Source organism: uncultured Desulfovibrio sp. (genome assembly GCF_944327235.1).
Taxonomy (GTDB): domain Bacteria; phylum Desulfobacterota; class Desulfovibrionia; order Desulfovibrionales; family Desulfovibrionaceae; genus Desulfovibrio.
In genome coordinates, this window is sequence record NZ_CALVHE010000015.1 from 1 (window position 1) to 41,547 (window position 41,547).

General features: G+C 64.8%; 40 protein-coding genes. 24 read left to right on the top strand and 16 right to left on the bottom strand.

Annotated features, from left to right (window positions below; all coding sequences use genetic code 11):
• The 3 genes from Q0K00_RS03835 to amrA all read left to right on the top strand — a co-directional run.
• Positions 1-1,059, top strand: a 1,059-nt coding sequence (locus Q0K00_RS03835) for a hypothetical protein (protein WP_297227485.1), incomplete at its 5' end; no start/stop codon positions are given.
• A gap of 170 nt (positions 1,060-1,229) precedes the next feature.
• Positions 1,230-2,405 carry a hypothetical protein gene (locus Q0K00_RS03840; RefSeq protein WP_297227486.1) on the top strand — a complete coding sequence of 392 codons (1,176 nt, stop codon included), beginning with the start codon at positions 1,230-1,232 and terminating at the stop codon, positions 2,403-2,405.
• Between the two features lie 167 nt (positions 2,406-2,572).
• Positions 2,573-3,295: an AmmeMemoRadiSam system protein A gene (gene amrA, locus Q0K00_RS03845; RefSeq protein WP_297227487.1), complete on the top strand. Its 723-nt coding sequence runs from the start codon at positions 2,573-2,575 to the stop codon at positions 3,293-3,295.
• Positions 3,296-3,907: 612 nt separating this feature from the next.
• Here the strand turns inward: amrA and tyrS are convergent.
• The 5 genes from tyrS to Q0K00_RS03870 form a co-directional block, all read right to left on the bottom strand.
• Entirely contained in the window at positions 3,908-5,107 is a 1,200-nt protein-coding gene (gene tyrS / locus Q0K00_RS03850) for a tyrosine--tRNA ligase (RefSeq protein WP_297227488.1), read from the bottom strand.
• A 150-nt stretch (positions 5,108-5,257) separates the two neighbouring features.
• Positions 5,258-5,509 (bottom strand): hypothetical protein, encoded by a 252-nt coding sequence (locus tag Q0K00_RS03855; protein ID WP_297227489.1) that lies wholly within the window; start codon positions 5,507-5,509, stop codon positions 5,258-5,260.
• Between the two features lie 188 nt (positions 5,510-5,697).
• Positions 5,698-6,486, bottom strand: coding sequence for a YkgJ family cysteine cluster protein (locus tag Q0K00_RS03860; RefSeq protein WP_297227490.1), 789 nt, complete (start codon positions 6,484-6,486; stop codon positions 5,698-5,700).
• Between the two features lie 28 nt (positions 6,487-6,514).
• Positions 6,515-7,162, bottom strand: a complete 648-nt coding sequence (gene thiF / locus Q0K00_RS03865) for a sulfur carrier protein ThiS adenylyltransferase ThiF (protein WP_297227491.1) — start codon at positions 7,160-7,162, stop codon at positions 6,515-6,517.
• A 94-nt stretch (positions 7,163-7,256) separates the two neighbouring features.
• Positions 7,257-8,717, bottom strand: coding sequence for a BPL-N domain-containing protein (locus tag Q0K00_RS03870; RefSeq protein WP_297227493.1), 1,461 nt, complete (start codon positions 8,715-8,717; stop codon positions 7,257-7,259).
• Positions 8,718-8,755: 38 nt separating this feature from the next.
• Between Q0K00_RS03870 and Q0K00_RS03875 the strand changes: the two genes are divergently transcribed.
• The 5 genes from Q0K00_RS03875 (at position 8,756) to Q0K00_RS03895 (ending at position 15,774) form a co-directional block, all read left to right on the top strand.
• Complete coding sequence (locus Q0K00_RS03875) at positions 8,756-11,425, top strand: valine--tRNA ligase (RefSeq protein ID WP_297227494.1); 2,670 nt, start codon at positions 8,756-8,758, stop codon at positions 11,423-11,425.
• A complete protein-coding gene (locus tag Q0K00_RS03880; protein ID WP_297227495.1) occupies positions 11,418-12,281 on the top strand; it encodes a hypothetical protein in 864 nt (287 codons plus the stop codon). Before Q0K00_RS03875 ends, Q0K00_RS03880 begins: the two co-directional genes overlap by 8 nt.
• Before the next feature lie 242 nt (positions 12,282-12,523).
• Positions 12,524-13,180, top strand: coding sequence for a hypothetical protein (locus Q0K00_RS03885; RefSeq protein WP_297227496.1), 657 nt, complete (start codon positions 12,524-12,526; stop codon positions 13,178-13,180).
• Positions 13,181-13,245: 65 nt separating this feature from the next.
• Positions 13,246-13,545, top strand: a complete 300-nt coding sequence (locus Q0K00_RS03890) for a hypothetical protein (protein WP_297227497.1) — start codon at positions 13,246-13,248, stop codon at positions 13,543-13,545.
• Positions 13,546-13,743: 198 nt separating this feature from the next.
• Positions 13,744-15,774: a methyl-accepting chemotaxis protein gene (locus tag Q0K00_RS03895; protein ID WP_297227498.1), complete on the top strand. Its 2,031-nt coding sequence runs from the start codon at positions 13,744-13,746 to the stop codon at positions 15,772-15,774.
• 417 nt (positions 15,775-16,191) lie between these two features.
• On the opposite strand, the gene Q0K00_RS03900 is transcribed toward Q0K00_RS03895, so the two are convergent.
• From Q0K00_RS03900 to Q0K00_RS03950, 11 genes are all read right to left on the bottom strand, one after another.
• Positions 16,192-16,581 (bottom strand): hypothetical protein, encoded by a 390-nt coding sequence (locus Q0K00_RS03900; protein ID WP_297227499.1) that lies wholly within the window; start codon positions 16,579-16,581, stop codon positions 16,192-16,194.
• A gap of 201 nt (positions 16,582-16,782) precedes the next feature.
• On the bottom strand, positions 16,783-19,104 hold the full coding sequence (locus tag Q0K00_RS03905; protein WP_297227500.1) for an ATP-dependent RecD-like DNA helicase: 2,322 nt from the start codon (positions 19,102-19,104) through the stop codon (positions 16,783-16,785).
• Complete coding sequence (locus Q0K00_RS03910; protein WP_297227501.1) at positions 19,094-19,423, bottom strand: helix-hairpin-helix domain-containing protein; 330 nt, start codon at positions 19,421-19,423, stop codon at positions 19,094-19,096. Before Q0K00_RS03910 ends, Q0K00_RS03905 begins: the two co-directional genes overlap by 11 nt.
• On the bottom strand, positions 19,423-20,544 hold the full coding sequence (gene aroC / locus Q0K00_RS03915) for a chorismate synthase (RefSeq protein ID WP_297227502.1): 1,122 nt from the start codon (positions 20,542-20,544) through the stop codon (positions 19,423-19,425). Before aroC ends, Q0K00_RS03910 begins: the two co-directional genes overlap by 1 nt.
• A 363-nt stretch (positions 20,545-20,907) precedes the next feature.
• Entirely contained in the window at positions 20,908-21,126 is a 219-nt protein-coding gene (gene infA, locus Q0K00_RS03920; RefSeq protein WP_006008898.1) for a translation initiation factor IF-1, read from the bottom strand.
• A 72-nt stretch (positions 21,127-21,198) separates the two neighbouring features.
• Positions 21,199-21,981: a prolipoprotein diacylglyceryl transferase gene (gene lgt / locus Q0K00_RS03925; RefSeq protein ID WP_297227503.1), complete on the bottom strand. Its 783-nt coding sequence runs from the start codon at positions 21,979-21,981 to the stop codon at positions 21,199-21,201.
• Positions 21,978-22,496 carry a cyclic pyranopterin monophosphate synthase MoaC gene (gene moaC / locus Q0K00_RS03930; RefSeq protein ID WP_297227504.1) on the bottom strand — a complete coding sequence of 173 codons (519 nt, stop codon included), beginning with the start codon at positions 22,494-22,496 and terminating at the stop codon, positions 21,978-21,980. Before moaC ends, lgt begins: the two co-directional genes overlap by 4 nt.
• Before the next feature lie 34 nt (positions 22,497-22,530).
• The gene (locus tag Q0K00_RS03935; protein WP_297227506.1) at positions 22,531-23,649 is read right to left on the bottom strand and encodes a metal-dependent hydrolase; all 1,119 of its coding nucleotides are present in this window, start codon (positions 23,647-23,649) and stop codon (positions 22,531-22,533) included.
• A 76-nt stretch (positions 23,650-23,725) separates the two neighbouring features.
• Positions 23,726-24,877 (bottom strand): metal-dependent hydrolase, encoded by a 1,152-nt coding sequence (locus Q0K00_RS03940; protein ID WP_297227507.1) that lies wholly within the window; start codon positions 24,875-24,877, stop codon positions 23,726-23,728.
• 154 nt (positions 24,878-25,031) lie between these two features.
• On the bottom strand, positions 25,032-25,433 hold the full coding sequence (locus Q0K00_RS03945; RefSeq protein ID WP_297227508.1) for a hypothetical protein: 402 nt from the start codon (positions 25,431-25,433) through the stop codon (positions 25,032-25,034).
• A 128-nt stretch (positions 25,434-25,561) separates the two neighbouring features.
• Entirely contained in the window at positions 25,562-25,882 is a 321-nt protein-coding gene (locus tag Q0K00_RS03950) for a chemotaxis protein (protein WP_297227509.1), read from the bottom strand.
• A 177-nt stretch (positions 25,883-26,059) separates the two neighbouring features.
• Between Q0K00_RS03950 and Q0K00_RS03955 the strand changes: the two genes are divergently transcribed.
• From Q0K00_RS03955 to argJ, 16 genes are all read left to right on the top strand, one after another.
• Positions 26,060-26,707: a phosphatidylserine decarboxylase family protein gene (locus tag Q0K00_RS03955; protein WP_297227510.1), complete on the top strand. Its 648-nt coding sequence runs from the start codon at positions 26,060-26,062 to the stop codon at positions 26,705-26,707.
• A gap of 22 nt (positions 26,708-26,729) precedes the next feature.
• A complete protein-coding gene (pssA, locus tag Q0K00_RS03960) occupies positions 26,730-27,518 on the top strand; it encodes a CDP-diacylglycerol--serine O-phosphatidyltransferase (protein ID WP_297227511.1) in 789 nt (262 codons plus the stop codon).
• A 118-nt stretch (positions 27,519-27,636) separates the two neighbouring features.
• On the top strand, positions 27,637-29,184 hold the full coding sequence (locus Q0K00_RS03965; RefSeq protein WP_297227512.1) for a 2-isopropylmalate synthase: 1,548 nt from the start codon (positions 27,637-27,639) through the stop codon (positions 29,182-29,184).
• A 79-nt stretch (positions 29,185-29,263) separates the two neighbouring features.
• Positions 29,264-30,526: a 3-isopropylmalate dehydratase large subunit gene (locus Q0K00_RS03970; protein ID WP_297227514.1), complete on the top strand. Its 1,263-nt coding sequence runs from the start codon at positions 29,264-29,266 to the stop codon at positions 30,524-30,526.
• A 15-nt stretch (positions 30,527-30,541) separates the two neighbouring features.
• Positions 30,542-31,042 (top strand): 3-isopropylmalate dehydratase small subunit, encoded by a 501-nt coding sequence (locus Q0K00_RS03975; RefSeq protein WP_297227516.1) that lies wholly within the window; start codon positions 30,542-30,544, stop codon positions 31,040-31,042.
• Between the two features lie 75 nt (positions 31,043-31,117).
• On the top strand, positions 31,118-32,191 hold the full coding sequence (leuB, locus tag Q0K00_RS03980; RefSeq protein ID WP_297227517.1) for a 3-isopropylmalate dehydrogenase: 1,074 nt from the start codon (positions 31,118-31,120) through the stop codon (positions 32,189-32,191).
• Positions 32,192-32,689: 498 nt separating this feature from the next.
• Positions 32,690-33,136, top strand: a complete 447-nt coding sequence (locus Q0K00_RS03985; RefSeq protein WP_297227519.1) for a hypothetical protein — start codon at positions 32,690-32,692, stop codon at positions 33,134-33,136.
• Between the two features lie 181 nt (positions 33,137-33,317).
• Positions 33,318-33,743 (top strand): hypothetical protein, encoded by a 426-nt coding sequence (locus Q0K00_RS03990; protein WP_297227520.1) that lies wholly within the window; start codon positions 33,318-33,320, stop codon positions 33,741-33,743.
• Positions 33,744-33,850: 107 nt separating this feature from the next.
• Entirely contained in the window at positions 33,851-34,255 is a 405-nt protein-coding gene (locus tag Q0K00_RS03995) for a hypothetical protein (protein WP_297227522.1), read from the top strand.
• A 164-nt stretch (positions 34,256-34,419) separates the two neighbouring features.
• Positions 34,420-35,130 (top strand): hypothetical protein, encoded by a 711-nt coding sequence (locus tag Q0K00_RS04000; protein ID WP_297227523.1) that lies wholly within the window; start codon positions 34,420-34,422, stop codon positions 35,128-35,130.
• Between the two features lie 488 nt (positions 35,131-35,618).
• Positions 35,619-35,855 (top strand): hypothetical protein, encoded by a 237-nt coding sequence (locus Q0K00_RS04005; RefSeq protein ID WP_297227524.1) that lies wholly within the window; start codon positions 35,619-35,621, stop codon positions 35,853-35,855.
• A 42-nt stretch (positions 35,856-35,897) separates the two neighbouring features.
• Positions 35,898-36,863 (top strand): hypothetical protein, encoded by a 966-nt coding sequence (locus Q0K00_RS04010; protein ID WP_297227526.1) that lies wholly within the window; start codon positions 35,898-35,900, stop codon positions 36,861-36,863.
• A 142-nt stretch (positions 36,864-37,005) separates the two neighbouring features.
• Positions 37,006-37,377, top strand: coding sequence for a 30S ribosomal protein S12 (gene rpsL, locus Q0K00_RS04015; RefSeq protein ID WP_291488535.1), 372 nt, complete (start codon positions 37,006-37,008; stop codon positions 37,375-37,377).
• Between the two features lie 106 nt (positions 37,378-37,483).
• Positions 37,484-37,954, top strand: a complete 471-nt coding sequence (gene rpsG / locus Q0K00_RS04020; protein WP_296303317.1) for a 30S ribosomal protein S7 — start codon at positions 37,484-37,486, stop codon at positions 37,952-37,954.
• Positions 37,955-38,054: 100 nt separating this feature from the next.
• Positions 38,055-40,133, top strand: a complete 2,079-nt coding sequence (gene fusA, locus Q0K00_RS04025) for an elongation factor G (RefSeq protein WP_297227529.1) — start codon at positions 38,055-38,057, stop codon at positions 40,131-40,133.
• 109 nt (positions 40,134-40,242) lie between these two features.
• On the top strand, positions 40,243-41,430 hold the full coding sequence (gene argJ / locus Q0K00_RS04030; RefSeq protein ID WP_297227530.1) for a bifunctional glutamate N-acetyltransferase/amino-acid acetyltransferase ArgJ: 1,188 nt from the start codon (positions 40,243-40,245) through the stop codon (positions 41,428-41,430).
• The last annotated feature ends 117 nt before the right edge of the window (positions 41,431-41,547 follow it).

The window sequence follows — 41,547 nt, forward strand, 5'->3', positions numbered from 1 at the left end:
TTCCTTGCCCTGCTGCTCACGCTCACGGCATGTGCGCGCGGCGGCGTTACCCCGTCGGCCTTCGGCGGCGGTTCAGGCACGGAGAGCGATCCCTACCTGATCGCCACGGAAGCGCATCTGCGGGACCTTGCCGCCGCTCCCACCCTGTATGGGGGAAAGCATTTCCTGCAGATCGCGGACATCAGGCTCAACGGCGAATGGGTCCCGATCGGACGAGTGAGCGAGGATCCCCTGTTCACCGACAACAAGAACCCCGTCATCAGGGACTTTTCCGGCCGGTACAACGGCAACGGACACAAGATAACCGGTCTCACCATAAAAAATAACCCTTACCAGTGCTCCGGTCTGTTCGGATCTATCGGAGCCGAAGGTGAGGTACGAAATCTCACTGTCGAGACTTCGCCGGAAGGACTCTCCAGTACAAGAGACTACACCTTGTCAGGCATAATCGTCGGTTACAATATCGGGGTGATAGAAAACTGCATCACACGCGGCCGGGTGGAGGGCGGCGTCCGTGCCGGGGGCATCGCGGGCATCAATGAAGGCGTCGTGAAAAACTGCGTCAATCACGCCGCGATCGCCTCAAACGGCGTATGCATATTTTTTCCCGCCGGCGGCATAGCGGGCGAGAACAATGGCGTGAGGATCTCAAGGGAAGGGTTGATAACAGGCTGCACGAACTACGGCCCCGTAGCGGCGGCGGCGAACGCCGGCGGCATCGTCGCGGAAAACATCGGGACCGTCCAGGATTGCGTCAATAACGGTTCGGTTTCAGCAAAGGGGGACCCAGTCGATATCACCGCCGGCGGTGTGGCCGGAACCAACAGGACGTTGATAGCCCGATGCCGGAATACCGGCACGATCAGGGCATCGGGCCTAAAGGCGACTTTTGCGGGAGGCCTCGTAGGCGTGCACCTCGGGAAAATGACCGACAGCTACAGTTCCGTCGATGCGAGCGTGAAGGGGGATCCTTCAGGGCATGGCGTCGTGGTGGGAAAAGTATTATCCGGTGGAATACTCAGCAGAAAGATCATCAACTGCGGCAAGCTGCGGCAATGACGGTCCCGGAGCATCTTGCCTTTGAAAAAGGCAAGATGCGAGGCGGCGGCCTGATGCCGCACGACCCGGCGTGAGCGGAAAACCGTGTTTTCCCCCGCGAAACTACAGGCCGCATGGCGTAAAACGCAAAGCATCCCAACCTGAAATGTTCCAGACAGGAGGATCCACCCATGTACGAGAGACAGCGGCAAACAACCGTGTCATGCAAAGGCGCCGCTCGCGCCGTTTCCCGTCGCGGACGGCTCGTCCGTTCTCTCTTCTTCCTTGCCCTGCTGCTCACGCTCACGGCATGTGCGCGCGGCGGCGTTACCCCGTCGGCCTTCGGCGGCGGTTCAGGTACGGAGAGCGATCCCTACCTGATCGCCACGGAAGCGCATCTGCGGGACATCGCCGCCGCTCCCCATCTGTACAAAGGGAAGCATTTCCTGCAGACCGCGGACATCAGACTCAATGGACCGTGGCGCCCCATCGGCCATTCGTCCTACTTCAGAGAGTGCGAATTTGCCGGCCGGTTCGACGGCAACGGACACACGATAACCGGCCTGACGCTGAAAACTTCCCCAGACTATCTCGGCCTGTTCGGCATGATCAGATTTGACGGCGAAGTTCGGAACCTCACCGTCGAAACGTCGCCGGAAGGAATCAGCCTCGATGATGATAATTACGCCCGAGCAGGCATAATCGCCGTATTCAGTGACGGCGTGATAGAAAATTGCATCACGCGCGGCCGGTTGGCGGACGGAGGCTTCCTCGGAGGCATCGTGGCGCAGAACCGCGGCATCGTGAAAAACTGCATCAATTACGCCGCGATCGAAGCGTACTCGGATAATTCCGCCCTCGCCGGCGGCATAGCCGGTACCAACTCCGGTATGCGAGGCCCGTTTAATTCGCGGCGTGATAGACGTGACCCTTCTCCAGAGGCTCAGATATCCCGTTGCACGAATCACGGTCAGGTGACCTCGTTAGCGGCCTTCACGGCCTCAGCAGGCGGCATCACCGCGGATAACATGTGGGGCACCATCGAAGACAGCTTCAATAAAGGCCTCGTTTCGGCAAAGGGGAGCAGCTATCACACATTCGCCGGCGGCGTGGTCGGAGACAACGGCGCGTCGATCAGCCGGTGCCTGAATACCGGCGCGGTCAGCGCGTCGGGCGGCATATCCCAAGTTGATGGAACCAGAGGCCCCGCTTTTGCGGGAGGACTCGTAGGCAATAATCGCGGGAGGATAGCCGATAGCCGCAGCGCCGTCGATGCGACCGCAAAGGGGGGCGCTCCTTCCGCGCACGGCGTCGTCGCGGGGGATACGCCCGGAAAGGTCGACAACTGCGGCAAGCTGCGGCAGTGAGGTCCACCGAGGGATACGGGCAGGCGCGGGCGCACCCCCCACTTGCCTCTGACGTGACAACAGGTGATCCGGGCTTTTCCTTGACGTGGAGCGGATTGCCCTGTTTTATTGTCTGCAGGCGACGGTCATCGCGGCCTGAAAGCTCTGAGGCCCCGCGGACCGGACAGATGTCCGAAACATCGTCCTTGCGTCAGGCGGTCGCACCGCCCGCCCCTGGACAGCCGTCCTGCACGGCCTCGCGCGACAAGGAGACGGAAATGCTGACGGAAGTGGAAAAGAAACTCCTGGGGATGTGCGCTCAACTCGCCATCAAGACGCAGCTTGCCGGAGAAGCGGCCAAGCAGGCCCCGGCCCTGCCGCCCAAGCTGGCCAAAAGCACGCTGACCAAACCTCTTGGCTCTTTTGTGACGCTCAAGATCAGGGGCCATCTGCGAGGCTGTATCGGCACCATGATCGGACATGAGCCGCTTTTCCGCAATGTCTGGCGCATGGCACGGGCAGCCGCATTCGAGGACTTGCGCTTTCCGCCTCTGCGGCCGGAAGAATTCGAGCGGCTGGATATCCATATCTCCGTGCTGGGGCCGCTCAGCCCCTGTCCGGCCATCGAACAGATCGAGATCGGCAAGCACGGCCTCCTGCTTGAGCTGGACGGCAGCAGCGGCGTCTTTCTGCCGGAAGTGCCGGTGGAACAGGGCTGGAACAAGCAGGCCTACCTGGAAAACCTCTGCATCAAGGCGGGATTGCCCTCGAAAAGCTGGCGCAACGAGCGCGCGCATCTTTACTGGTACGAGACCTTTTCCTTTGATGTGCCGCGGGAAGAGGCTCCCAAACCGGCTGACGTCCCCATGCAGGCCCCCAACGGCGCGCCCGAACCGGCAGGACGCCCCTAAGGCCTGTTAACACTATTCGCTGTCTGTTGGGGGGTAAGGGGAATCCCTCGCTCTGCTGTCGATGCCCGTAGCTTCCTTCGTCGCAACGGGCACGGCCTACGGCCGCCTTTCGGTCGCGCTCTGCTGTCGATGCCCGTAAGGCTCCTGCCTCGCCCAGGGCCTGTTAACACTAATTTTGCAAATAATTTCAATATATAAGCATATTGCCCGCACACGCTCCGCTTGCCATAGAGGCGGGGTTACCTCGTGTCCAGGGCTCTTCCCCCGGTAAAAGCGCGCTGGGGAAGGGATGGGGGGCTTGGGGGGAAGGGGAACCCCTCCCGCGCTGGCGGAGGGGTTCCCCTTCCCCCCAAACAGGCAACGAATAGTGTTAACAGGCCCTAACGGGCACGGACCTCAAAACAACGTGCCGCCGCCTCCTTCAGGGAGACGGCGGCACACGAGCCGATCAAGAACATTTTCCGTTTGGAATGTGGAGCCTTGCAAACCATACGGCCTGACGCTTCACGGAAAAACGCGGTCATTCCGCCTGGTTTCGGCCGGGCGGCGCTGTACCGCTACCGCGCATTTTGCCTTTTTCGCCGGCAAGACGCTCCGAAAACAGGGACGGCGTCAGGCCGTGACCGTCAGGCGCAGGAAGCGCTTCTTGCCGAGTTTGATGACGTATTCACCGGGCGTGAGCGGCGACAGGGCGTCATCGCAGCGGGTGCCGTCCACGGAAAGCGCGCCTTCCTTGATCAGACGCTTGGCCTCGCCACGGCTCTTGACCAGTCCGGCGGCTTCCAGGAACGCCGGGGGCGTGCTGTCCTCACCTTGGGCGCACGTATGTTCCGGCGCGTCATCGGGCACGCCGCCGCCGGCAAAGACGGCATTGAAGCCCATGCGGGCCTCTTCCGCCGCCGCCGGGCTGTGGTAGCGGCTCACCATCTCGCTGGCGAGCTGCTCCTTGGCGGCCTTGGGATGCACCCTGCCCTCGGCCACATCGGCCTTGAGCGCGGAGATCTCTTCCAGAGAGAGCGAGGACAGCAGCTCGTAGTAGCGCCACATGAGATCGTCGGAAACGGCCATGACCTTGCCGAACATCTCCGACGGCGGCTCGTCGATGCCGATATAGTTGCCGTAGCTCTTGGACATCTTGCGCACGCCGTCCAGCCCTTCCAGCAGGGGCATGGTCAGGATGCACTGGCTCTCCATGCCGTACTGCGCCTGCAGGGTACGGCCCACCAGCAGATTGAACTTCTGGTCCGTGCCGCCCATCTCCACGTCGGCCTTGAGGGAGACGGAATCGTAGCCCTGACAGAGGGGATAGAGGAATTCATGGATGGAGATGGGACGCTGTTCCCGATAGCGCTTCTCGAAGTCGTCGCGCTCCATCATGCGGGCCACGGTATAGCGCGAGCACAGACGGATGAAGTCGGCCGCATCCATCTTGCCCAGCCAGCGGGAGTTGAATTCCACCAGCGTCTTTTCGGGATCAAGGATCTTGAAGAGCTGTTTTTTATAGGTTTCGGCGTTGGCCACCACCTGCTCTTCCGTCAGCGGGGGGCGCGTCTCGGAACGGCCCGAAGGATCACCGATGCGCCCGGTGAAATCCCCGATAAGAAAGATGACGGTATGCCCCAGCTCCTGAAAGTGGCGCATCTTGTGCATGACCACCGTATGCCCGAAATGCAGATCGGGCGCCGTGGGGTCAAAACCGACCTTGACCCGCAGGGGCGTACCGCGTTCCAGTTTCTTGCGCAGCTCTTTCTCGTCGATGAGCTCGGCCACACCGCGCTTGATGACGGCCATCTGCCGATCAATATCCAGCATCGATTTCTCCTGTGATAGAGTACCGCGCCACCCGCAAAAAGGTGACGCCGCGCCATGACCATACGTCGGGCGCGGCGCGGCTGTCAAACGACAGCTGAAAAAGCCGAAGAAGAAAAAAATGGCTCCGCGCCGCAGCACGGAGCCATTTGCCTACATCAGGCCGAGCAACTGGTAGACGCGATTCTCGTTGAGGCCGCCATGCACGGAGAAGGCTGCCGTGTAATCGGCGCCGATAAGGTTGATGGTATCATCCAGCACCACTTCGGCTTCCTCGTCGGGAAGCAGATACGGGGTGGAGAAGCTGACGGCGTCACGCAGGGCGGCAGGGGCCGACCCCTCATCGTCCGTTTCGGGCAGCTGGAAAATATAATTGGGGCTGACGGTAATGCCGGAAACTTCCATGATCCACATCCTTTGTTTGTGCCTGAGCGGCTGTTTTTTCCAGTCAAAGACGGTTGCCCTGTATCTAGCAAGAAGAATGCCAAAAAAAGAAATCCGGTGAAAAACGCGGCTGCCGCCACATCCTTCACCGGAAAGATACGGGGAGCGACCCCCGCAAAAGGCATTTTTTTCCCGTCGGACCGCTTCGCTCAGGCTGTCCGCCGGTTCAGCCCCGGACACTGTCCAAAAATGACCAGCTCCAGCCAGTCCAGCCCGAACCGCAAGGTGGCCTCGTCGTCAAAGAGCACATCTTCCGCCCGCTGGGCGGGAATATCCACATGGGCAAAAAGTTTCTTTTCCTCGATGAGCGCCCGGAAGGCGTCGAGCTGGTACAGGCAGAGCAGGGCCAGTGTGGCAAGCTGCGGCTCCAGCGGCTTGCCCGTGGCGCTCACCATGCACATGAGCCGCATATAACGGTCATTGAAGGCATTGTAGGGTTGCAGCCCCTGATCTTCCCGCCAGCGCAACGGCGTCCATTCCTGCGTCCCGGAAAACCCGCGGCAATGCGGCTCCCGCATCAGGAAATGCCGCTCCTCCACACCCTGCCGCCCCAGACGGCTGCCGCGCCCCAGCGGATAGCTGCGGCAGGCCGCCGGACGCGCGGCATAGACCGAACAGCCTTCAGGCCCCACAAAGGGACAGGGCAACGTCTCCACGTCGTCCATATTGAGGAAGGGCAGGGGAAAGCCCGTTTCCGGGAAGGTACGCACCGTGGTGTAACGCTCCAGAAAACTTTCTCCGTCCATGCCCAGATAACGACACAGCTTCATGACGTCATAGGGGGTCAGCGGCAGGACCAGATCATGGCAGCAACGATTGAAACAGGGCACGCCGGGATGGCAGGCAAAACGGAACGTGCTGTCGGGCTCCATCTCCTCGAACCCGTCAGGCAGAGGGGGGAACTGGTCAGCGGCGAAAGGGGTGGACTGATCGCTCATGGCATCTCCTCGCAAGGCATGGCCCGTCTCAGCACGCGGCAGGGCCGAAGGCGTCGTCGGGCAGGACATCAAGAATGCAGGTCAGGGCCGCATCCGCCAGCAGGGCGGCGGCTTCGGTCACGCGCGGGGCCAGCGGCGGCGCTTCCAGGATGTCGGTGGTGAAGTCGCCCACAAGGGTCAGACTGCCCAGGGCGCGCTTCCGCATGGGCGCGCCGTTGTATCCGCCCATGCCGGAGGCGCTCACCACATGGCGGCCGCCGAGCATGGCCTGTTCCACCAGCAGCCGCTTGTCCGCCGCGCCGTCCAGCGCCTCGACCCAGAGCGGACAGGCAGGCAGCAGCGCGGGCAGACTGTCCGCCGTGATGCGCTCCTGACGGCGATCCACCGTGACGGCCGGATTGAGCTCACGCAAGAGCTCGGTCAGACACTCCACCTTGGGCCGTCCCACATGACGCGGCCAGAACTGCTGGCGATTGAGGTTGGAGGCGTCCACCACATCGTCGTCGATGAGCAGGAAGCGCTCCACGCCGCTGCGGGCCAGCATCAGCGCGGCATTGGAGCCCAGCCCCCCCGCGCCGGCGATGCCCACGCGCACGGATCGCAGGCGCGCGAGCTGGTCGGGCGCAAGATAGCGGGCAAGGCCGCGCCGGAGAAGATTGTCGCCGTTGTCGTTCATGGCAGCCCTCCGTCAGACTGACATCTCCGCGGGCCGGACGGGACGTGCGTCCCCCGCGGGGCTTTTTGCGGATATCTCCCCGCCTGCCCGTCGTTCAGGGGGCGGGCTGTTCCACCTGCTGGGAAAGAAAGATGAGCTCCTCGACCATGAGCAGCAGCTCCTCGATGAGACCGCCGCCCCGCATGGGATGGCCGAAGATGGCTTCCCGCTGATTGTCGAGGCCGCGCCTGTCCACGGCGTCCGGCACCGTGGGGGCCAGCGCCTCGGCCAGACGGCAGGCCAGCAGGTACCCCTCGGCCCCGGCCCGGAACAAACGCGCCAGATCCGCCAGCCGCTGCCCGCACCCTTCCCAGAAAGCCAGGGCCTGCGGCGAGGGCGCGAGCGAAGCCAGCGTATGCAGAGCGGTATGCAGATTGTTGCAGGTGCCGCCGGGCAGGCCCGCCTTCCAGCCCCAGAGCCACGGCGTGCGCCGGAAAAAGAGATGATGCTCCGCCGCCAGATCGAGCACCTCGCGGACGCAACGCAGCGCCTCCCGCAGGGGCGCGCGGGCCGCCGCGGGCCAGAAGACGGCCTCCGCCGGGGCATCCATATCCCAGGCGGGCACATGTTCCGTGGACGGCTCCCAGCCGGACAGCTCACGCAGCAGATGGGCCAGCCAGCGGTTGGCGTCCGGGCTGTCCGGAGTCTCCAGATGCGAATAGCTGAGGACGTAGCGGCCCTGCCCGTAGTTGCCCGCCGCCATGAGCGGCTGATCCGTCAGGAAGTCCGCCGAAAGATTCACGCCGTACAGCGCCTGCCAGGCCTCAAGGACATGTTCCGGTATCCGCTGCAGCGGCAGGTCGGCCAGCCAGAAATCCCTGTCCGGGCTGTGATAACCGGCCAGCACGCTCACGCTGTCGCCCGGCGTGGGGGCAAAGCGGCCCGGCCACCAGACCGGCAGGGACGGCCTGTGAGCGGCGGCCTCCGGCGCGGGGCCGCGTTCGCAGCGTCCGCGTACGCCCTCCCGCGTGCATCCCCGCCAGCAGGGCGGCACCAGCGCGCAGGCATCATCCCCCAAAGGCGGACGCAGGGGATCGACGACCTCGGCCGCTGCGGCATCCGGGACGGCGGGCGTGGCGCTCCCGTCCGGCAGACACGAGCGCACCCGCACCAGCGCATGACCGGAAATGAGGTGCTGCTGCCGTTCGGGATAGCTGCCGCGCGACCACGGGCAGATGTGCAGGCCCTCCTCGGCACGAGCATGACTGAGGGCCAGCCCGGCCCCGCCGCAAAAGCCCAGATAGCGCCCGCCCTCGCGCAGCCAGCGGCGCACGGCCTCGCGGCCCGTCTCGCCCAGGGCCTGCGCCTTGAGCCGGGCATTCCCGCCCGGCGCCATGAGCAGCGGCGCGGCCTGCCCTGCTCCCTGCGGCTTGCCTAAAAGGCCGCCATTGGCTATGTCTTTTCCCTTGACCAGACGAGAGGGCAGGCCCAGCGCGCGAAGAGCGCGCCAGACCATGAGACCCCAGATGTGGGAATCGTCCCAGAGGACGAGTATCGTGGGTTGCGTGACCTGCATAACAAGACAGTATTGCCGCCTTTCATGGAGAAAGCAAGATGGCTGACACCCTCCCCAAGGGCTATGAGCCCCGTGATGTGGAAGAGCGCTGGCGCGCCCACTGGCAGGACAACAAGACTTTCACGCCCGACCCCGACGCGCCGGGCGATCCCTACTGCATCGTCATCCCGCCGCCCAACGTCACCGGCGCGCTGCACATCGGCCATGCCCTGAACCAGACGCTCATCGACGTGCTTTGCCGCCATGCCCGCCAGAAGGGCAAGAACGTCCTCTGGATCCCCGGTACGGACCATGCGGGCATCGCCACCCAGAACGTGGTGGAACGCGCTCTGGCCAAGGAGGGGAAGACCCGTCAGGACCTCGGCCGGGAAGCCTTCATCGAACGCGTCTGGCAATGGCGGGAAGATTACGGGCACCGCATCCTCAATCAGGTCCGCGCCCTGGGGGCCTCCGTGGACTGGACGCGCCTGCGCTTCACCATGGACGAGGGGCTTTCCCGCGCCGTACGCAAGGTCTTCGTGCAGCTCTTCAACGAGGGACTGATCTACAAGGGAGACTACATCATCAACTGGTGCTCCCGCTGCCACACGGCCCTGGCCGATGACGAGGTGGAACACGAACCGCACCGGGGCAAGCTCTGGAAGGTGCGCTACCACCTCGAGGACGGCAGCGGCGAGATCGTCATCGCCACCACCCGTCCGGAGACCATCCCCGGCGACACCGCCATTTGCGTGCATCCCGAAGACGAACGCTACGCCCATCTGGTGGGCAAGTCGGCCATCGTGCCCGTGCTGGGTCGCCGTATCCCCATCATCGCGGACAGCTATGTGGATCGGGAGTTCGGTACCGGGGCCCTCAAGGTCACGCCCTGCCATGACCATAACGACTGGGCGCTGGGCCGCACGCACAAGCTGGAATTCGTGCAGGTCATCGACGAGAACGGCGTCATGAAGGCCGAGGCCGGGCCGTATGCCGGTCTGACCAAGGAAGCCTGCCGCGAGAAGATCGTGGCCGATATCGAGGCCGCCGGGGACCTGCTGGGCGTGGAGGAGCTGGACCATGCCGTGGGGCACTGCTACCGCTGCCATACCGTGGTGGAACCGCACGTCTCCACGCAGTGGTTCGTGGCCACCACCAAGATGGCCCCGGCCGCCCGCGCCGCCGTGCCGGAACTGACGCGCATCCTGCCCGAATCCTGGGCCAAGACCTATTATCACTGGCTGGACAATATCCGCGACTGGTGCATCAGTCGTCAGATCTGGTGGGGCCACCGCATCCCGGCCTGGACCTGCGCCCAGTGCGGCAAGCTCATCGTGAGCGAGGACGATCCGACCGCCTGCCCGCAGTGCAGCGGCAGCGACCTCAGGCAGGACGAGGACGTGCTGGACACCTGGTTCTCCTCCGCGCTCTGGCCGTTCTCGACTATGGGCTGGCCGGAAAAGACGAAGGACCTTGCCCGCTGGTATCCCACCAGCGTGCTGGTGACCGGCTTCGACATCATCTTCTTCTGGGTGGCCCGCATGATGATGATGGGCCAGCACTTCATGGGTCAGGTCCCCTTCCATGACGTCTATCTGCACGCGCTGGTGCGGGACGAGTCGGGCCGCAAGATGTCCAAGTCCACGGGCAACGTCATCGACCCGCTGGAGATGATCGACAAATACGGCTGCGATGCCCTGCGCTTCACCCTCACCGCCTTTGCGGCCATGGGCCGGGACATCCGCCTGTCCGAGGCCCGCATCGAGGGCTACCGCCACTTCATCAACAAGATATGGAACGCGGCCCGCTTCGCGCTCATGAACCTGCCGGAAACGGCTCCCGCTCCGGTGGACCTGAGCACGGTGGAGGGACTGCATCATCAATGGATCCTGCACCGTCTGGAAGCCGTCAAGCAGGAGATGGACGCGGCGCTGGAGGAATACCGCTTCAACGACGCCGCCCAGACCGGCTACAAGTTCCTGTGGAACGAGTTCTGCGACTGGTATCTTGAGCTCATCAAGCCCGACATGCAGGACGAGTCCCGCAAGCCCGTGGCCCAGTATGTGCTTTGGACGGTGCTGCGCGAGCTGCTGCTCCTGCTCCATCCCATCGTCCCCTTCGTGACCGCGGAGATCTGGCACGCCCTGCCCGTGCCCGCCGGGGAACAGCCCACGGACATCGCGCTGGAGCCCTACCCCGCCGCCCGCCCGGCCTGCGTCCGTCCCGAAGAGGCCGCCCGCATGGAGCTCATCCAGGGCGTCATCGTGGCCGTGCGCACCATCAAGGCCGAGCTCAACATCAGCCCGGCCCACAAGGTGGGCCTGCTCCTGCATCCCGCCGACGCCGCGCAGGCCGCCCTGCTGGAAGCCAGCCGCCCCATGATCTTCCCCCTCGCCCGGCTGGAGAGCCTCGCCATCGGTACGGATCTCACCGCGCCCAAGGCCTCGGCCTCCTCCGTGGTCTGCGGCTGTCAGGTCATCGTGCCGCTCAAGGGCGCGGTGGACCTCAACGGCGAACTGGCCCGTCTGGACAAGGAACTGGCCAAGCTGGAAAAGGATGTGGCCGGCGTACAGGCCAAGCTGCATAACGAAAGCTTCACCAGCCGCGCCCCGGCCGAAGTGGTGGCTCGTGAACGCGAACGGGCCGAAACGCTGCTGGACAACCGCGCCAAGCTGCTGGCCCTGCGTGAACGCTTCCGCGAAGCGCTTGGGGATGAAGGCAATGCCTAGGCATCTGCGTGTTCTGACGGCGACCCTGCTCTGCGGGGTCGCCCTTTTGTTGCTGGCCGCCCCCGTAGAGGCCGCTCTGCCCGCCACGGAAACGCAGCGCATCGTCTCGGACATGCTGAACGTGCTGGACGACGACTCGCCGGCGCAGGCCCTGCGGGACATCGCCCGCTATCGGGAGGCGGGTTTCATCTACCAGCCCGCGCTGGCCGTGTCCGAGGAAACGTGCCCTTCGGACGGCGATCCTGATCAGCGCGCCGTGCTCAGCGGCATGGTGGCCGCGGATCGCGCCTTTGCCTTCTTTTTCGGCGATCCGGAGGACGCCACCCGCGAAAATCTCCTCTTCCAGACCTTTACCGATCGGTCCGGCAAGATACCCTTGTTGCCGTTGTGCCCGGATGATTACCATACCCTGCGCAATGAGCCGCACAGTGCGCGTGCGCGCGCCATCTGGGAAAGGTGCCGCAACATGGAATACGCGTACTACGTGGAGGAGGCCAAACATGACGAGGGCCTGCTCCGCCTGTTGAGCGCGCATATTTACGGCATCTACATCGAACGTCTCTACATGACATCGGTCATGGTGCTGGCCGCGGCGGAAAGCGATCAGCTGGAACCGCTCTTCCTGGTGCATCAGACGCTTGCCTCGCATCACGGCAAGGCGCTGGAACTGCTGGGCAAGGAAGGGGTGTTGGGCGAGAGCCCCGAGGAAAACCGGCGGCGCGCCGTGCTGGTGAAGCGCCTGCAGGGCCTGCTGGTCGCCAACAAGGGCCGTCCCACCCTGGACGGCCTGCGGGAGATCGTCACGCTCACGCAGGAAGAACGCGCCATCTACCTGACGCCCTGCCCGCTCCCCTGACGGCCCCTTGCCGGTCAGGTCAATACGAAAAAACGCAACGACCGTCCCGAGGCCCCCGGCTTTGGGACGGTCGTTTAGAGCAATTCCACATTGAAAATGTGGATTGCTCCGGTAGTCGCGAGAGCGACTACCCGCAACCAAACACACGGAAAAAACCACGCTTTTTCCATAGTGTGAGGGCAGCGTCAGCATTGAGATTGGACACGATTTCAATGCGAATCCGCGCTATTGCCGAGGCTCCCATGCTCCCACGTACGCTGTTCCTGTTCGCGTTTTGCTGCGTCCTGTCCCTGTCCGGCGGCCCTGCCTGCGCCAGTCCGGCGCCCCTTCCCGCCCCGCAGCGGACTTCCGGCCCTGAGAGCGCTGATCTCAAGCATCTGGTGGAGAAGGACGCCGACGAGTTCAGGGGATTCGTCATGCGAAACGGCATCAGCTTCCTCCCCGGCCCTCAGTATCCCGCACAGGAGGCCGCCCGCGAGGAGGCATACCGCATCGTCCTTGCCCTGCTGGATATCCTGGACGGCGACGCCCCGGCGCAGGCCCTGCGGGACATTGCCGCTTGCCGCGCGGCGGGCGTCATCCATACACCGCAACACGCCATTGCCGAAGCGGCCATCCGTCTGCCGACATGGCCCTGGGAAGAAAAGGAGGATATCGTCCGCGACCGCCATGCCGTGCTCGGCGGCCTCATTGCCGCAGACCGAGATTTCGGGCTTGTTTTCGGAAGGCCGGACGGCTTTTTGCGGGAAAACATCCCGCTACGCATCGCCTGTCTCCCGCCCGAGATCTGCCCGCTCCGCCGTCGCCGGAAGAGGCGCGCATCCTGCGCCGCCGTCCGTACAGCGAACAGGCCCTGTCCGCAGCCGGAGCCTGCCGCAAGCGGGAATACGCGCAGCTGATCCGCGAGGCGGCCCGCAGCCGGACGCATCTGCGTCTGCTGGGAGCCTATCTCTACGGCATCTATGTGGAAAGTTGCCATCTGACCTCGCTCCTGCCGCCGGAGGAAACCGCGTGCGCCGGGTCGCCGGCCTGCCTTGCCCTGCGCCGGGGACTGTCCGACCGTCTCGGCAGGGGACTGCGCCTGCTGGGAGGCAAAGGGATGCTGGGCAACGGCGCGGAAAACGAGCGCCGGGCCGCGCTGGTCGAACAGCTGCAAGGCCTGTTAGCCGCAGGCGGCGAAGCCGACGCGGCGGCACGCCTGCGAGAGATCGTTTCCCTCACCCGTGAGGAACGCGCACGGCATCTGCTCCCCTTCCTGCCCTGACGCCGTCCTCTGCACAAGCTCTTCGGGCCGCAGCAAGCCCACAGTAACGATCTCGACGTTTCACGACGTTCGGACGTTTTTTTCAGCATGGTAACGATAAATTACTTTTTTTTCCCTATGAATTTTTCTTTTTCTGTCGATAACTGAGAAAAATCCCCCTGTTCAACGTCATTTCCACGGCAAAAGCGAGAGGTGTCTATGCGCCTGAACCTGACTCTCAAGGTGGTTTCCAGTCTCTTTTGCTCCATGCTGCTGACCAGCGTCATCACCGTCGCCGTCGGCATCCACTTCATGACCCGACCACTGGAAGAGTCCATTGGCGATAGTCTTGAGCGGGTCCACCGCAACATGGACGCCGTCAATACGGCCACCTCTCAGCGCTACCGCTGCATCGGCCTTGCCCTGGCGGAAGACGGCGCCCTGCGCCGCGCCGTGGCGGAGGGCGACCGTCAGACGGTCCAGACCCTGATCGACAATTTCGCCCGCCAGACCCAGATCGACGTCCTCAGCGTCGGCAACGCGGAGGGCCAGGTACTGGCCCGCAAGGACAGTCAGCAGGCAAGCGGCAACGAGTCTACCCTGCCTGCCGTCAAGAACGCCCTGGGCGGCGGTGAGACCGTGGGCCTCTGCTCCATCTCCGGTATCCCTCACCTGCTGGGCGCGGTACTGCCCCTGCGCGGTGAAGGCGGTAAGGTCATCGGCACCCTCGCACTGGGCGTCTCGCTCGACAAGCCGGATCATATCGACTGGCTCAAGCGGATCAACGACCTGGAAGTCACCTTCTTTGAAGGCGACACGCGCGTCATGACCAGTATCGTCGCCAACGGACAGCGCGCCGTGGGCACCCGGCTGGAGAGTCAGGAGATCCTGGATGCCGTGCTCAAGCAGGGCAAGCCCGCCACGCAGGAGAACATGATCCTCGGCGAACCTTACCGCTCCATCTACTGGCCGGCCCGCGATGCCGAAGGGGAGATCATCGGCATGTGGTTCGCCGGCGTGCCCGTGGCGACGCTGGATGATCTGCGCAACACGGGCATCTCCGTCACCTGCCTGGTCAGCGGGGTCGTCCTGCTGGTGCTGCTGGCCCTCTCGGTGCTGCTGGGCATCCGTCTGGCTCGCCCGGTGAAGCATATCACCGCCTACACGCTGGCAGTGGCCGCCGGCAACACGCAGGCGCGGCTGGATGTGCATGGCACGGACGACATGGGCCAGCTTGCCGACGCTCTGCGCGGCATGGTGAGCAGCCTGCAGCAGAGCACCGCCGAAGCCGAAGCCAAGACCCGCGAGGCCGAGGCGCGGGGCGAAGAGGCCCGCAAGGCCCTTGCGGAAGCTGAGGAAGCCCGCAAGCAGGCGGAAAGCGCGCGGCGCGAAGGTATGCTTGCCGCCGCGGCACGCATCGAAAGTGTCGTGGACTCCGTCAGTGAGGCCGTACGCAGCCTCAATGCGGAGATCGAGAACGCCAGCCAGGGAGCCAGCCAGGCGTCGGCCCGTCTGGGCGAAACGGCGACGGCCATGGAGGAGATGAACTCCACCGTGCTGGAAGTGGCCCGCAGCGCGGGCAACGCCGCCGATGTGTCCACCGAGGCCCGCAGCAAGGCCGACGAGGGCGCCAACGTCGTGGCCAAGTCCGTGCAGAGCATCCAGAGCGTGCAGGATCAGTCCGGCCAGCTGCGGCAGGACATGAACACGCTGGCCGAACAGGCGCAGGCCATCAGTCAAATCATGAGCGTCATCTCGGACATCGCCGACCAGACCAACCTGCTGGCCCTCAACGCGGCCATCGAGGCTGCCCGCGCAGGCGACGCCGGGCGCGGCTTTGCCGTGGTGGCCGACGAAGTGCGCAAGCTGGCGGAAAAGACCATGAATTCCACCACGGACGTGGCTACGGCCATCCATGCCATCCAGAACAGCACCGACAAGAGCATGAAGCAGGTGGACATCGCTGTGGAGAACATCAGTCAGGCCACGGGATTTGCCGACCAGTCCGGCGCGGCCCTCAAGGAGATCTTCCAGCTCATCGAGACCTCCTCGGATCAGGTGCGTGCCATCGCCGCGGCCAGCGAACAGCAATCCGCCGCCAGTGAGGAGATCAACCGCTCCATCAGCGAGGTCAACCAGCGGGCCGACGAGCTTGCCCGCGCCATGCGTACGGCGGCCGCCGCTGTGGAGAGCCTGAACACGCAGACTCAGAACCTGAGCCACATCGTCGAAGATCTCAAGAACAGCTAGACGCGGAAAGGATATGCCCCGCATGGACGCAAGCCATGCGGGGCATATCGATAACGGGGGGAACTGACGCGAGATGCACGGTCGTTCGCGTCGGCTCCCCCCGAATATGTCATGGAACATTTTCTGTTTGAAACGTTTCGCGCTTCAAACCATCCGGCCTGTCACTTCGCGGAAAAAACGCGGTTTTCCCCTTGGGTTGGGCCGGGCGGCGCTGTGTACCTCCTCGCATCCCACCCTTTTCAAGGGCAAAATGCTCGAGGCGTCACGCGGCGTCATGTCGTCCGGGATGCCGCATCCCTGCCCGCCTGCGCTGGCGTGGCGCATGATCCTCCGCTCCGCCGCGAGCGGCGGCAGTTGGAGCTGCCCGGCGGCATCATGCGACGCGTACGCTCCGGCGGGACGATCGGTCCAGGCTGCCTACATGAGGAACTTGTTCACCGCCGTCATGATGGTGGCGGACGTGAAGAAGGAGAAGATGGAGATCAGCAGGGCCATGATGCCCAGAAAATACTGCTTCCTCCAGAGGGCCACACACCCCAGCACCACCGCCGGCGGGATGAAGAGCGGAGCAAGGATAAAGACGCTGGAGACCGCGCAGACCATGGCCGCGATGCCGATGATGCGGTTGGGCGCGACAGGAGCGGACGAATTGGCGCGCAGCAGAGCGTCGGCCGCGCCGCCGCCGAGGCTGTTGCGCGGAACGTAATTATCATCGTCACGCAGGATTTCATCCGCCAGTTCGGGGTCGATGTCGCTGTCCTTGCTGCTGTCGATGACGACGCCGAGACGCTTGTTTTCTTCAGCCATGATTCTGCTCCTTTTCCGACAAGGCCGGGTATCCGGCAAGCGTGCCGTCGATTCTCCTTATCCTATTTGCCACGAATTGCAAATGCCTTTCCCATCGCCCTCCCCGGAAGGGCCGGGCGGAGCGACGCCTCTCCGCAAGCTGCTTGCGGCAAACCGCAATGCGGCGCGGGGCTCCAGATCTGACGGCAGGGCCGTGCCCGTTTATGATCTCCGCTCCCGACGCGGGGGCGGGGCGGCATCCGGCGGCCGCAGACGCTCCGTGAGGCGGGTATGCCGGATGCGGGTACGGTTGTTCTTCACGGCCATGTGCAGGGCGCGGGCCTCGCCCACCAGCACCACCAGCTTCTTGCCGCGCGTCACGCCGGTATAGACCAGATTGCGCTGCAGGAGGACATAGTGCTGCATCATGAGCGGGATGACCACGGCCGGATATTCCGACCCCTGCGACTTGTGGATGGAGATGGCGTAGGCCGGGGCCAGCTCGTCCAGTTCGTCGAAATCGTAGGGCACCACGCGGTCGTCGAAATTGACGCTCAGGGTGCGTTCCTTGCCGTCCAGAAAGACGATGCGCCCCACGTCGCCGTTAAAGACGTCCTTGTCGTAATTGTTGCGGATCTGCATGACCTTGTCGTGCAGGCGGAAGGCCCGATCGCCGCGCCGCACTTCCGTGCCGTGAGGATTGAGCGCCTCCTGCAGGCGGGCATTGAGTTCGCCCGCGCCCACGGCCCCGCGATGCATGGGCGTGAGCACCTGGATGTCGTCCACGGGGTCCAGCCCGAAGCGCCGGGGGATATGGTTACGCACCAGATCCACGATGAGATCCGCCGCCTTTTCCGGCACGTCCTGCCGGATGAAATAGAAGTCCGACAGCCTGTCCCGGCTGGACTCCAGCGAGGGGACCTGACCGCGATTGATGAGGTGGGCGTTGCAGATGATCTCGCTTTCCGCCGATTGCCGGAAGATCTCCGTCAGCTCCACCACAGGCACCGCGCCGGAAGCGATGATGTCGGCCAGCACGTTGCCCGGCCCCACGGACGGCAGCTGATGCACGTCGCCCACCAGCAGCAGCGTCGCGCCCAGCGGCACGGCCTTGAGCAGATGATAGAACAGCAGGATGTCCATCATGGAGGCTTCGTCCACCACCAGCAGGCCGCAGGCCAGCGGATTGTCCTCGTTGCGGGCGAAGCCGTCCTCCTTGGGGCTGTATTCGAGCAGACGGTGGATGGTGCGCGCCTCGCGGCCCGATGTCTCGGACATGCGCTTGGCGGCCCGCCCCGTGGGCGCGGCCAGCAGGATGCGCGCCCGCACTTCTCCGAACAGGCGGATGATGGCGTTGATGATGGTGGTCTTGCCCGTGCCGGGCCCGCCGGTCAGCACCATGACCTTGCTGCGGGCGGCGGTGCGCACGGCCTCGAGCTGTTCCGGCGCGAGCTGGATGCTGAGTTCCCCCGTCACCTTGTCCACCAGCGTATCGGGATCGCTGAACTGTACGGACTTGGGCGAGCGCAGCAGCCGCTGGAGATAAAAGGCCGTCTTGGATTCGCAATGATGATAGCGCCGCAGGTAGACCGCCGGGGACAGGGGCGGGATCTCGGCTTCGTCCTCCACCGGCGCGGGGCAGAGAGGCTCTTCCGGCCATTCCCGCACAAGGCGCTCCTCGCCTTCCAGCACGTCCAGCGCTTCCAGCACGAGCTGCTCCTCCACGCCGAGCTGCTCGCAGGCCTGGGTCAGCAATTCATCCTGCGGCAGGTAGACGTTGCCGTCGTCTGTGGATTTTTGCAGCACATAGAGGATGCCCGCCTGCACGCGCAGGGGATTGTCCACCTCGAACCCCAGCTTGCGGGCCGCGGCGTCGGCGGTCACGAAGCCGATGCCGTGGATGTCCATGGCCAGCCGGTAGGGATTCTCCCGCACCACCTGCAAGGCTTCGCCGCCATAGGCCCGATAGATGCGGACCGCATAGGCGGGCGTGATGCCGTGCGGCTGCAAAAAGAGCATGAGATCCCGGATGCCGCGATGCTCCTGCCAGCTCTGGCAGATGCGCTCGAAATTCTTCTTGCCCACGCCCCGGATCTCGCGCAGGCGCTCCGGTTCTTCATCCAGGACGCGGATGGTGTCCTCTCCGAACCTTTCCACGATGCGCCCGGCCATCTCCGTGCCCACGCCCTTGATGAGGCCGGAGGCCAGATACAACCGTATGCCTTCGGTGGTGGCGGGCAGGATCTCCTCCGCCAGCTCGAAATGGATCTGGCGGCCGTAGCGGGCATTGACCTGCCAGCGGCCCGCGATCCTCAGATGTACGCCCGGCTGCGGATGCACCATGTGGCCCACGCAGGTGACGGGGTCCCGGCTCAGACCGCGCGCGGGCGCGCCCTGCACCTTGCTCTGCCCGGGCAGAGGCTTGTCCGGTTGCAGGCGCAGGACGGTATAGCCGTTCTCCTCATTGTGGAAAACGACCCGCTCCAGCGTGCCGCACAGTTCCACGGCATCGGGGTCCTGCAACAGGGGCAGATCAGCGCTCATGGGAAGCCTCCGGGACAGGGGAAAGCGACGGCACGGCGTCCGCCTTGCGCCGCCGCGACCACCAGGACCAGTCCCGCCGCTCGGGCGGACAGGCGGGATCGCGGGCCTGTTCCACCACACAGCGCAATTGATCCAGCACGCAGATATCCTGCGGCCCACTCAGGCGACACAGCGCCGCGTACAACTCGTCAGGCTCGGCACGACGCAGGTCCCCCACGCAGGTGATGCCCAGCGCGTGCAGGTCCGCCGTCAGGGCCGGACCGCAACTGCGGAAAAGACCGGTCCGCAAGGGCGTCGCGTCAGGCAGCGGAGCGGCCATCACCAGCGCCCGTCCCGCAGGGCGGCCGGACGCGGCCGCGGCAGCACGTCTTCCGGCAGCGCCGCCATGCGCGCCTGCAACAGCAGGGCATCGGCCAGCGTGAGCGCGGTCATGGCCCGCAGCACGGGCACGATGCGCGGGATGGCCGAGAGATCATGCCGTCCGCCCACCAGCACCGTGGCCGGGCGGCCTTCCCTGTCGATGGTCCGCTGTTCCCGCGCGATGGAAGCGATGGGTTTGACGGCCGCGCGCAGGACGATCTCCTGCCCGCTGGAAATGCCGCCGAGGATGCCCCCCGCATGGTTGGAGGCAAAACCTTCCGGCGTAAGAGGGTCATTGTTGGCGGAGCCGGTACTGCGGGCCGCGGCAAAGCCGTCGCCCACCTCCACGCCCTTGACCGCGCCCACGCCCATGAGCGCGTGGGCCAGACAGGCGTCCAGCTTGTCGAAGGCCGGTTCCCCCCAGCCGGGCGGCACGTTGCGGGCGCGGATCTCCACGATGCCGCCCAGCGTGTCCCCGGCCTTGCGGGCTTCGGCCACACGCTCGTCCCAGCGGCTGACCACCGCCGCCGAGGCCGCGTAATACGGCCGCGAAAAAGCTTCGGACAGTTCGCGCTCCTCCGGCGGCACGGCGATGCCGCCCAGCTCCACGGCCGCGGCATCCACCCGGATGTCGTGCGTCGCCAGCAGCAGACGGGCCACGGCCCCGGCCGCCACGCGCGCGGCCGTCTCGCGACCGGAGGAACGTCCACCCCCGCGATGATCGCGCAGGCCCTGGAATTTCTGGAAAAAGCCCCAGTCCGCATGGCCCGGCCGAAAGACTTCGGCCAGATTGCCGTAATCCTGCGAACGCTGGTTCTCGTTGGCGATATGGAAGGCGATGGGCGTGCCGGTGGTCCGGCCCTCGAAGACCCCGGACAGGATACGTACCGTATCCGACTCCTTCCGCGTGGTGGCCGTGGGCCCCTGCCCCGGCTTGCGGAGATCGAGATCGTGCTGCATGTCGGCCTCGCTCAGCGGCAGGCCCGCCGGACAGCCGTCCAGTATGCCGCCGATGCCCGCGCCGTGCGACTCGCCGTAAGTGGTAAGGCGCAGGACGCGCCCGAAGGTATTGCCGGACATGATCTCTCCTGGATTGCAAGATGGACGGGGCCTCGTACCTGCCTATGGGCCGCGCGTCCGCAAGCGGCCTCGCCCCTGCGCCCCGCGCGCGACGGCGTACGGCCTCCACGGACGGTACGGCCCGCGTACGCCCCTGCGGGCATGGAAGCATCTTCCCGCCTGACGCAGGGCAGCCGTTCGCCGCATGGCGTCGTTGCGGGGAAAGATCCGGCCTTTCGCGGACGGGGCGGGCGTCCAGAGTCTAGCAGAAAGCTTCCCCATCCTCCAGCCGCCGTTTTCCGGCAGCGTACGCCGCAACGACGAAAAGCGCACCGCCTGCACATGGGGCAGGGGGTGCGCTCCCCGAAAAGGCGCAGCGGGAGGCTACTTCATGCGGTAGGTGATGCGGCCGCGCGTCAGATCGTAGGGAGAAAGCTCCACCTTCACGCGGTCGCCGGGCAAAATGCGGATGTAGAACTTGCGCATCTTGCCGGAAATGTGGGCCAGCACTTCGTGCCCGTTTTCCAGTTCAACGCGGAACATGGCATTGGGCAGCGCTTCCTGCACCACACCGTCTACTTCAATGGAACCTTCCTTGGCCATGACGCCTCCCGATAAAATCTGTCTATCCAGATAGCATAGCCGTAAAACGGCGCGTCTGTCAAATGATGTCCGTCATTCAGCGGCGTGCGGCCTGGCCCGCCAGAGCAGCCAGCCGCCCACGGCGATGAGCGGCAGGCAAAGCACCTGCCCCATGGTCAACCAGCCGAAGGCCAGATAGCCGAGCTGCACGTCCGGCACGCGCACGAACTCCACCCCGAAGCGGAAGATGCCGTACAGCAGGGCAAACAGCCCGGCCACCGCGCCGGGACGGCGCTTCCTGGACGAGAACAGCCAGAGGATCACGAAAAGCGCCACGCCTTCCAGCAGGGCCTCATAGAGCTGCGAGGGGTGACGCGCCCACGGCCCGCCGGAGGGGAAGACCATGGCCCAGGGCAGATCGCTGGGCTTGCCCCAGAGCTCGCCGTTGATGAAATTGCCCATGCGGCCGAAAAAGAGCCCCTGCGGCACCAGCGGCGCGATGAAGTCCGCCACATCGAGGAAAGGCTTCTCGCGCGTGCGGGAAAAATACCAGAAGGCCCCCAACACGCCCAGCAGGCCGCCGTGGAAGGACATGCCGCCGTTCCAGACGCGGAAGATCTCCAGCGGGTCGCGGATGTACTCCGCCAGATCGTAAAAGAGCACATAGCCCAGACGCGCGCCGAGGATGACCCCCAGCATGACGAAGGTCAGCAAGTCGTCCACGTCCTGCGCGCGCCAGCCCGAATTGGGCCGCGAAGCCCGCAGGCGGCCCAGCAGCCAGCCGCCCACGAAGGCGAAAAGATACATGAGCCCGTACCAGCGCAGATGGAGCGAGCCGATGCTGAAGGCGATGGGGTCGATATGCGGGAAGGTCATGCGTCCTGCCTCCCCATATCCTCGGGCAGGCGGGCGTCCGGGGCCTCAAAGCGGCCGCTCTTGCCGCCGTCCTTGAGCAGCAGGCGCACCAGCTCGATGACGATGTCCCGCTGCACGGCCTTGCACATGTCGTAGATGGTGGCGGCCGCCATCTGCGCGGCCACGATGGCTTCCATCTCCACGCCGGTGGGACCGTCGGTGCGCGCTTCGCTCAGGATACGGATGGTGGAGGCGGCCTCGTCGATCTCGAAGCGCACGTCCGCATAGCTCAGGCCCAGCGGATGGCACATGGGGATGAGCTCCGCCGTGCGCTTGGCGGCCATGATGCCGCCGATCTTGGCACAGGTGAGCACGTCCCCCTTGGGCAGGGCCGCGCGCCGCAGCAAGTCCAGAGTGGCGGGAGCCAGCCGCACAAGGGCTTCGGCCACGGCCACGCGCCGGGTGGCGGGCTTGTGCCCGACATCCACCATGCACACGTTGCCCCGGCTGTCCATATGGGAAAAGACGTTGTCCATGCAGTCCTCGATGGTGTTGGTGTGGCTGATGTCTTTACCGGAGGCCGGGCTCCGCGTCCAGCCCCGACGCGGGCGTCCGCCCCCGGAACGTCCAGGCCCCGAACGGCAGGTACAGCTCCTCGCGCAATGGCGATCCCTGCTGTCCGGAGTCCCGGCGGTACACCTGCCGCAGTCGCAGCGGCGCGGGCGGATCGCCCCAAAAGCCTGTCAGAAAGCGCCGCACCGCTGGGAGGTTGCTGCTGAAACGCTCATCCTGCACGAGGACGACATGTTCACCCCCGGCCCAGGCCGCCGCCCTGTCGGGCGGGACCGGCGTCCAGAGCAAAAAGGACGCGTCCAGAAAGGCCGCCCCCACCGGAGACGAGGCGCGCAGGCGCGCGGGCAGTTCCGGCGAGGTGAACTCGCACAGACGCCGCCCGTAAAAACGCCCCGGCGCGAGCAGGCCCTCGGTACAAACGAGGGTCGTCATCTTGGGCAGCTCCTCCTCGTAGACGACGCGCCGCAGGCCGGGCACGACCACATCCGGCAGCACGGCAAGGCGGCCGATATGCCGCCGCTGCGCCGCGAAGTCCGCCCGGCAGGACTGTTCAAGGAACGCATTGTACGCCAGTCCGAGGCAGGGATAGCACACGAGCCAGACCAGCGCCCAGCGGGCCGGACGCGGACTGCGCCGCCGCACGGCCAGGATGCCGACGGCCAGCGGCGGCAGCAGCATGAGCGGATCAAGACAGGATACGGCGTTACCGCGCCAGCGCTCCCCGGAAAAGGGAGAAAACAGCTTGATGCCCCAGGGCGTGACGACATCCAGCCAGAGGTGCAGGAGCAGCAGCCCGCAGCAGAACAGCCAGACGCGCGTCCACGAAGCCGGCGACGTGTCCGGCTGCCGGAGAGGCCGGAACAGCCGGAACAGGGGAATACAGCCGATGGCCACGAGAGGGACCAGCGCCAGACTGTGCAGGAGGCCGCCATACCAGACGAGGAAGGGCCTCGGCCCGGCCAGAAGGGCAAGCGCGTCCAGATCCGGCACAAGGGAGATCAGGACGACGGCCGCCATCAGCCTCCGGCCAGAGCGTTCGGCCATTGAAAAGGGCAAAACGCGAGGCAGCGCCAGCAGCGCGACGACGCCCGTCGCGGCGTGGGTCAGCGGCTCCACGGCCCCGCCTACAGGCCGTCATCCGCAGTCGGAGCGCAAGCGCCGCAACAAGACGGCAAACGCATTGCGGTCCGCCTCAGCGCAGGCCAAGCCACCAGTCCAGCCCCTGTGCGGGCTGCGGCGGACGCGGCGGCTGCCAGCCGGAATCCCGGCCGCTGTCCGGCAGATAGAGACGCTCGCGCAGCAGGCGCGGCATGGCATCCGGCGCGTACCCCAGCTCCACGAAGAGCCGGAAGGGCGAACCGCCCTCCCCCGCCCGGTGGCGCATGATCCAGCGCACGAAGCGCAGACTGCTGCCGAAACGCTCATCCGATATCTCCAGATAACCGCGCAGGGCCTCCGGCCGCGCCGCGGCCGCCTCCTGTTCGTCCGGCGCGGATACGGCATCCGCGGGACGCAGACCCTTCGGGACGGGCATGGTCAGCGGCAGCAGGCTGAAGTCGAGGAAATCCCGGCAGATGGTGGACTGCTCCCGCAGGCTTGCGGCCAGCTCCGGCCTGAGGGCAGGCCGGGGGAAACCCCGCTCATGCGCCCGGCCCAGCGCGGTGAGCCCGTCGGCACGCACCACGAGACCGTTGGGCTGGCGCTCTTCATAAAGCGCCCGCCAGAAGACCGGCGAAAAGGCGTCCGGCAGCACCACGAGCCGCTCGATCTCCCGGCCCTGTCCGGTCAGCTCGGCCCGGTAGGCGGCGGCAAGATGACTGTTGAGTCCGATGGCGCAGCAGGGATAGAGCACCAGCCAGAGCAGAGCAAGACGCGCCGGGCGCACCGTGCAACGGCGCAGGGCAAACCAGGCCGCCGCCAGCAGAGGCAGCGTCAGCAGCAGGTCGATGATGAACACCCCGTTGAGGCGAACCCGCTCCGCCGAGAAAGGCAGGAAGATCATGGTGCCGTAAGTGGTGATGCAGTCCAGCCAGATATGCAGGAGGATGAGCCCGCCGAAAAAGAGCCAGACCAGCGGCAGCGGCCAGCGGCCCGGCGTATCCCGTTTCCAGAGCGGACGGGCCGCCAGCGCCAGCAGCAGGGCCAGCAGGGGCAGATAGAACAGCGCATGTGTGATGCCGCGGTGCAGCTGCAGGAATTGCAGCGGCCCGCGAATGAAGGCGATGTCGATATCCGGGAAGGCGGCCACCAGGGCGGCCAGCGGCACGGCCCAGCGGGTGGCGGGACGGCGGGGCAGGGCCAGCATGGCCACGGCCCCGGAAGCGGCATGGGTTATGGGATCCATTCGTCTCCTCGTATGAATCGTTCAGGACGGGTAGCGGACGACGGAGGGCCGCCCACGCGGGCACGCCTCCGCAACGTCCCTCGCGCCAAGGCGCGACAACACGCCGAGCATACGACGAGACCCGCGCGAGAGCAACGACGCGCCCTCCACGCGATCAGGGAGCCGTCTTGTCCTTGTGCCGCCTGTGCTGCCGCAGCCATTCCGCATAACGGCTCGTGCCGCCGCGAACAGGCTGGGAAGGCGCCTCCGGCAGCGGGCTTGCCGTTCCCGGTCCTTCCGGGGCAGAAGCGGCCGACGCGTCCGCCTCATTCCGACGTGCCCAGCACACCTCTTCCTCCGTCAGCGGCTGCCGTAGCACCAATACGGCAAACAGGCGCGGCAGCACCTTGCGGAAAAGGATCTTGAGCAGTTGCCATCGACTGCGCGGCGGCTGGGAACGGTCCAGCCGGTGCTTGTCACCGACCACGAGGATGAGCGCCGCAAGCCCCAGCACGCCGGCGATGATGACCGACAACAGCGACAGCAGCAGCGTCTCCAGCAGGGTCGACAATTCCATGAGACCTCCGGGCAGCGACGGCGGATCGTCCACAGACCTCGCGCACCTCATCCACAGCGTTGCCCTTTTGCGGGCGGGACACGCGGAAGGTACAACCGGCGAGACTGGCGGCCGTCCGCTCATGCTCCCTACTGACGGAACGGGCTGCGCTGGCGGGGAACTTCCCGGTATTCGGGCGATTCGGGATCGACGCCGCCGTTATGACGATTGATGTAGCGCCGGTAATTGTCCAGCCCGGACTGCTGCATCTGCATCATGATATGAGGCTGATTGTAGAAATACAGCCTGCGCTGGATGGGATTGGCCCCCGTCATGGGCTGACGCAGGTTCTCCACGGAACTGACGCCGGGAGGAGCGAGGTCCGGTTCGGAGGTCCCCGTGCCGATGTCCTTCGGCCCGCAGGCCGTCAGCAGCAGCGTGGCGAGGAGTACAGGGGTGGAACGTCTCATCGGTCAAGCATAGCCGTTGCCGCACGGAGGCGCAAGAGAGGTCATGGACGCTTTTCCCTTGCCTGTTGCCACGGGGAAGCATATACTATCGGTCCCATAAAAATGACATCGGCCCGTCCCGACGCGGGCGTTACCCCAACGCCTGCCGGCAAGGCAGGGCCGCCACCGAGGTTCGTTATGCGCCCTGCCTGTTGCGGCATCACTCCCGAAGGCTGGCCGGTCATCGGCCTGACCGCCCTGGCGGCACTGATCTTCGCCCTGCTGGGTTCCGGCATCTGCGCCGTGCTCCTGCTGCTGTGCTGCTGGTTTTCCCTGCACTTCTTCCGCGATCCCGAGCGAGTGGTCCCGCAGGCGGACGGACTGGCCGTCAGCCCCGCCGACGGGCGCGTCATCCGCATCGAAGAGCGGCCCGATCCCCTGACCGGGGAACGGCGCATGTGCATGAGCATCTTCATGAACATCTTCAACGTGCATGTGAACCGCAGCCCGATAACGGCCACGGTGGAGGAGATCCGCTACTGGCCGGGCAAGTTCTTCAATGCCGCCTACGACAAGGCCGCGGAAGAGAACGAACGCTGCGCGCTGCGCCTGCGCGAGCCTGACGGCCGCACCTGGACCATGGTGCAGATCGCCGGACTCATCGCCCGGCGCATCGTCTGTCGCGCCGAACCCGGCGACAGCCTGACGCGCGGCGAGCGCTGCGGCATGATCCGCTTCGGTTCGCGAGTTGACCTTTACCTGCCCGAAGGATATGCTCCCAGCGTATTTGTGGGCGAACACGTTTTCGCCGGACAGAGCGTCGTGGCCCGACGCGAGACCCAGTAAGCCGCAAGGGATCGGCCCCGTTATGGAAAAGACCGTGGAGAACAGCACGCCGCAGCATGGCAAGAAAGCCCCGCACCGGGGGGTCTATGTCCTCCCCAACCTCATCACGTCCCTGAGCATGTTCATGGGTTTCCTGTGCATGGTCTGGGCCGTGCAGGGACGTTTCGAGGCCGCGGTGTACGCTGTTTTCCTTTCCGCCCTGCTGGACGGCATGGACGGCAAGGTGGCCCGTCTGACCGGCACGGCCAGCGAGTTCGGCGTCCAGTACGATTCCCTTGCCGATCTGGTGGCCTTCGGCGTGGCGCCGGCCATGCTCATGTGGCAGTGGCAGCTCGAGGCCTTCGGGCGCTGGGGCGTGGCCGTGGCCTTCATCTATGCCGCCTGCGGGGCGTTGCGTCTGGCCCGTTTCAACGTCAGCACCACCTTCGTGAGCAAGCGTTTCTTCATCGGGCTGCCCATCCCGGCGGGCGGCTGCACGCTGGCGACCTTCGTGCTCTTTTCGGGTATGCTGCCCGACTTCCTGACGCCCGCCGTCCCCTATGTCTGCTTTCTGCTCGTGATCTTCGTGGGCCTGCTCATGGTCAGCCGGGTGCGCTATTTCTCCTTCAAGGAGTATGACTTCCTGCGCGCCCACCCCATCCGCTCTCTGGTGGGGGCGCTGCTGGCGCTGGCGCTGGTCTACTCCCAGCCGAGGGTCTTCGGCTTCCTGTTCTGCGCCCTCTATATCGCCGGCGGCATCGTCTACACGCTGGTGATCCTTCCCCGTCGCAACCGTCAGCTGCTACGCGCCCTATCGTCTACAGACGACTAAGGCTGCGTAACGGCCGCCACGCGCGTGGCACATCTTTTCCGGTCAGACCGCCGCAGGGCGGACGTTATGCAGGCAATCGTCCCGAAGAGGATGCGCCATGCCAGAGGAGATGTGCATCATGGACAACAAGGTTTACTTTTTCGACACTACGTTGCGTGACGGCGAGCAGTCGCCCGGCGCGACCATGAATCTTCAGGAGAAACTGCGCCTGGCCCATCAGCTGGAAGTGCTGGGCGTGGACATCATGGAAGCGGGCTTCCCGGCTTCCAGCCCCGGCGACTTCGAGTCCGTGCGCAGCATCGCCCAGCAGGCGGGCGACATCCAGGTCGCCGGTCTGGCCCGTTGCGTGGACAACGACATCGACCGCTGCTGGGAGGCCGTCAAGGTGGCCCGGCGTCCGCGCATCCACACCTTCCTCTCCACGTCTCCCCTGCACATGAAGCACAAGCTGCGCAAGGAGCCGGAGGTGGTGCTCCAGATGATCGAGGCCGGGGTGCGTCGCTGCGCGGGCTATACCGACAACGTGGAATTCTCCGCCGAGGACGCCTCCCGTTCGGACAAGGATTTCCTCTGCCGGGTGGTGGAGACGGCCATCAAGGCCGGGGCGACCACCATCAACCTGCCCGATACCGTGGGCTATGCCCAGCCGGACGAATTCGCGGCCCTCATCAAGTACGTCATCGAGAACACGCCCAACAGCGACAAGGCCATTTTCAGCGTGCACTGCCACAATGACCTCGGTCTGGCGGTGGCCAACACCCTTGCCGCCCTGCGGGTGGGCGCACGGCAGGCCGAGGTGACCATCGGCGGTATCGGTGAGCGGGCGGGCAATGCCGCGCTGGAAGAAGTGGTCATGGCCCTGCGCGTGCGGCACGACCTCTACCACCTTGAGCACAGCATCCGCACCGAGCAGCTCTATCCCTCCTGCCGCCTGCTCTCCATGACCATCGGCCAGCCCATCGCCAACAACAAGGCCATCGTGGGCGCCAACGCCTTTGCCCATGAATCGGGCATCCATCAGGACGGGATGCTCAAGAACCGCGAGACCTACGAGATCATGACCCCGCAGTCCGTGGGCCGCACGGAATCCAGCCTGGTCATCGGCAAGCATTCGGGCCGCAACGCCGTCCGCAACAAGTTCGAGAGCATGGGCTACAAGCTGGACGACGAGCAGCTGCAGCTGGTGTTCGAGGCCGTGAAGAAGCTGGCCGACTGCAAGAAGACCCTGCACGACGACGACCTCATGGCGCTGGTGCAGGAAGAAGTCTACCGCCTGCCCGACCGCTTCCGCCTGCGGCATGTGAGCGTGCAGAGCTCCGATGCGGGCGGCGTGCCGCCCACGGCGGCCGTGCTCATGGACATCGACGGCATGGAGCGCAGCGGCGCGGGCTTCGGCGTGGGGCCTGTGGACGCCATCTTCAACGTCATCAACGATATGCTGGGCCGGGAACCGGAGCTGGAACAGTACGCCATCAACGCCATCACCAGCGGCACGGACGCCCTGGGCGAAGTGACCGTACGGCTGGGCGAAGGCCAGTACAAGGCCGTGGGCCGGGGCGCGCATCCCGACATCCTGGTGGCCAGCGCCCGCGCCTATGTGAACGCGCTCAACAACCTGGCCAAGAAGAAAAAGGAAGGCGAACGCCTGCACTGCCAGCACGGCTAGCGCTTCCCCCCGCAGGGGGCGCGGGCGGACGTATTTTTCCCACATCGGGCGGCCACGGGCCGCCGCAAAGGAGTATTGTATGCCTCAGACGCTTGCACAAAAAATCCTGCAGGCCCATACGGACGACGTCATCGAACGTGACGGCCAGATCGTGCAGTGCCGCCTTTCTCTGGTGCTGGCCAACGACATCACCGGCCCGCTGGCCATCAAGTCCTTCCGCGGCATGGGCGCGAAACAGGTCTTCGACAAGGACAAGATCGCGCTGGTCATGGACCATTTCACCCCGCAAAAGGACATCGACTCCGCCAATCAGGTCATGGTGACGCGCAAATTCGCTGAAGAGATGGGCATCACCCATTATTATGAAGGCGGCGACTGCGGCGTGGAACACACCCTGCTGCCCGAGCGCGGCCTGGTGGGCCCGGGGGACGTGGTCATCGGCGCGGACAGCCATACCTGCACCTACGGCGGCCTCGGGGCCTTCGCCACGGGCATGGGCTCCACGGACATCGCCGCGGGCATGGCGCTGGGCGAGACCTGGTTCAAGGTGCCGCCCACCATCCGCGTCAACGTGACGGGCGACATGCCCCGCTGGCTGCGGGCCAAGGATCTCATGCTCCTGCTCATCAAGACCATCGGCGTGGACGGCGCGCTCTACAAGGCGCTGGAATTCGGCGGCAAGGTCATCGACGAGCTGCCGGTGGAAGGCCGCCTGACCATCGCCAACATGGCCATCGAGGCCGGCGGCAAGGTGGGCCTCTTCGCCGTGGACGAGCAGACCCGCCGCTACTGCGCCGAACACGGCCGCCCCGGCGTGACGCTGGAACTGGCCGCTGACCCCGGCGCGCAGTATGAGCGGGTGGTGGACATCGACGTCACCGGGCAGGAGCCGGTGGTGGCCTGTCCGCACCTGCCGTCCAACGTGAAGAACGTCTCCGAAGTGCGGGACACCCCCATCCAGCAGGTGGTCATCGGCTCCTGCACCAACGGCCGCATCAGCGACATGCGCGACGCGGCGGAGATCCTGCGCGGCCGCAAGGTGGCCAAGGGCGTGCGCTGCATCGTGCTGCCCTCCACGCCCGCCGTCTGGAAGCAGAGCCTCAAGGAAGGTCTGCTGGAGACCTTCATGGACGCGGGCTGCATCGTCGGCCCCTGCACCTGCGGCCCCTGCCTCGGCGGCCATATGGGCATCCTTGGCGACGGCGAGCGCGCCGTGGCCACCACCAACCGCAACTTCCGCGGCCGTATGGGCAGTCTGCAGTCCGAAGTCTACCTTGCCAGCCCCGTGGTGGCGGCCGCCAGCGCCGTGGCGGGCTGCGTGGCCGGTCCCGACCAACTGTAAGCAGGAGGACAGATCATGAAATTCAAGGGTAAGGCCCACAAGGTGGGCGAACATATCGATACGGACGCCATCATCCCCGCGCGCTTCCTCGTGACCACCGACCCCAAGAAACTGGGCGAGAACTGCATGGCCGGTCTGGAACCGGACTGGGTGAAGCGCGTCACGCCCGGCGACATCATGGTGGCGGGGCGCAACTTCGGTTGCGGCTCCTCCCGCGAACACGCGCCCATCGCCATCCTCGGCGCGGGCATCCCGGTGGTGGTCGGGCACAGCTTTGCCCGCATCTTCTACCGCAACGCCTTCAACATGGGCCTGCTCCTGCTGGAAGTGGGCGATGATGTGGACAAGCTCAAGGACGGCGACGAACTGGAGATCGACGCCGCCGCCGGCATCATCCGCGACCTGACCAACGGCGTGGAGATCGCCTGCCCGCCCCTGCCTGCCTCCATGGCCCGCATCGTGGAAAAGGGCGGCATGGTCAACTACGTCAAGGAACGTCTGGCCGCCCAGGGCTAGTTTTTCGGCCCGGAGTCGAACGGCTCCGGGCCTTTTTTCCCACAGCCGGGGCCGTCGGCCCCGCGAGGTACTGCAATGAAAAAGACCATCTGTCTGCTGCCCGGGGACTTCAGCGGCCCCGAGATCATGGAACAGGGCGTGGCCGTGCTCAAGGCCGTGGCGGCCAAATTCGGCCATGAATTCGTGTTCGAGACCGCCCTCATCGGCGGCGCGGCCATCGACGCCACCGGCGGCCCCCTGCCCGACGCCACGGTGGAAGCCTGCCGCAAGGCCGACGCCGTGTTCCTGGCGGCTGTGGGCGGCCCCAAGTGGGACAACCTCGATCCGTCCATCCGTCCCGAGAAGGGCCTGCTCGGCATCCGCAAGGCGCTGGGCCTCTTCGCCAACCTGCGCCCGGCCATGCTCCTGCCCGAACTGGCCGGGGCCTGCCTGCTGCGGCCCGATGTGGCCGCTCGCGGTCTTGATCTCATCGTGGTGCGTGAACTCACCGGCGACATCTACTTCGGGGAGCCGCGCGGCATCGAGACCCGCGATGGGCAGCGCGTGGGCTTCAATACCATGATCTACAGTGAGGAAGAGGTGCGCCGCATCGCCAAGGTGGCCTTCGAGGCCGCCCGCCAGCGCCGCAAGAAGGTCTGCTCCGTGGAGAAGAGCAACGTGCTCGAGACCTCCCGTCTCTGGAAAAGCGTGGTGGAAGAGACCCACAAGGATTACCCGGACATCGAACTCAGCCACATGTATGTGGACAACGCGGCCATGCAGCTGGTGCGCGATCCCTCGCAGTTCGACGTCATCGTGACCGGCAACATCTTCGGTGACATCCTTTCCGACGAAGCTTCGGTCATCACCGGTTCGCTGGGTATGCTGCCTTCGGCCTCGCTGGGCGCGTCCGGTCCGGGCCTCTTCGAGCCCATCCACGGCTCGGCCCCGGACATCGCCGGACAGGACAAGGTCAATCCGCTGGCCACCATCCTTTCCGCCGCCATGCTCCTGCGCATGGCCTTCAAGCTGGAAGAGGAAGCCGCCGCCGTGGAAAAGGCCGTGCGCGCCACCCTGGCCGAAGGCTACCGCACCGGCGACATCATGGAAGCCGGCAAGACGCTGGTCGGCTGCAAGGAAATGGGCCGTCTGGTCATCGAACGTCTGTAAGACCTCATCCTGCCGCGGCGGGGGATGCGCCCCGTCGCGACAGGCGGACGGGATACGCGCTTCCGGTCCACCCAGGCCGCGCCTCCCTCCGGGGAAGCGCGGCCTGCCTTTGAGCGTTTCGCCCTTGAAAAAGACAAAACAGGAGGTGGCGGCACATCCCGAGCGCGACGGCGGCACGCCTGCGCGTACCGCCCCTGCAAAGCCATACTTTTACGCAGAGGCGTCGGAAAAAACAGCCCAGCAGTACCGGCATGCCGCAAGGCCGCCTTTTCCCGCACTGAGCCATGCGAGAAACCGCTGAACGACAGGCAGGATGCAGCCTCCTGCGCTGCAAATATCCACTCAAAAAGCTGTAACGACCACATCAAGATTGGCGCAAAGTACATCCCGCTATTTGCATGGCGGGCTTTCTCTGGTATCCTCTATCCTGCAGGCCACTCGAAAGGCGATCCCCGTCGATCGCATGCCCGCACATACCACATCAGGAGTATGCGCTGTATGGAAGGAAGCCTGCTTAACCTCCTTGAAAACGACATGGTTACTGTTGGAACTTTCTACGATATTATTTCTACAGCGATATTCTTTCTGACCGCATGCTATCTGTTTACACAGCCGCGAAAACAGCCGTACAGGACCATCCTGCTGTCGTCGCTGATCCTTCGCCTGCTGCTGAATGCGCTCAGCGTGGGGGCGACATTCCTGCCGCAGGAAACGAGCCTTTTCAAGATGATTGAGTATGTGCAACTGCTGTGCTTGCCGCAGACCTTCGTCACGCTGTATGCCGCCAGACGCTACCGCAAAACGATGTCGAGCGAACCTTTCCACCCGTTTTTGTGCATCAGCCTCGTCTACTGGTTCTCCATACTGGAAGTGGTGGTGCTGGTGCTGGTGCTGATGCGGTTCGTCCTCCCTCTCATCATCTTGTTCATGGCCGCGATTTTCTGAAACATCCCCCAGTCTCTTTAGACGATATAAGACCAGTCATGGCGAACGCCGTCCAGACGAACGCCGCCGCTCAAAAGAGCGTGGAAAAACCGCGTTTTTCCGCGAAACGCTTGGATGCAAATTGCGCTATGATCTGAGATGTGAAGCCTCGCCAACGTAAATCACGCTCAACGGAGGACGTATGGACCCCATCCCCTTCAGTGTGATGATTGTCTGGTACTGCGCGACTTTCTGCCTCATCGGCTTCAAGCTGGCCACCATCGTGGTCTATCTGCTGGCTGTGCGCTATCTGCTCGGCCAGCCGCGGACGCGACGATACAGGAATACGCTGCTGGCGGCGCTGATCTGCCTCATTTCTCTGGATGCGCTCGGCATAGCGGCAAAATTCCTGCCGGAGGGCATGGATCTGCCTGCTCCCCTGGCATATCTGAAAGCGCTGTGCATCCCGGTCGTCATCCTGTATGCCGCCCGCCGTTATCGCCAAACGATGTCGCTGGAAGACGGCCGCCCGGTCCGCTATATCGATCTCGTTTTCTGGCTGACCCTGGTGATGCTGGTCATAGTGCTGACGGGGCTGTTCCTCGCCTTGACGGTGGCGCTCCCGTAGCGCATTTTGCCCTTGAAAACGACAACAAGGAAGATGGCGGCACAGCGCCGCCTCGCATTTTGCCTTTTTCAAAGGCAAGATGCTCTATCCAGCAGAGGGAGGACGCTATGCTGTTGACCGGGATCGTTGTGTCCAATATGGCCACCGCCCTTGTGGCTATCCGCCGTCTGGCGGGACAGCCGCAGGCCGTGTACCTCAGGGACATCCTCATTGGGTTCCTGATCTGCCGACTGCTGCTGGAGATAGGCTTCCTTGCGGCATACCATCTGCTGCAGGCTCCCGGGCTCACGGTGTACTCCTGGCTGGTCTTGGGGCTGGCGTGCCTGTTCCTGAATTTCTTCATCATCATTGCCGCATGGGGTTACCGCAAGAAGCTTTCCCCGCAGGAAACCCCGACACACCAGACCCTCCGGCTCCTGCTCCGACTCTGCCCGCTGGAGATGCTGCCGGCGATAGGCATACTGATCATGCCGGTGGGGAGCGGCCTGCAGATCTGGTTGAGCGGCCAATAGAGGATTTTCCGAGTGCAACGCTTTGCGTTCCACACCATACGGACTGTCGCTTCGCGGAAAGAACACGGTTTTTCCGCTCTCGTTGGGCCGGGCGGCGCTGTGACGCCGCCCCGCATCCTGCCTTTTCGATGGCAAAACGCTCTATCCAGCCGAGGGAGGAGACAGTGCTGCTGACCGGGATAGATCTGGCCAACATGGCCGCCGCCCTTGTGCCCATCCGCCGCCTGCTGCGGCAGTCGCAAGACAAGTGCCTCAGGAACACCCTGATCGGGGCCCTGTTCTGTCGTCTGCTGCTGGAGATATGCTTCATGGCGGCGCATCATCTGCCGCAGCCTTTCCTTGAGCGCGTGCTCCACACCACCTTTTCACCGAACGGGATCACACTGGATGCGGCGATGGCCCTCAGTCCGTTGTGCATGTTCCTGAATTTCACCATCATCATCACCGCATGGCGCTACCGCAAGGCGATCCCCTGGCGGAAACGGCCGACGCAGCGTGCGCTCCTGTTCGTGCTCTGGCTCTGCCCGCTGGAGATCCTGCCGGCGCTGTGCGTCCTGCTCCTGCCGATCACTCTTCCTGTGGGAGCTTTCGCGCTGCTCTCGCTGATCATCCAGGGCCTGTTAACACTATTCGTTGTCTGTTGGGGGGAAGGGGAACCCCTCGCTCTGCTGTCGATGTCCGTAAGGCTCCTGCGTCGCCTAACGGACACGGCCTGCGGCCGCCCGTTGGGTCGCTGCCGGCGCTGGAGGGGTTCCCCTCCCCCCCAGGCCCCCCATCCCTTCCCCAGCGCGCTTTTACCGGGGGAAGAATCAGGGACACGAGGTCCCCCCTCTATGGTAAGCGGAGCGTGTACGGTCGATGGGCTTATGCATTGAAATTATTTGTAAAATTAGTGTTAACAGGCTCTAGGGCTTTGTCCGTTTGAAACGCTTTGCATTTCAAACCATACGGCCTGTCGCTTCGTGGGAAAGACGCGGTCTTCCCGCTTGGTTCGGGCCGGGCGGCGCTGTGCTGTCGCCTCGCATCCAGCCTTTTTCCAAAAGCAAAACGCACCAGCAGCGGCCATGAAGAGGAGAGTATTCCCGCAAACGCCGGATCATGGAAAAGGCTGCCTGTCCCCCTGTTCCCCCTGCGGGGCTGGTTGCCGGTCATGGCGGCATCTGGTATCTGGAGCGTTACCTGAAATGAGACAGGGAACGGTCGAACATGCGGCCAGCCAGCCTCCCGCTCGTGATCCTGCGCGGGATGGGGCAGCCGACGACCTTCCCGCGGCATCTTGCCCAGCTGTGACCCGTCATTTGGACGGTCGTGGCGATACGCCCCGATGTGGGCGACAACGTGACGACGCCGGAGGGCATGACCTGTGTACGCCATATTCCTGGGATTGATCCTGCTGTGCGGGATCGGCGTTCTCGCCGTGCGCTGGACATCCGGCAAAGCCGGCATCATCAATATCGCCATCCGCTTCATCCTTGCGGCGGCCATCGGCGTTTTTCTGGGGTATGCGGCGCTGTGGCTCTGCCGCATCGTGGTGCTGGCCACGCTGCTGGGACTGGCAGCCTTTCTGCTGTCGCTCAAAAAACTGTTTGATCTGCGCTGAAGCGGCGAAGCCGCCGCTTCCTGCCGCACGAAAGGAGTCGCCATGCGGGTCTTGCTGGGCTGTGTCAACAGCGCCGTCTCTCTGGTTGGCTATGATGTGGAACAGCGGCGGGCCTTCTGGTACTGTCCGGGCAACGTGCTGCGCGTCTGCGGCGTCTGCCGTCACGACGGGGCGCTCTACGTCGCCTCGGACAGCATGTTGCAGCGGCTGGACGCGGAAGGGCTCACAGCCGTACGCCTGCCCGGCCCCCACGAGAACCTAGCCCACAGCGTCAAGCCGCTGGGCACTTCCCTGCTGGGCATCGCGGATACCGGCAATTCGCGCATCCTGCTGCACAGCGGCGGTCCGGCGAGCCTCACCCTCTCGCCGCTGGAAGGCTGGGGCGATGACCTGCCGCCGGACGCCATCCATCTCAACGACTTCGTGCCGTGGCGCGACGGCGTGCTGGCGTCGGCCTTCAACCATCAGCCCTTCGACCGCTGGAAGCGTTCCTCCCTTGCCTGGAAAAAGGAAGGCTGGGGCGTCATCTTCGCCATGCGCCGCCATCAGGGGCACACGCTGACCCGCATCGTGGCCAGCGGCCTGAACTGCCCCCACTCGCTCTACGCGCATGAGGGAGACATCTACTGCTGTTCCTCGGCCAGCGGCGAATTCTTCCGCTTCCAGGAGGACGAGCACGGCCTGCTGCGCGAGGTGCGGCGCTGGAAGATCACGAGCAGCCACTTCCTGCGCGGCTGCCTGCGCCTGCCGGACGGCTGGCTGCTGGGCGGCTCCTCCCAGCGCCACCAGGCGGAAGGGGGCGGGCTCATGCTCTACCACCTTGCCGATGACGGCAGCGTGACGGAACATCCGCTGGGCGGCCCCGGCGAGATCTACGACATCATCCCCTGGGACGACGACCTCATGCCCGGCATCTGCGACATGCTGCTGCGGCGACCGCTGCTGGAGCTGGAAGGCGAGTTCCCGCCCCGCTGCCGTCTGCCCCGCGATTACGGCGGGAAGAACTGAAGGCCCGCGCAACGGCGGTCCATGCGGTTCGCGGGCCGCACCGCTTGACAGATCGGAACAAATTGCGTATGGTTCGCCGCTCTGGACGGTGTCGGCATGGTGCCCGCCGTCCCAACGTGGTCAAGAATATCTGGAGGAATCCATGCCTACTATCAACCAGCTCATCCGCATCGAGCGGAAGGCGGTGGTGAAGCGCAAAAAGACCCCGGCCCTGCAGGCCTGCCCGCAGCGTCGCGGCGTGTGCACCCGCGTGTACACCACCACCCCGAAAAAGCCTAACTCGGCTCTGCGTAAGGTCGCCCGTGTGCGCCTGACCAACGGCATCGAAGTGACGGCTTACATCCCCGGTGAAGGTCACAACCTGCAGGAACACTCCGTGGTGCTCATCCGCGGCGGCCGCGTCAAGGACTTGCCCGGTGTGCGTTACCACATCGTCCGCGGTACCCTTGACACCTCCGGTGTGTCTGATCGCCGCAAGAGCCGTTCCAAGTACGGCGCCAAGCGTCCGAAGTAGTTTTTTTGCGCACGGCGTACGTCATGCAACGTTCGGCCGCGCCTGCGGCGCGCCGACGCTGCGGGGCTGGTGACGCCGCAACCGCTGCCTTTCCAAGGAGAATATTATGCCCCGTAAAGGTCCTGTCCCGAAGAGGGAAGTTCTGCCCGATCCGCTGTACAACAGCCGCCTTGTGACCAAGTTCGTCAACCGTCTGATGTACGACGGCAAGAAGGGCGCTGCCGAAAAGATTTTCTACAGCTCGCTCGAGAATCTCGCCGAAAAGACCGGTGAAGATCCCATGCGCGCCTTTGAAAAGGCGCTGGAAAACGTCAAGCCGCACCTGGAAGTCAAGGCCCGCCGCGTGGGCGGCGCCACCTATCAGGTGCCGATGGAAGTGCGTCCTGAGCGTCAGGTCTCCCTGTCTATCCGCTGGCTGATCAACTATGCCCGCTCGCGCGGCGAGAAGGGCATGACCTCCAAGCTTTCCGCCGAACTGCTGGATGCCTACAACGGCCGCGGCGGCGCGGTGAAAAAGCGCGAAGACACCCACCGCATGGCCGAAGCCAACAAGGCCTTCGCCCATTACCGCTGGTAATCCGCGCATCCGTAATCCACGTAGAGAGCACACCGCGCCCGCAAGGGCGCGGTGTTGATTCACGCATCAAACAGCCATAATCCCCTCAGGGAGGAAGACCGTGTCCCGCACCGTAGCCGTAGACAAACAGCGCAATATCGGCATCATGGCCCATATCGACGCCGGCAAGACCACCACTACCGAGCGTATCCTTTTCTATACCGGCGTGTCGCACAAAATCGGCGAGACCCACGACGGCGAATCCACCATGGACTGGATGGAGCAGGAACAGGAGCGCGGCATCACCATCACCTCCGCCGCCACCACCTGCTTCTGGAAGGACTGCCGCATCAACATCATCGACACCCCCGGCCACGTGGACTTCACCATCGAAGTGGAGCGCTCCCTGCGCGTGCTGGACGGCGCCGTCTGCGTGTTCGACGCCGTGGCCGGCGTTGAGCCCCAGTCCGAGACCGTGTGGCGTCAGGCCGACCGCTACCATGTGCCCCGCATCTGCTTCGTGAACAAGATGGACCGCATCGGCGCCAACTTCTTCCGCTGCGTGGGCATGATCCACGACCGTCTGGGCGCCAAGGCCGTGCCGCTCCAGCTGCCCATCGGCGCTGAAGACAAGTTCGAAGGCGTGGTGGACCTCATCGAAGGCAAGGCCATCCGTTTCGACAAGTCTTCCAAGGGTGCGGAATTCTCCATCGAGGACGTGCCCGCCGACATGAAGGCCCTGTTCGACGAAAAGCGCCATGAGATGCTCGAAGCCGTGGCCGAAGAGGACGAGGCCCTGCTGGACAAGTACCTCGGCGGCGAAGAGCTGACCAAGGAAGAGATCATCTCCTGCGTGCGCAAGGCCACCATCGCCCGGAACATCGTGCCGGTGCTCTGCGGCTCCGCCTTCCGCAACATGGGCGTGCAGCCCCTGCTGGACGCCGTGGTGGACTACCTGCCCTCGCCGGTGGACATCCCGCCCATGGTCGGCCACATCCCCGGCAAGGAAGACGAGACCGTCGATTGCCACTGCGACGACAAGGAGCCGCTGGCCGGTCTGGTCTTCAAGCTCTTCTCCGACCCCTTCATCGGCCATCTGTCCTTCTTCCGCATCTATTCCGGCTGCCTTGAGTCCGGCACGGGCGTCTACAACGCCAACACCGGCAAGAAGGAGCGCATCGGCCGCATCCTCAAGATGCACGCCAACAAGCGCGAAGACATCAAGTGGGCCGGCGCGGGCGACATCGTGGCCCTCGTGGGTCTGAAGAACGCCTCCACCGGCGACACCCTCTGCGACGAAAAGCGCGAGGTGATCCTCGAGTCCCTCAACATCCCCGAGCCGGTCATCGAGGTGGCCATCGAGCCCAAGACCAAGGCCGACCGCGACGCCCTGTCCGCCGCGCTCAACAAGCTGGCCAAGGAAGACCCCTCCTTCCGCGTCAAGGGTGACGAGGAGACCAACCAGACCCTCATCGCCGGCATGGGCGAACTGCATCTGGAGATCATCGTCGACCGCCTGACCCGCGAATTCAACGTCAACGCCAACGTGGGCAAGCCGCAGGTGGCCTACCGCGAGACCATCTCCAAGAACGCCAAGGTGGACATGAAGCACGCCAAGCAGTCCGGTGGTCGCGGCCAGTACGGTCACTGCGTCATCGAGGTGGAGCCGAACCCGGGCAAGGGCTACGAGTTCATCAACTCCATCACCGGCGGCGTCATCCCCAAGGAATACATCCCGGCTATCGACAAGGGTATCCAGGATGCCATGAAGTCCGGCGTCATGGCCGGCTTCCCCTGCGTGGACCTCAAGGTCAACCTGGTCTTTGGTAGCTACCACGAAGTGGACTCCTCCGAACAGGCCTTCTACGTGGCCGGCTCCATGGCCATCAAGGAAGCCATGCGCCAGGCCGGTCCGGTGCTGCTCGAGCCCATCATGGACGTGGAAGTGGTGACGCCCGAAGAATACCTCGGTGACGTCATGGGCGACCTCAACGGCCGCCGCGGCCGCGTGCAGAGCATGGAAGCCCGTGCGGGCGGCGCGCAGAGCGTTCGCGCTCAGGTACCGCTGGCCTCCATGTTCGGTTACGCCACCGACCTGCGTTCCCGTACGCAGGGCCGCGCCACCTTCACCATGCAGTTCGATCACTACGAGCGCGTGCCGCAGGCCATTGCCGACGAGATCCAGAAGAGCAAGAGCTAGCGCGACACCGCAAACATGATGCCTTATTGATCGTAAAGGGCGGGAATTGTGTCCGAAAGGGCGGAATTCCCGCCTTTGTTCCATGTGTCCATCTTCCACGGGGTCAATGATGAAAAGCGATCTGCCTCAAGGGTTCCGCGCCGGCGCCGCCGCCGCAGGCTTCAAGAAACCCGGCCGTAACGATATCGGCCTTATCGTCTCCGATCGTCCGGCGGTCATGGCCGCCCTCTTTACCACCAATGCCTTCAAGGCCGCGCCGGTGCAGGTCGGGCAGGAGATCCTGGCCCGGTACGGCACGGCCCGCGCCGTGCTGGCCAACTCCGGTCAGGCCAATGCCTGCACCGGACGCGAAGGGCTTGAGAACTGTCGCGAGACGCAGCGGCTGGTAGCCGAAGCCGTGGGCGTGCAGCCGCACGAGATCGTGCCCCTGTCCACCGGCGTCATCGGTGCGCAGCTCAAGATGGATCTGTGGCGCGCCGCCGTGCCCGCGCTGGCCGAAAGCCTCGGCACGCAGGATGCCGAAGGCTTCACCCGCGCCTTCATGACCACGGACGCCTTCCCCAAGTTCGTGACCCGGCAGGTGCGTCTTTCCGGCGGAGAAGTGAAACTGGCGGGCATGGCCAAGGGCGCGGGCATGATCTGCCCCAACATGGCCACCATGCTCTCCGTGGTGCTCACCGACGCCGCCGTGGAGCGCGAAGCCTGGCAGGACATGTTCGCGCGCGCCGTAGCCAAGACCTTCAACCGCGTCACGGTGGACGGCGACACCTCCACCAACGACACCGTGCTCGGCCTGGCCAATGGTGCCTCCGGCGTCTCCGCCGCAGCCGAGCAGGACGCCCGCCAGCTTGAAGACGCCCTGACCGACGTACTGGGCCGCCTTGCCCACATGCTGGTCAAGGACGGCGAAGGGGCCACCAAGGTCATGCACATCAGCGTCTGCGGCGCGGCCAGCGATGCGGATGCCGAGCAGGTGGCGCGCACCGTGGCCCACTCCCAGCTCGTCAAGACCGCCATCTACGGGCAGGACGCCAACTGGGGCCGCATCGTGGCGGCCGTGGGCCGCAGCGGCGTGGCCATCGACCCCGACGCCGTGCGCCTGACCCTCTGCGGCATCGAGCGTTTCCGGGACGGTCAGCCCGTCAACGATCATCTGGAAGACCAGCTTGCCGAGCTGCTCAAGGGCAAGGACATCGAGGTGGGCATCGAGCTGGGCGACGGTCCCGGCGTGGCCGCCGTACATGCTTCCGACCTGAGCCACGATTACGTCAGCCTGAACGCCGATTACCGTTCCTGACCGGCGCTTGTTCCCACTGTCGCGGCTCAGGGCCTGTCAACACTAGGGTCAGGACTCATTATTTCCATACGCTTCAAAAAAGAGTAGGTATGGAGACGGAGGTTACCATGTCTACTC

What these genes read in the sequence shown, in the direction of transcription:
- Q0K00_RS03970 (WP_297227514.1), top strand. Translation starts at nt 29,264, where the DNA reads ATGCCTCAGACGCTTGCACAAAAAATCCTGCAGGCCCATACGGACGAC.
- rpsG (WP_296303317.1), top strand. Translation starts at nt 37,484, where the DNA reads ATGCCCCGTAAAGGTCCTGTCCCGAAGAGGGAAGTTCTGCCCGATCCG.
- Q0K00_RS03955 (WP_297227510.1), top strand. Translation starts at nt 26,060, where the DNA reads ATGCGCCCTGCCTGTTGCGGCATCACTCCCGAAGGCTGGCCGGTCATC.
- Q0K00_RS03985 (WP_297227519.1), top strand. Translation starts at nt 32,690, where the DNA reads ATGGAAGGAAGCCTGCTTAACCTCCTTGAAAACGACATGGTTACTGTT.
- Q0K00_RS03885 (WP_297227496.1), top strand. Translation starts at nt 12,524, where the DNA reads ATGCTCCCACGTACGCTGTTCCTGTTCGCGTTTTGCTGCGTCCTGTCC.
- lgt (WP_297227503.1), bottom strand. Translation starts at nt 21,981, where the DNA reads ATGACCTTCCCGCATATCGACCCCATCGCCTTCAGCATCGGCTCGCTC.
- Q0K00_RS03950 (WP_297227509.1), bottom strand. Translation starts at nt 25,882, where the DNA reads ATGAGACGTTCCACCCCTGTACTCCTCGCCACGCTGCTGCTGACGGCC.
- rpsL (WP_291488535.1), top strand. Translation starts at nt 37,006, where the DNA reads ATGCCTACTATCAACCAGCTCATCCGCATCGAGCGGAAGGCGGTGGTG.
- thiF (WP_297227491.1), bottom strand. Translation starts at nt 7,162, where the DNA reads ATGAACGACAACGGCGACAATCTTCTCCGGCGCGGCCTTGCCCGCTAT.
- pssA (WP_297227511.1), top strand. Translation starts at nt 26,730, where the DNA reads ATGGAAAAGACCGTGGAGAACAGCACGCCGCAGCATGGCAAGAAAGCC.
- argJ (WP_297227530.1), top strand. Translation starts at nt 40,243, where the DNA reads ATGAAAAGCGATCTGCCTCAAGGGTTCCGCGCCGGCGCCGCCGCCGCA.
- Q0K00_RS03945 (WP_297227508.1), bottom strand. Translation starts at nt 25,433, where the DNA reads ATGGAATTGTCGACCCTGCTGGAGACGCTGCTGCTGTCGCTGTTGTCG.
- Q0K00_RS04010 (WP_297227526.1), top strand. Translation starts at nt 35,898, where the DNA reads ATGCGGGTCTTGCTGGGCTGTGTCAACAGCGCCGTCTCTCTGGTTGGC.
- Q0K00_RS03900 (WP_297227499.1), bottom strand. Translation starts at nt 16,581, where the DNA reads ATGGCTGAAGAAAACAAGCGTCTCGGCGTCGTCATCGACAGCAGCAAG.
- Q0K00_RS03990 (WP_297227520.1), top strand. Translation starts at nt 33,318, where the DNA reads ATGGACCCCATCCCCTTCAGTGTGATGATTGTCTGGTACTGCGCGACT.
- Q0K00_RS03965 (WP_297227512.1), top strand. Translation starts at nt 27,637, where the DNA reads ATGGACAACAAGGTTTACTTTTTCGACACTACGTTGCGTGACGGCGAG.
- Q0K00_RS03855 (WP_297227489.1), bottom strand. Translation starts at nt 5,509, where the DNA reads ATGGAAGTTTCCGGCATTACCGTCAGCCCCAATTATATTTTCCAGCTG.
- infA (WP_006008898.1), bottom strand. Translation starts at nt 21,126, where the DNA reads ATGGCCAAGGAAGGTTCCATTGAAGTAGACGGTGTGGTGCAGGAAGCG.
- amrA (WP_297227487.1), top strand. Translation starts at nt 2,573, where the DNA reads ATGTCCGAAACATCGTCCTTGCGTCAGGCGGTCGCACCGCCCGCCCCT.
- Q0K00_RS03895 (WP_297227498.1), top strand. Translation starts at nt 13,744, where the DNA reads ATGCGCCTGAACCTGACTCTCAAGGTGGTTTCCAGTCTCTTTTGCTCC.
- Q0K00_RS03975 (WP_297227516.1), top strand. Translation starts at nt 30,542, where the DNA reads ATGAAATTCAAGGGTAAGGCCCACAAGGTGGGCGAACATATCGATACG.
- leuB (WP_297227517.1), top strand. Translation starts at nt 31,118, where the DNA reads ATGAAAAAGACCATCTGTCTGCTGCCCGGGGACTTCAGCGGCCCCGAG.
- Q0K00_RS03880 (WP_297227495.1), top strand. Translation starts at nt 11,418, where the DNA reads ATGCCTAGGCATCTGCGTGTTCTGACGGCGACCCTGCTCTGCGGGGTC.
- Q0K00_RS03875 (WP_297227494.1), top strand. Translation starts at nt 8,756, where the DNA reads ATGGCTGACACCCTCCCCAAGGGCTATGAGCCCCGTGATGTGGAAGAG.
- Q0K00_RS03860 (WP_297227490.1), bottom strand. Translation starts at nt 6,486, where the DNA reads ATGAGCGATCAGTCCACCCCTTTCGCCGCTGACCAGTTCCCCCCTCTG.
- Q0K00_RS03840 (WP_297227486.1), top strand. Translation starts at nt 1,230, where the DNA reads ATGTACGAGAGACAGCGGCAAACAACCGTGTCATGCAAAGGCGCCGCT.
- Q0K00_RS03940 (WP_297227507.1), bottom strand. Translation starts at nt 24,877, where the DNA reads ATGGATCCCATAACCCATGCCGCTTCCGGGGCCGTGGCCATGCTGGCC.
- Q0K00_RS03910 (WP_297227501.1), bottom strand. Translation starts at nt 19,423, where the DNA reads ATGGCCGCTCCGCTGCCTGACGCGACGCCCTTGCGGACCGGTCTTTTC.
- Q0K00_RS03905 (WP_297227500.1), bottom strand. Translation starts at nt 19,104, where the DNA reads ATGAGCGCTGATCTGCCCCTGTTGCAGGACCCCGATGCCGTGGAACTG.
- moaC (WP_297227504.1), bottom strand. Translation starts at nt 22,496, where the DNA reads ATGGACAACGTCTTTTCCCATATGGACAGCCGGGGCAACGTGTGCATG.
- aroC (WP_297227502.1), bottom strand. Translation starts at nt 20,544, where the DNA reads ATGTCCGGCAATACCTTCGGGCGCGTCCTGCGCCTTACCACTTACGGC.
- tyrS (WP_297227488.1), bottom strand. Translation starts at nt 5,107, where the DNA reads ATGCTGGATATTGATCGGCAGATGGCCGTCATCAAGCGCGGTGTGGCC.
- Q0K00_RS03870 (WP_297227493.1), bottom strand. Translation starts at nt 8,717, where the DNA reads ATGCAGGTCACGCAACCCACGATACTCGTCCTCTGGGACGATTCCCAC.
- Q0K00_RS03995 (WP_297227522.1), top strand. Translation starts at nt 33,851, where the DNA reads ATGCTGTTGACCGGGATCGTTGTGTCCAATATGGCCACCGCCCTTGTG.